At 71.5% G+C, this 57,671-nt stretch carries 45 protein-coding genes (2 of these 45 only partly in view); 25 read left to right on the forward strand and 20 right to left on the reverse strand.

Annotation, left to right across the window (positions count from 1 at the left end; all coding sequences use genetic code 11):
- Positions 1–291 carry the 5' portion of an RNA polymerase sigma factor gene (locus tag E1161_RS12280; RefSeq protein WP_132622762.1) on the reverse strand. It extends 228 nt beyond the left edge of the window, so only the first 291 of its 519 coding nucleotides appear in the window; its start codon is at positions 289–291; its stop codon lies beyond the left edge, outside the window.
- Between the two features lie 40 nt (positions 292–331).
- Complete coding sequence (locus E1161_RS12285) at positions 332–1,606, reverse strand: phthiocerol/phthiodiolone dimycocerosyl transferase family protein (RefSeq protein WP_132622764.1); 1,275 nt, start codon at positions 1,604–1,606, stop codon at positions 332–334.
- A 670-nt stretch (positions 1,607–2,276) separates the two neighbouring features.
- Between E1161_RS12285 and E1161_RS12290 the strand changes: the two genes are divergently transcribed.
- Positions 2,277–10,853: a non-ribosomal peptide synthetase gene (locus E1161_RS12290; protein ID WP_132622766.1), complete on the forward strand. Its 8,577-nt coding sequence runs from the start codon at positions 2,277–2,279 to the stop codon at positions 10,851–10,853.
- Positions 10,846–14,586 carry a type I polyketide synthase gene (locus E1161_RS12295; RefSeq protein WP_132622768.1) on the forward strand — a complete coding sequence of 1,247 codons (3,741 nt, stop codon included), beginning with the start codon at positions 10,846–10,848 and terminating at the stop codon, positions 14,584–14,586. Before E1161_RS12290 ends, E1161_RS12295 begins: the two co-directional genes overlap by 8 nt.
- Before the next feature lie 230 nt (positions 14,587–14,816).
- On the opposite strand, the gene E1161_RS12300 is transcribed toward E1161_RS12295, so the two are convergent.
- Together E1161_RS12300 and E1161_RS12305 are read right to left on the reverse strand one after the other, a co-directional pair.
- A complete protein-coding gene (locus tag E1161_RS12300; protein WP_132622868.1) occupies positions 14,817–16,292 on the reverse strand; it encodes a class I adenylate-forming enzyme family protein in 1,476 nt (491 codons plus the stop codon).
- Entirely contained in the window at positions 16,292–16,534 is a 243-nt protein-coding gene (locus E1161_RS12305) for an acyl carrier protein (RefSeq protein ID WP_132622770.1), read from the reverse strand. Before E1161_RS12305 ends, E1161_RS12300 begins: the two co-directional genes overlap by 1 nt.
- Positions 16,535–16,768: 234 nt before the next feature.
- Between E1161_RS12305 and paaA the strand changes: the two genes are divergently transcribed.
- The 11 genes from paaA to E1161_RS27575 all read left to right on the forward strand — a co-directional run bounded on the left by paaA (position 16,769) and on the right by E1161_RS27575 (position 24,599).
- The gene (paaA, locus tag E1161_RS12310) at positions 16,769–17,761 is read left to right on the forward strand and encodes a 1,2-phenylacetyl-CoA epoxidase subunit PaaA (RefSeq protein ID WP_235874974.1); all 993 of its coding nucleotides are present in this window, start codon (positions 16,769–16,771) and stop codon (positions 17,759–17,761) included.
- Positions 17,758–18,045: a 1,2-phenylacetyl-CoA epoxidase subunit PaaB gene (paaB, locus tag E1161_RS12315; RefSeq protein ID WP_132622774.1), complete on the forward strand. Its 288-nt coding sequence runs from the start codon at positions 17,758–17,760 to the stop codon at positions 18,043–18,045. Before paaA ends, paaB begins: the two co-directional genes overlap by 4 nt.
- The gene (gene paaC, locus E1161_RS12320) at positions 18,038–18,802 is read left to right on the forward strand and encodes a 1,2-phenylacetyl-CoA epoxidase subunit PaaC (protein WP_132622776.1); all 765 of its coding nucleotides are present in this window, start codon (positions 18,038–18,040) and stop codon (positions 18,800–18,802) included. The genes paaB and paaC overlap by 8 nt, the downstream gene beginning before the upstream one ends.
- Entirely contained in the window at positions 18,799–19,281 is a 483-nt protein-coding gene (gene paaD / locus E1161_RS12325) for a 1,2-phenylacetyl-CoA epoxidase subunit PaaD (protein ID WP_235874975.1), read from the forward strand. The genes paaC and paaD overlap by 4 nt, the downstream gene beginning before the upstream one ends.
- 10 nt (positions 19,282–19,291) lie before the next feature.
- A complete protein-coding gene (locus E1161_RS12330) occupies positions 19,292–20,347 on the forward strand; it encodes a 2Fe-2S iron-sulfur cluster-binding protein (protein ID WP_132622778.1) in 1,056 nt (351 codons plus the stop codon).
- A gap of 23 nt (positions 20,348–20,370) precedes the next feature.
- Positions 20,371–21,141 (forward strand): SDR family oxidoreductase, encoded by a 771-nt coding sequence (locus tag E1161_RS12335; protein WP_132622780.1) that lies wholly within the window; start codon positions 20,371–20,373, stop codon positions 21,139–21,141.
- A gap of 77 nt (positions 21,142–21,218) precedes the next feature.
- On the forward strand, positions 21,219–22,067 hold the full coding sequence (locus tag E1161_RS12340) for a tryptophan 2,3-dioxygenase (RefSeq protein ID WP_132622782.1): 849 nt from the start codon (positions 21,219–21,221) through the stop codon (positions 22,065–22,067).
- The gene (locus E1161_RS12345; protein ID WP_132622784.1) at positions 22,057–22,875 is read left to right on the forward strand and encodes an alpha/beta fold hydrolase; all 819 of its coding nucleotides are present in this window, start codon (positions 22,057–22,059) and stop codon (positions 22,873–22,875) included. Before E1161_RS12340 ends, E1161_RS12345 begins: the two co-directional genes overlap by 11 nt.
- On the forward strand, positions 22,875–24,116 hold the full coding sequence (gene kynU / locus E1161_RS12350) for a kynureninase (protein WP_132622786.1): 1,242 nt from the start codon (positions 22,875–22,877) through the stop codon (positions 24,114–24,116). Before E1161_RS12345 ends, kynU begins: the two co-directional genes overlap by 1 nt.
- A gap of 62 nt (positions 24,117–24,178) precedes the next feature.
- Positions 24,179–24,400, forward strand: coding sequence for an NUDIX domain-containing protein (locus tag E1161_RS27570; protein WP_235874976.1), 222 nt, complete (start codon positions 24,179–24,181; stop codon positions 24,398–24,400).
- Between the two features lie 28 nt (positions 24,401–24,428).
- Complete coding sequence (locus tag E1161_RS27575; protein WP_207920204.1) at positions 24,429–24,599, forward strand: NUDIX hydrolase; 171 nt, start codon at positions 24,429–24,431, stop codon at positions 24,597–24,599.
- A 15-nt stretch (positions 24,600–24,614) separates the two neighbouring features.
- On the opposite strand, the gene E1161_RS12360 is transcribed toward E1161_RS27575, so the two are convergent.
- Entirely contained in the window at positions 24,615–27,086 is a 2,472-nt protein-coding gene (locus E1161_RS12360) for a UvrD-helicase domain-containing protein (protein WP_132622788.1), read from the reverse strand.
- A 433-nt stretch (positions 27,087–27,519) separates the two neighbouring features.
- Between E1161_RS12360 and E1161_RS12365 the strand changes: the two genes are divergently transcribed.
- Positions 27,520–27,825, forward strand: a complete 306-nt coding sequence (locus tag E1161_RS12365) for a chorismate mutase (RefSeq protein ID WP_132622790.1) — start codon at positions 27,520–27,522, stop codon at positions 27,823–27,825.
- 48 nt (positions 27,826–27,873) lie between these two features.
- Here the strand turns inward: E1161_RS12365 and E1161_RS12370 are convergent, their stop codons facing one another.
- Together E1161_RS12370 and E1161_RS12375 are read right to left on the reverse strand one after the other, a co-directional pair.
- On the reverse strand, positions 27,874–29,190 hold the full coding sequence (locus E1161_RS12370) for an MFS transporter (protein ID WP_132622792.1): 1,317 nt from the start codon (positions 29,188–29,190) through the stop codon (positions 27,874–27,876).
- A 48-nt stretch (positions 29,191–29,238) separates the two neighbouring features.
- Positions 29,239–30,000 carry a 3-hydroxybutyrate dehydrogenase gene (locus E1161_RS12375; protein WP_132622794.1) on the reverse strand — a complete coding sequence of 254 codons (762 nt, stop codon included), beginning with the start codon at positions 29,998–30,000 and terminating at the stop codon, positions 29,239–29,241.
- 125 nt (positions 30,001–30,125) lie between these two features.
- Here E1161_RS12375 and E1161_RS12380 point away from each other — a divergent pair, with 125 nt between their 5' ends.
- Both E1161_RS12380 and E1161_RS12385 read left to right on the forward strand, forming a co-directional pair.
- Positions 30,126–30,446: a hypothetical protein gene (locus E1161_RS12380; protein WP_328591249.1), complete on the forward strand. Its 321-nt coding sequence runs from the start codon at positions 30,126–30,128 to the stop codon at positions 30,444–30,446.
- A gap of 503 nt (positions 30,447–30,949) precedes the next feature.
- Positions 30,950–31,780, forward strand: coding sequence for a hypothetical protein (locus E1161_RS12385; protein ID WP_132622796.1), 831 nt, complete (start codon positions 30,950–30,952; stop codon positions 31,778–31,780).
- A 529-nt stretch (positions 31,781–32,309) separates the two neighbouring features.
- Here the strand turns inward: E1161_RS12385 and E1161_RS12390 are convergent.
- Positions 32,310–32,720 carry an ester cyclase gene (locus E1161_RS12390; RefSeq protein WP_132622798.1) on the reverse strand — a complete coding sequence of 137 codons (411 nt, stop codon included), beginning with the start codon at positions 32,718–32,720 and terminating at the stop codon, positions 32,310–32,312.
- Between the two features lie 247 nt (positions 32,721–32,967).
- Between E1161_RS12390 and E1161_RS12395 the strand changes: the two genes are divergently transcribed.
- The 3 genes from E1161_RS12395 (at position 32,968) to E1161_RS12405 (ending at position 37,318) form a co-directional block, all read left to right on the forward strand.
- The gene (locus tag E1161_RS12395; protein ID WP_132622800.1) at positions 32,968–33,699 is read left to right on the forward strand and encodes a hypothetical protein; all 732 of its coding nucleotides are present in this window, start codon (positions 32,968–32,970) and stop codon (positions 33,697–33,699) included.
- Between the two features lie 426 nt (positions 33,700–34,125).
- Positions 34,126–35,526, forward strand: a complete 1,401-nt coding sequence (locus E1161_RS12400) for a serine/threonine-protein kinase (protein WP_132622802.1) — start codon at positions 34,126–34,128, stop codon at positions 35,524–35,526.
- Between the two features lie 247 nt (positions 35,527–35,773).
- On the forward strand, positions 35,774–37,318 hold the full coding sequence (locus tag E1161_RS12405) for a serine/threonine-protein kinase (RefSeq protein WP_207920205.1): 1,545 nt from the start codon (positions 35,774–35,776) through the stop codon (positions 37,316–37,318).
- Here E1161_RS12405 and E1161_RS12410 read toward each other — a convergent pair whose 3' ends face one another.
- Positions 37,319–38,218, reverse strand: a complete 900-nt coding sequence (locus E1161_RS12410; protein ID WP_165939763.1) for a LysR family transcriptional regulator — start codon at positions 38,216–38,218, stop codon at positions 37,319–37,321.
- 111 nt (positions 38,219–38,329) lie between these two features.
- Between E1161_RS12410 and E1161_RS12415 the strand changes: the two genes are divergently transcribed.
- Positions 38,330–39,286, forward strand: coding sequence for a DMT family transporter (locus E1161_RS12415; RefSeq protein WP_132622804.1), 957 nt, complete (start codon positions 38,330–38,332; stop codon positions 39,284–39,286).
- Between the two features lie 154 nt (positions 39,287–39,440).
- Here E1161_RS12415 and E1161_RS12420 read toward each other — a convergent pair whose 3' ends face one another.
- Positions 39,441–40,127, reverse strand: a complete 687-nt coding sequence (locus tag E1161_RS12420) for a response regulator (RefSeq protein ID WP_132622806.1) — start codon at positions 40,125–40,127, stop codon at positions 39,441–39,443.
- A 39-nt stretch (positions 40,128–40,166) separates the two neighbouring features.
- Positions 40,167–41,492 carry an ATP-binding protein gene (locus tag E1161_RS12425; protein ID WP_235874977.1) on the reverse strand — a complete coding sequence of 442 codons (1,326 nt, stop codon included), beginning with the start codon at positions 41,490–41,492 and terminating at the stop codon, positions 40,167–40,169.
- A 122-nt stretch (positions 41,493–41,614) separates the two neighbouring features.
- Here E1161_RS12425 and E1161_RS12430 point away from each other — a divergent pair, with 122 nt between their 5' ends.
- The 3 genes from E1161_RS12430 to E1161_RS12440 all read left to right on the forward strand — a co-directional run bounded on the left by E1161_RS12430 (position 41,615) and on the right by E1161_RS12440 (position 44,108).
- The gene (locus E1161_RS12430; RefSeq protein ID WP_132622808.1) at positions 41,615–42,817 is read left to right on the forward strand and encodes a PspC domain-containing protein; all 1,203 of its coding nucleotides are present in this window, start codon (positions 41,615–41,617) and stop codon (positions 42,815–42,817) included.
- Positions 42,810–42,998, forward strand: a complete 189-nt coding sequence (locus E1161_RS12435) for a hypothetical protein (RefSeq protein WP_132622810.1) — start codon at positions 42,810–42,812, stop codon at positions 42,996–42,998. Before E1161_RS12430 ends, E1161_RS12435 begins: the two co-directional genes overlap by 8 nt.
- Before the next feature lie 195 nt (positions 42,999–43,193).
- Positions 43,194–44,108 carry a glycoside hydrolase family 16 protein gene (locus tag E1161_RS12440; protein WP_132622812.1) on the forward strand — a complete coding sequence of 305 codons (915 nt, stop codon included), beginning with the start codon at positions 43,194–43,196 and terminating at the stop codon, positions 44,106–44,108.
- A gap of 156 nt (positions 44,109–44,264) precedes the next feature.
- Here the strand turns inward: E1161_RS12440 and guaA are convergent, their stop codons facing one another.
- The 4 genes from guaA to guaB form a co-directional block, all read right to left on the reverse strand.
- Positions 44,265–45,851, reverse strand: a complete 1,587-nt coding sequence (gene guaA, locus E1161_RS12445) for a glutamine-hydrolyzing GMP synthase (protein ID WP_235874978.1) — start codon at positions 45,849–45,851, stop codon at positions 44,265–44,267.
- Positions 45,852–45,993: 142 nt separating this feature from the next.
- Positions 45,994–47,694 (reverse strand): GMC family oxidoreductase N-terminal domain-containing protein, encoded by a 1,701-nt coding sequence (locus tag E1161_RS12450; RefSeq protein ID WP_132622816.1) that lies wholly within the window; start codon positions 47,692–47,694, stop codon positions 45,994–45,996.
- 82 nt (positions 47,695–47,776) lie between these two features.
- Positions 47,777–48,907, reverse strand: coding sequence for a GuaB3 family IMP dehydrogenase-related protein (locus tag E1161_RS12455; protein ID WP_132622818.1), 1,131 nt, complete (start codon positions 48,905–48,907; stop codon positions 47,777–47,779).
- Positions 48,908–49,217: 310 nt separating this feature from the next.
- Complete coding sequence (guaB, locus tag E1161_RS12460; RefSeq protein ID WP_132622820.1) at positions 49,218–50,729, reverse strand: IMP dehydrogenase; 1,512 nt, start codon at positions 50,727–50,729, stop codon at positions 49,218–49,220.
- Between the two features lie 286 nt (positions 50,730–51,015).
- On the opposite strand from guaB, the gene E1161_RS12465 reads away from it, so the two are divergent.
- Positions 51,016–51,387: a DUF5319 domain-containing protein gene (locus tag E1161_RS12465; RefSeq protein WP_132622878.1), complete on the forward strand. Its 372-nt coding sequence runs from the start codon at positions 51,016–51,018 to the stop codon at positions 51,385–51,387.
- A gap of 243 nt (positions 51,388–51,630) precedes the next feature.
- Here the strand turns inward: E1161_RS12465 and E1161_RS12470 are convergent, their stop codons facing one another.
- The 4 genes from E1161_RS12470 to E1161_RS12485 form a co-directional block, all read right to left on the reverse strand.
- Positions 51,631–52,698, reverse strand: coding sequence for an anti-sigma-D factor RsdA (locus tag E1161_RS12470; protein ID WP_132622822.1), 1,068 nt, complete (start codon positions 52,696–52,698; stop codon positions 51,631–51,633).
- Positions 52,699–53,271 (reverse strand): sigma-70 family RNA polymerase sigma factor, encoded by a 573-nt coding sequence (locus E1161_RS12475; RefSeq protein ID WP_093414059.1) that lies wholly within the window; start codon positions 53,269–53,271, stop codon positions 52,699–52,701.
- A 530-nt stretch (positions 53,272–53,801) separates the two neighbouring features.
- Complete coding sequence (locus E1161_RS12480; protein ID WP_029536209.1) at positions 53,802–54,398, reverse strand: response regulator transcription factor; 597 nt, start codon at positions 54,396–54,398, stop codon at positions 53,802–53,804.
- A 297-nt stretch (positions 54,399–54,695) separates the two neighbouring features.
- A complete protein-coding gene (locus E1161_RS12485; RefSeq protein ID WP_132622824.1) occupies positions 54,696–55,823 on the reverse strand; it encodes a MerR family transcriptional regulator in 1,128 nt (375 codons plus the stop codon).
- A 199-nt stretch (positions 55,824–56,022) separates the two neighbouring features.
- Here E1161_RS12485 and E1161_RS12490 point away from each other — a divergent pair, with 199 nt between their 5' ends.
- Positions 56,023–56,328 (forward strand): WhiB family transcriptional regulator, encoded by a 306-nt coding sequence (locus tag E1161_RS12490; protein WP_132622826.1) that lies wholly within the window; start codon positions 56,023–56,025, stop codon positions 56,326–56,328.
- 183 nt (positions 56,329–56,511) lie between these two features.
- Here the strand turns inward: E1161_RS12490 and groL are convergent, their stop codons facing one another.
- Positions 56,512–57,671 carry the 3' portion of a chaperonin GroEL gene (gene groL / locus E1161_RS12495; RefSeq protein WP_132622828.1) on the reverse strand. 463 nt of this gene lie beyond the right edge of the window, so only the last 1,160 of its 1,623 coding nucleotides appear in the window; its start codon lies beyond the right edge, outside the window; its stop codon occupies positions 56,512–56,514.

Genomic DNA, 57,671 nt, shown 5'->3' on the forward strand with positions numbered 1-57,671 from the left:
GTGGGTCGTGCCGTCGTTGAGGCGCTTGACGGTGCGGACGGCCTCGCGGACGGTCACCGAGCGGACCCAGCCGTAGAACGCCGCGGGTTCGCGCAACGTCCTCAGGCCCCGGTAGATCGCCAGCAGCGCCTCCTGCATCGCATCGGAGCTGTGGTGCGGGGCGACCGAGGTGCACACCCGGGCCACGTAGGGCGTGATGTGCGTGAGCAGCTCGTTCATCGCCTGCGACTCGCCGTCTTGGGCGCGCGGCAGCAGTGCGAGGACGGGATTCGGTTCGTGCGCGGTCTTCATCTCGGAGGCTCGCTCCTCGGGGGAAACCGGTCGGGTGCGCTCAGGCGGGAAGTTGGTTCGGTGCGGACAGCGACAGCAGCGCGGAGCGGAGGTCGTCGCGGAACGCGCGCATGAACCGCGCGCTGAAGCAGGCGGTGTGGTGCGGCAGCTCGACGGCCAGCCGCCCGTCGAAGGACACGACGCACGCCATCAGCGGGCTGCGGCCGGCCTGCGGGAAGTAGTGCTCCCGGCCGGGCACGAGGCGCACGTCGGTCAGCTCCAGCCCGGCGGGCAGGCGGGGTCCGGGCACCGCGCCCATGTTCGTCGCGATCACCGTGGCGGTCTGCAGCGCGGGGTTGCGCATGACCTCCGGGGTGATCCGCATGTCGTGGAGGTGCTCGCCCCGGGCGATCGCCCCGCGCAGGTGCGCGGTGACTTCCCGCGCCAACGCAACGGGATCCGGGTTCGCCGCCACCGGCAGCGCGTGCAGGTGGGTGGCCACCGCGGCGACCATCTCGGTGTGCGGCACCGGCGGGACGAGCCGGGAGCGCAGGTCGACCGGCGACAGGCAGCCGAGCACGCGAGGGGCGTCGCCGTCGAAGCGGGCGCGCGCGACGGACAGCAGTGCCGCGCTGATCAGCCCGTGCGCCGAAACTCCCGCCGCGCGGGCGAATTCGCGCAGCGCGGTGGTGCGCTCGGCGTCCAGGAGCAGCCTGCGGATCTCGATGCGGCCGCCGCTGCCCGAGCCGTCGTACGGGAGGAGTTCGACGGGGTACCGCCGGACTTCGGCCAGCCGCTCGCGCAGGTGCTCGGCGGTGACGGCCTCGTCGGCTGGCGGCAGCAGGCTGCTGATCGGGGCAGGCCAGCCGGGTTCGCGCGCGGGCGCGGCGGTCGGTTCGCCGTTGACGAGCGCGCGGTAGCGGTCCCAGACGGCGTTCTGCATGGCGATAGCGCTGTGCCCGTCGATGACCGCGTGGTCGACGGAGATCACGAGGATGTGGCGCTGTTGCGCGGATTCCGCCGGGTCAGAGGCCAGGGTCGCGCGCACCAGCGGGCCGCCGACCGGCAGCGGATCGTTGAGCTCGTCGCCGTGCGCGGTGTCCACCCCGGTCCGCACGTTGAGCCGAGGCCGCTCCTCCGCGCCGAGGAGCGCGAAGGCGTGACCGGCACCGTCCGGCACGATTCGCGCGCGCAGCGTCGGGTGCTCGGCGATCACCTCGTCGAACGCCCGCGCCAGCAGCGCCGCGTCGATGCGTCCGCGCACCTCGCAGGAGAGCACGGCCCTGCTGCGCTGGCCGACGTAGAGGGCTTCCACCGGGCACAGTGCGCGTCGCATCGCTACCGCCCTTTCCGGACGCCGCCGCCCCCTTTGTCGCGGGAGATCGACGACGTTCCTCGAACACGCTTTTCCCCGCACTTCGACCGAAATTCGGCAGGGCCGGAACCAGGGAAGTCGGGACGCCGAGCAGAAATCAAGACACCGGCCGCAGATCCTAGGGATTTCCCCAGGAACGCGCTCGCACCGAACCTACGGGAGGCATGGCGCAGGTCACCCAGACCGCACGGCGAATTCACCGTCACAGCTGCGCACAACGGCTTTCACGGCCGTGGTGCGCACCCGCGCGGCCTCCGGCCGCTCCGCGTCCTGGCGGTTCCGCGGGGAGTGCGGATGGCTCGATCACTGCGCCCGGGCGAAATGGCGACCACAAATCTAGGTGTTCCTCTAGAACGGATGTTGCTCCCGCTACCTCCGGTCTTGACCGGCCGAGTCGCGCTCGGGCAAGGTTCTCGACGCAACGGAGATCCCGCGAATGCCATCGCGATTCCCGCCGAACGCGCGAACGCATTTCCCCGCCCATTCCACCCCGGATTTCCCGGCGCTTCCCGCGCCGCACGTCCGGGGTGGTCGGGCGCGCGCGAAACAGTGCGCCCGCGACCGGTCGACCGGGCGCGTGAGCGGGTGCCGTGGTCCGTGTGAACACCGCTCGCCGCTGAAGGTTGGTGCCATGTCAGTCCGCCGGGACGATCGTCGACCGCTGTCCGGGGCTCAGGAAGGTCTTTGGTTCGCCCAACGCCTCGCGCCGGGCAGCGCCGCCTACAACACCGGTGAGCACGTGGAGGTCCACGGGCCGGTCGACGCGGAGCTCTTCGAGACCGCGCTGCGCCGGACCGTGGCCGAGGTCGACACCTTCGCGCTGCGCTTCCTCGACACCCCGGACGGGCCGCGGTGCGACTTGGGCGCCGGGGACGACTGGCCGCTGCACCGGCTGGACTTCCGCGACGCCGCCGATGCGAAGGCCGCGGCCGAGGCGTGGATTCACCGCGACCTGGCCACGCCGGTGGACTTCGAGGCGGGGCCGCTGTTCTCGCACGCGCTGCTGACGCTGGGCGCCGAGCACCACATCTGGTTCCTGCGCGCGCACCACGTCCTGCTGGACGGCTACAGCTACAAGATGGTCGCGCGGCGGCTGGCCGACACCTACACCGCGCTGGCCGCCGGGGAGGAACCGGCGCCGGCGCGCTTCGAATCGGTGCTGCGGTTGCAGGAGGACGAAGCCGCCTACCTGTCCTCCGAGCGGTGCGCGCGCGACCGCGCGCACTGGGTCGAGCAGCTGGCCGAACTCCCCGAGCCGACGCGTCTGGCCGACCGCACCGCCGCACCGGTCGCGCCGTTCCTGCGCCGCACCACCGACCTGCCCCCGGCCGATGCCGAGGTGCTGTCCGCGGCGGCCGCCCGGCTCGGGGTCGCGCGCACGGACCTGCTGGTCACCGCGATCGCCGCCTACCTGCACCGGATGACCGGCGCCGAGGACCTGGTGCTCGGGCTGGCCACGATGAGCCGGTTGGGAAGCGCGGCGCTGCGCACCCCGGGCACCGCCTCGGACGTCCTGCCGCTGCGGATCGAGGCCGCACCAGAGACGCCGGTCGGCAAGCTCGCCGGAGCGGTCGCCGACGAGCTGCGGGCGCTGCGGCGTCACCAGCAGTACCGGGGTGAGTTCCTGCGCCGCGACCTCGGGCTGCTCGGCGGCGGGCGGCAGCTGCACGGACCGGTCGTGAACGTCGTGCCCTTCAGCGAGGACCTGATGTTCGCGGGCAGCCCGTCCACCTCGCACCACCTGTCCGGCGGGGCGGTCGAGGACCTGCAGATCTCGATCCGGCCCGGAGCCGACCCGGACGGGCTGTGGATCGCCTTCGACGCCAACCCCGAGCTCTACGGCGAAACCGAGCTCAGCGCGCACCTGGACCGGTTCCTGCTGGTGCTGCGGCAGTTCACCGAAGCCGATGCGGAACTGCCGGTCGGCGCAGCGAACCTGCTGCTTCCGGGCGAGGAACCGCAGGACGCCGTCGCGCCGGAGCACTCGGTGACCACGACGCTGGCCCGCCGCTTCGAGGAGCAGGCTGCGCTGGTCCCCGACCGCATCGCGGTGTCCTTCGTGGACGAATCGGTGACCTACGCTGATCTCGACGCCGAGGCCAACCGGCTGGCCAGGCTGCTGGTCGAGCGCGGCGCCGGACCTGGCGGCACGGTGGCGCTGGCGCTGCCGCGCGGGATCCGGCTGATCACGGCACTGCTGGCGGTGCTCAAGACGGGCGCGGCCTACCTCCCGCTCGACGTGCGGCACCCCGCTGAGCGGCTGCGGCTGGTCACCGACGACGTGGGTCCGATCGCGCTGGTCACCGACTCCGAGCACGCCGGCTCGCTGCCCGGTTCGACGGCCGGGGCCGTGGTGCTCGACGACCCCGCCACCGGACGCGACCTCGCCGGGCGCGCGACCGGTGCGCTCACCGACGCCGAGCGGACCGGGCCGACCGGGCCGGAGGACATCGCCTACGTCATCCACACCTCCGGCTCCACCGGCCGCCCCAAGGGCGTGCCGGTGCCCAACGCCAACGTGCTGCGGCTCTTCGAAGCCGCCGCCGAGCACTTCGACTTCGGCGACGACGACGTGTGGACGCTGTTCCACTCCTACGCCTTCGACTTCGCGGTCTGGGAGCTGTGGGGACCGCTGCTGAGCGGCGGGCGGCTGGTCGTGGTGCCGCACGCGGTGACCCGCTCGCCTCGGGAGTTCCTGGACCTGCTGGCCGCCGAGGGCGTGACCGTGCTCAACCAGACGCCTTCGGCGTTCGAACAGCTGGTGCAGATCGACGACGGGCGTCAGCTGGCGCTGCGGTACGTGGTCTTCGGCGGGGAGGCGCTGCACCCGGACCGGCTGCGCCCGTGGGCCGAACGTCGCGGCCTCGACTCACCCGAGCTGGTCAACATGTACGGCATCACCGAGACGACGGTGCACGTCACGCACCACCGCACGACCTGGGCCGAGCTGGACGATCCGCGGCGGGCCAGCGTCATCGGCCGCCCGCTGGCCGACCTGCGGGTGCACGTGCTCGACGCGTCGGGACGCCCGGTGCCGCCGGGCGTGGTCGGCGAGATGCACGTGTCCGGCCCCGGGGTGGCGCCGGGCTACCTGAACCGGCCGGAGCTGACCGAGGAGCGGTTCGTGCCCGACCCGTTCGGGCGGCCTGGAACCCGCATGTACCGCACCGGTGATCTGGCGCGGCGGCGCCGTGACGGCGTGCTGGAGTACGTCGGGCGCGCCGACCAGCAGGTCAAGATCCGCGGTTTCCGCATCGAGCCCGGCGAGGTCGAGGCGGTGCTCGCCGGGCACCCGGCGGTCGCGCGGGCGGCGGTGGTGGTCCGGCGCGCCGGCGACGGGCAGCCGCAGCTGGTCGGCTACGCGGTGCCCACCCAGGAGCGGCCCGAGGCAGGCGAGCTGCTGGCGCACCTGGCCGCGCGGCTGCCCGAGCACATGGTTCCGGCGGCCTGCGTGCTCGTGGACGAATTCCCGCTGACCGCCAACGGGAAGCTCGACACCGCCGCGCTGCCGGAACCTGATTTCGCCGCCGCGGCAGGGGGGATCCCACCGAGCACCCCGGAGCAGGCCCTGGTGTGCCGGTTGTTCGCGGAGGTGCTCGGGCTTCCCGAGGTCGGTGCCCAGGACGACTTCTTCGCCCTGGGCGGGCATTCCCTGCTGGCGACCCGGTTGCTGGCCCGGTTGCGCTCTGAGACGGGCGCGGAGGTCCCGATCTCCGAGCTGTTCGACGCACCCCGGCCGGCCGCCCTGGCCGCGTGGGTCGGGGGAGCGACCGGTGCACGGCTGCCCGCGCTGACGGCCGTCGAGCGCCCGGAACGAATTCCACTGTCGTTCGCGCAGGAGCGCATGTGGTTCCTCGACCGGCTCGGCGACACCGCGACGTACAACATCCCGCTCGTGGTGCGGCTGCGTCACGAGGTCGCCGTCGAGGCCCTGCGGGCCGCGCTCGCCGACGTCACCGACAGGCACGAGAGCCTGCGCACGGTCTTCGCCCCCGACGAGACAGGGGTGCACCAGCGCGTGCTGGCGCCGGGCGTGCTGCGGCCCGAGCTGCGGGTGGTGGACTGCCCGGCCGACGAGGTCGACGCCCAGGTCGTCGCCGCGGCCCGTCACCACTTCGACCTGACCCGGGAAAGCGCGTTGCGGGCAGGGCTGTTCGGCACCGGCGGCGAGCGGACGCTGCTGCTCCTGCTGCACCACAGCGCCGCCGACGGCTGGTCGCTGCGGCCGCTGGCCGACGACCTGAGCGCGGCCTACCGGGCGCGGGCGGCGGGCGCGGCGCCCGAGTTCGCGGCGCTTCCGGTGCAGCACGCCGACCACGCGATCTGGCAGCGACAGCTGCTCGCGCCCGGCGCGGGCCGGATCGAGCAGCTCACCGAGTTCTGGGGGGCCGCACTGGCCGGGCTGCCCGCCGAGAGCTCCCCTCCCACCGACCGTCCCCGCCCCGGCACCAGCGCGGGCGAGGGCGCGAGCACGACCTCCGCGGTGGACTCCCAGTTGCACGGCCGGTTGCTGGAGCTGGCCGAATCCACCGACACCAGCCTGTTCATGGTGCTGCACGCGGCGGTGAGCGCCCTGCTGACCCGATGGGGAGCCGGAGAGGACGTGGTCCTGGGGACCCCGGTCGCCGGTCGCGCCGACCCGGCGCTCGACGACGTGATCGGGCTGCTGACCAACACGCTGGTGCTGCGGGCGGACACCGGTGGCGATCCCGCGTTCCGCGCGCTGCTGGCGCGGGCGCGGGCGTTCGACCTGGAGGCGCTGGACCACCAGGACATGCCGTTCGACCGCCTGGTGGAGGAGCTCAACCCCGCCCGGCACCCGTCCCGGCACCCGCTGTTCCAGGTGATGCTGGCGCTGCAGAACAACGACAGCGCGGTGCTGGAGCTCGGCGCGGACCGCGCGGCGCTGCGGCCCACCTCGACCGGCACCGCCAAGTTCGACCTGTTCGTCGACGTGCTGGAGCGCTACGACGACCGGCAGGTGCCGGACGGGCTGGAGGTGCACGTCGAGTACGCCACCGACCTCTACGAGCCCGCCACCGCGGAGGAGTTCGCCCGCGCGCTGCGGGAGGTGCTGGAATCCGCCTGCGCCGACCCCGACGCGCCGATCAGCGCGCTCACCGCTCGCGACCGACCGGTTGTGGCCCCGGGCAGGAACTCCACCGCCGCGACGGCCGTGGAGCGCGCCGCCCTGGCGGTGCCCGGCATCCGCGACGCGGTGGTGCTCACGGGCGAAGAGCTCGCGGTGCACGTGGTGCCGGACCGAGCGGGCGCGGTCGAGCAGGTGGAACGCGCCCTCGCCGGTGCCGCCCGGGTCGTCGCGGTCAGCGACCTGCCCCGCCACCCGGACGGTGCGGTGGACACCGGTGCGCTGCGCGCGCTGCCGCCGGTCGACCAGCGGGCAGCGCGAGAGTGGCAGCGGCGGTTGGCCACCGTTCCCGGAGTCCGCGACGCCGAGGCGCGGCTGGAGGACGTCCCTGCCGAGCTGGAACGCCGCCACGTCGGAGTTCCGCGCGAGAGTTCACCGCAGGTCGCCGAGATCGCTCCCGGATCCCGGCCGAGCACCGTCCCGGCGCTGTCCGAGGGACGCAGCCTGCCCGAACCGTCCGTGCCGGACTGGGCCTCCGCGCTCACCCGCGCGGCAACGCACCCGGACGGCGAGATCGTGCACGTCCGCCCGGACGGCACCGAAGCCCGCACCAGCTACGCCGACCTCCTCGTCGAGGCCTCCCGGGTGCTCTCGGGTCTGCGCGGCGCCGGTCTGCGGCCCGGCGACCAGGTGATCCTGCAGTGCGACGACACCGAGGACTTCGTGGCCGTGCTGTGGGGCTGCGTCCTGGGCGGGTTCGTGGCCGTGCCGCTGACCGTGCCCGGTTCGTACGCCACCGGTTCGGCGGCGCTGGCCAAGCTCGCCGGCATCTGGCGGCTGCTGGGTCGCCCGCTGATCGCGGCCTCACCGGGCAACGCGGCCGGGATCCGCGAGCTCGCCGCCCGGGAGCAGTGGCCGAACCTGCGGCTGGCCACGGCCGATGAGCTGCGCGCGGGCCCTGAGGACCGCGACTGGTACGAGGCCGCACCGGACGACCTGCTCCTGCTGCTGATGACCTCCGGCAGCACCGGGCTGCCCAAGGCGGTGCGGCAGACCCACCGGGCGGTGCTGACCCGCTCGGCGGCGACCGAGGCGATGAACGCGCTGGGCCCCGACGACGTCTCGCTGAACTGGATCCCGCTGGACCACGTCACCGGCGTGGTGATGTTCCACCTCCGCGACGTCTACCTCGGCTGCCGCCAAGTGCACGCGCAGACCTCCTGGATCCTGGAGGAACCGCTGCGCTGGCCGGAGCTGCTCGACCGGCACCGCGTCACCGTCACCTGGGCCCCGAACTTCGCGTTCGGGCTGCTGGCCGAGCACGCAGACCGGTTCACCGGCCAGGACTGGGACCTCTCGCCGGTGCGGCTGGTGATGAACGCCGGCGAGGTGGTGGTGGCCGCGGCCGCCCGCCGGTTCCTGCACGCGCTGCGGCCGTTCGGGCTGCCGCAGCACGTGATGCACCCGGGTTGGGGCATGTCCGAGACCTGCTCCGTGGTCACCGACTTCGAGCTGCCCGGCGAGGTCCCCGACCACGACGAGTCGTTCGTCAGCTGCGGCCTGCCCTACCCCGGCTTCGACATGCGGGTCGTCGACGAGCAGGACCGGCTGCTGGTCGAGGGCGAGGCGGGCCGGTTGCAGGTGCGCGGCACCTCGGTGACCGAGGGCTACCACGACAACGCGAAGGCCAACGCCGAGTCGTTCACCACCGACGGCTGGTTCGACACCGGTGACCTGGCGTTCCTGCGCGACGGCGAGCTGTTCATCACCGGCCGCGCCAAGGACGTCATCATCGTCAACGGCGTCAACCACTACAGCCACGAGATCGAGGCGTGCGTCGAGGAACTCCCCAGCGTGGTGCGGAGCTTCACCGCCGCCTGCGCGGTGCGCTCGGACCCCGCGGTGAGCACCGACGAGCTCGCGCTGTTCGTGCACCTGGCCACCGGGCAGGACGCGGCCACAGCGCTGCGCGAGATCGGCGGCAAGGTGACCCGCGAGATCGGGGTGAGCCCGACGTTCCTGATCCCCGTGGTCCCGGAGGAGATCCCGAAGACCGAGATCGGCAAGATCCAGCGCACCAAGCTGCGCAAGAGCTTCGAGGCCGGTGAGTTCGACGCGGCGGTGCGCGAATCACAGCTGCTGCTGGGCACGGCGGCCACGGTGCCGGACTGGTTCCTGCGTCCGGTGTGGCAGCGCGCCGAGCCCGTCCACCGCGCCGGCACCGCCCGGCACGCACTCCTGTTCGCGGGTGCGGACCCGGACCTGGCCGAGCGCCTCGCGGGGCGACTGCGGTCCGAAGGGGGCCTGTGCACGGTCGTCACCTCGGGCGCGGAGTTCGAGCGCGTGGACGCGGCGACCTACCGGATCCGGCCCGACGAGCAGGACCACGCCGCGCTGCTGGCAGCACTGGCCGACGACGGGCGGGAACCCGACACGGTCCTGCACCTGGCGGCGATGGAGCCCGGTGAGCAGCCGTGGGGCGGTGGCGCGGAATCGCTGCTGGTCGTCGCCCGCGCGCTGGCGGATCGGCCAGGCCGGCCGAAGCCGATGAAGCTGCTGTTCGTGACCGCCGGGGCGCAGGCCGTCGCCGACGACGAGCTGCCCTCGCCCACCCACGCCGCGGCCGGTGCGCTGCTGAAGTCGCTGCGGGAGGAACTGCCGTGGCTGCGGGGCGTGCACCTCGACCTCGCCGCTGGCGAGGACCCGCTGGAGGCGATCCTCGCCGAGGCGGCCGGGCATCCCGCCGACGCCGAGGTCGCGGTCCGAAGTGGACAGCGGTTCGCGCGCGGGCTCGCCCCGCTGCCGGAGCACCCCGACCCCGCCGAACCAGCGCAGCAGGCAGGTTTCCAGCTGATCAGCGGTGGGTTGGGCGGTGTCGGCGGCGACCTGGCCGCACACCTGCTCAAGACGCCGGGAGCCCGGCTGCTGGTCCTCGGCCGCACGCCGCTGCCCGAGGAGCGCTCCTGGCAGCGGCACCTCGACGAGGGCGGTGCGGTCGCGGACCGGATCGCGGTGCTGCGACGGCTCCAGCAGCTCGGCGAGGTGCGCTACGCGGCCGCAGACGTCACCGACCCCGCGCAGGTCCGGTCCGCGGTGGACGGCGCCGCGGCGGAGTGGCAGCTGCCGCTGACCGGGGTGCTGCACCTGGCGGGCGGCTTCGACCAGCGACCCGTGCAGGAGCTCTCCGCCGCCGACTGGCGGGACGCGCTGGCGGCGAAGGTGCTCGGAGCCTGGACGCTGCACCAGGTCGCCGCAGAGCACCCGGTGACCTCGTTCATCGCGTTCTCCTCGGTGAACGGGCACTTCGGCGGCGCGATGAACGCCGCCTACTCGGCGGCCAACGCGTTCCTCGACGCCCTGGCCGTGCACCGGCGGCGCAGCGGCCTGCCCGGGCAGAGCCTGGCCTGGAGCATGTGGCGGGAGCGCGGGATGAGCCGCGGCTACCAGCACACCGCGCTCACCGAGGTCCGCGGCTACCGGGTGCTGGACACGGCGATGGCGCTGCGGTCGTTCGATTTCGCCCGCGGGCTCGCCGAACCGCACGTGCTCATCGGCGCCGACCGCACCGCGCCGTGGGTGCGCAGCCACGTGCGCGCGCCCGTGCGGCAGCTGCGGCGACTGGCCGGGCGGGTCGGGTTGGAGGACGGCGCGGACCTCGGCGAGCTGCACGCCGCCGCGGCGGCCGGGGCCGAGCCCGGCACGTGGGTGCTGCGCTCGGCCGGGACGTCGGCCCAGCAGCAGTCGGCGGGAGGCGACGACCTGCGGTGGCTCGAGGGCGAGCTGGCCGGGATCTGGAGCGGCGTGCTCGGACGCGACGAGGTGGGCCGCGACGAGAACTTCTTCGACCTCGGTGGCAATTCGCTGCTGCTGGTCACCGCGCAGACCGCGATCAACAAGGCGCTCGGCTGCGAACTCGGCGTGGTCGACCTGTTCGCCCACCCCACGGTGCGGGCGCTGGCCCGGCACCTGGCCGAGCAGGGCACCGCGGCCACCGCCGCGCCCGAACCCGACCAGCAGGCCGGACCGAGCGGCCTGGACCTGGCCAAGCAACGTGCACAGCGGCAGCGGGACGCGCGCAGCGCCCGCCGCCGGGAGCGGAAGGACCGCGGCAATGGATGACACCACGCCGGAGGAGGTCTCGGCCGTCGCCGTGATCGGCATGGCGGCTCGCCTCCCCGGAGCGTCCGATGTGGACGAGTTCTGGGCGAACCTCGCCGCCGGTCGGGAATCCGTGCGCACCATCAGCGACGAGGATTTCCTGGCAGCGGGCGGTGATCCGCGCGACCTGGACGATCCCGCGCTGGTCCGCATGGCGTCCACGGTGGACGACATGGACCGGTTCGACTCGGGCTTCTTCGGCTACAGCCCCGCGGAGGCCGCCGTCGTCGACCCGCAGCAGCGGTTGCTGCTGGAGACAGCCCACCACGCGCTCGAGGACGCGGGCCGTCCGGACGAGGCCGCAACGTCCACCACCGGTGTGTACGCCGGGGCGAGCGACAGCCGCTACTACCCCGCGCACGTCCACCCGCGCTTCGCCGGGCAGCCGGGCAGCGTGGAGCTGGTGCACTCGGCCACCGCGAACTCGCTGGGCACGCTGGCCACCCGGATCTCCTACGAGCTCGGGCTGACCGGACCGAGCGTGTCGCTGCAAACCGCCTGCTCCACCGCGCTGGTCGCGGTGCACACCGCCTGCCAGGACCTGCTCGAGTTCCGCTGCGACACCGCGCTGGCCGGGGCGGCCTCGCTGAACCCGTCGGCGCAGCTGGGCTACCGGCACGTCCCCGGCGGGCCGTTCTCGCCCGACGGGCACTGCCGCGCGTTCGCCGCCGACGCGGCGGGCACCTCCTCCGGCGACGGGGTGGGCGTCGTGGTGCTCAAGCGACTGGAAGACGCGCTGGAGGACGGCGACCGCATCCGGGCCGTCATCCGCGGCACGGCCATCAACAACGACGGCCGCCGCAAGGTCGGCTTCACCGCCCCCAGCACGGCCGGGCAGACCGAGGTCATCCTCGCCGCGCAGGCCCAGGCCGACGTCGGCGCGGGCACCATCGGGCTCGTCGAATCGCACGGCACCGCCACCCGCATGGGCGATCCCATCGAGGTCTCCGCGCTCACCGACGCGTTCCGGGAGTCCACCGCCGACACCGGGTTCTGCGCGCTCGGCTCGGTCAAGACCAACATCGGGCACCTCGGCGCCGCCGCCGGGATCGCCGGGTTCATCAAGGCCGTGCTCGCCCTGGAACACCGGGAGATCCCGCCGAACCTGCACTTCGACGAGCCCAACCCGCTGATCGACTTCCCGTCCGGCCCGTTCCGGGTGCCGACCGCGCTGGAGCCCTGGCCGGCGGCCGAGCACCCCCGGCGCGCGGCGGTGAGCGCCTTCGGCATCGGCGGCACCAACGCGCACGTGATCCTCGAAGAAGCACCGCCGCAGCCCGACGTCCCGCGTCCGGCCGAGGGCGATCAGCGCCAGGTGCTGCCGCTGTCGGCGCGCACCGCCGGGGCGGTCCGCGGCCAGGCCGGGGCGCTGGCGCGGCACCTGGAGACCCACCCGGACCTGAGGCTCGACGACGTGGCGCACTCACTGCGCGTCGACCGCCCGGCGTGGCCGCACCGGCTCGCGGTCAGCGCCTCCAACACCGAGGAGGCCGTCGCCGCGCTGCGGGCCACCGGACCGGCCGGTCCCGCGGTCGGTGAGGAACCGCCGCGGGTCGCGTTCCTGCTGCCCGGTGGCGGCACCCAGTACGTCGGCATGGGCGCCGAGCTCTACCGCGACGACGACGTCTACCGGGACGCGATCGACCGCTGCGCGGCGATCCTGCGCCCGACGACCGGCGAGGACGTCCGCACCGCGCTGTTCGAGCACGCCGAACCGGGCAGCCCGGCGGCGCTGCTGGCCCTGGTGGTCACCGAATACGCGTTGGCCACCACGCTGATCGAGGCCGGAGTGGTGCCGGACGCGCTGATCGGGCACTCGCTCGGCGAGTACACGGCGGCCTGCCTGGCCGGGACGCTGGACCTGGCCGAGATGCTGCCGGTGGTGGCCGAGCGGATGCGGCTGATCGTCTCCTGCGGCGGCGCGACGATCGGGGTGGCCGCCTCGGCCGAGGTGGTGCGGCCGCTGCTGGACGACCGGCTGTCGCTGGCCGCGATCAACGGCCCGGACGCCTGCGCGGTCGCCGGGCAGGTGGACGCCGTGGCGCGGCTGGAGGACGAGCTGAACCGGCGGGAACTGCCGTTCCGCCGGCTTCGGGTCGCCGCCGCCGCGCACTCGCACGTGCTCGACCCGGTGGTGGACGCCTTCGCCGGGAACCTGCGCGCGTTGACACTGCGCCCGCCGCGGATCCCGTACGTCACCAACGTCACCGGCACCTGGGCAGGTGACGAGGTCACCGACGTGCAGCACTGGATCGACCACTTCCGCCGCACGGTCAACTTCGCCGACGGCGTCACCGCGCTGTGCGATGGCGAGCCGCCGGTTCTGGTCGAGATCGGCCCCGGCGACAGCCTCACCAGGCTCGCCCGGGCGCGGTTCCCGGACGCGCACGCGGTCACCACGATGCGGCACGCCAAAGCCGAGCGGCCCGACGGGCTGGTGCTCTCCGACGCCCTGGGACGGCTCTGGAGCGCCGGTGTCGACTCGGCGTTGCCCGAGGTCGCGGGAGATCCGCAGCGCGTGCGGCTGCCCGGCTACGCCTTCGAGCGGCACCGGCACTGGATCGACGCCCCCGGTGCCCGCACCAACGCCCCGCAACGGGCGGAACCGGCCGAGTCCGAGCTCACCCCGCGCCCGCACCTGGCCACTCCGCACCGCGCGCCGAGCACGGACCGCGAGCGCGCGGTGGCCCAGGTCTGGCAGCAGGCGCTGGGCATCGACGGGATCGGGCTGGACGACAACTTCTTCGACCTCGGCGGCGACTCCATGCGCGCGGTGCTGCTGGCAGGACGGCTGCGGCAGGCCGGGCTGCTGGACGTGCCCGCGGCGGCGCTGCTGGCCGCGCCCACGATCGCCGGAGCGCTGGCAGCCGACGGTCCGGGCTCGAGCGGTGGGCTGCGGCCCCTGCTGCCGCTGCGGGTCGAAGGCGGGGACACCCCGTTGTTCTGCGTGCACCCGGGCGCGGGGGTCGCGTGGCGCTACACGGGGCTGCTGCCGCACCTCGGCGCCGAACAGCCAGTCCACGGCATCCAGGCGTTCGGCCTCGACGGCACCCGGCCGCCCGCCGCCGATGCCGCGGAGATGACGCGGTCCTACGTGGACCTGGTCCGGGAGGTCCAGCCGCACGGCCCGTACCGGCTGCTGGGCTGGTCCTACGGCGGATTCGTGGCGCACGCGATGGCCTGCGCGCTGCGGGCCGACGGCGAGGAGGTCGAGCTGCTGGCCATGCTCGACACCCCGCCGCCGGAGCGGTTGCCCTGCACGCCGGAGGAGATCGAGCACCAGGTGGTCGGCTTGCTCAGCCGCGTGGCCGGTCTGCCTGTCCCCGACGGGGGTCCCGACGTGGCGGCCGTGCTGGACCGGATCGGCGAGCTGTCCACTGCGGACTCACGGTTGCCGGTGACGCAGGAGGAGGCGACCTCGATCGCCACCGTGATGCGCAACAGCTTGCGCATCGCCCCGCAGTTCGCACCGGGCACCTTCGACGGCGACGCCCTGTTCTTCACGGCCACCGCGGACGTTCCCGGCGAGACCGACGACTTCGCCCTCGCCCCCGACAAGGCTGCCCACTGGCGCCGCCACATCACCGGAGTCCTCCACGACCACCCGATCGCCTGCAACCACTACGAGATGACCGAACCCGCCCCGATCGCCGAGGTCGCCGAGGTCCTCGCGAAATTCCTCCACCAGCGGTGACGCGAAGAACGGGCGCCCGGCGGGAATCACCTCGCCGGGCGTTCCACCGTTGATGCGGCGCGAGCCGCTGTTCCGAGTGCGGGTTCAGCCGGCACCGCCGAAGGTTCTCAGCGGCGCTGTGGCGAGTACGCCGCGACGCCGTGCCTGGACATGCATCAGCAGTGGCGCACCGGGTCCACAGCGCCGCCCGAGTCCTGCCACCCGCACCGCCGAGCACCACGAAACAGCTCCTAGCCGCCGCGGAGCTGCTTCTTGAGGATCTTGCCCGCCGGATTGCGCGGGATGGCATCGGTGAACTCGATGCGGCGCGGGCGCTTGTAGGGCGCGAGGTTCTCCTTGAGGTGGCCCAGGAGTTCCGCTGCGGTGGCGCCCTCGGCGACGACGTGGGCCAGCGGAACTTCGCCGTAGTCGTCGTCCGACACGCCCACGACCGCGGCGTCCCGGACTGCCGGGTGGTCCATCAGCACCCGCTCGACTTCCGACGGGTAGACGTTCTGCCCCGCCCGGATGATCACGTCCTTGCTGCGGTCGACCAGGTGGATCCGCCCGTGCTCGTCGAGGAAACCGAGGTCGCCGGTGACGATCCAACCGTCCGAGGTGACCTCGCGGGTGGCCTCCGGGTCGTTCCAGTAGCCCTGCATGACGCCGGGGCCGCGGACCACGACCTCGCCGATCTCACCGGGCGGGAGCTCCGCGCCCCACTTGTCCACGGCGCGCGCGGACATGCCCGGGATGACCCGGCCGCACGGGATGCGGACGGTGACGTCGCCGGGTTCAGGGTGCTCGTCCGGGCCGAGGGTCACGAACGGGCCACCGACCTCGGTCATGCCGTACACCTGGCGGAACCCGCAGCCGAGCCGGCGCACCGCGTCGGTGTAGACGTCGATCGGCATGGGGGCCGCACCGTAGAGGATCTCCCGCAGCGACGAGAGGTCCGCGGTCTCGGCCGCCTTCGCCTGGAACATGAACCGCAGCATCTGCGGGACCAGCCACATGTGCGTGGCCCGGTGCTCCTCGACAGCGGCCAGGGCGCGCTGCGGCGTGAACCCGGGCAGCAGCACCAGCGTCGCGCCCGCCGCCATGTAGGTCAGCGAGACGACCATGCTGCCGTGGTACAGCGGGCAGCAGTTGACCAGCACGATGTCGTCGGTCGGCCGCGCCTGCACCAGCCACCCGAGAGCGATGGCGCGGAACGAGCCGCCGTCGACGGTCACGCCCTTCGCCCGGCCTGTCGTGGCCGAGGTGTGCAGCACCGCCACCGGGTCGGTGTCGAGCACCTCGGGCAGCCCGAACGGCTCAGCGGTGCTGCCGAGCTCGGCGAACTCCGGCTTGTCGAAGGCGATCCGAACGCGCACCGACGGCAGCTCGGTGTGCCGGTCCAGCAGCTCGGACTCGCCGAGCATCGCGACCGCGCCGACGCGCTCGATCATCTCTGCGGCTTCCGGGGCGGCGACGCTGTGGTTGAGCGGCACGAACAGCGCGCCGATGCGCGCGATCGCGAAGTAGCTCTCCAGCACTTCGATGCGGTCCTGGGACAGCACCACCACCCGATCCCCGCGCTGCACGCCCAGCTCGACCAGCCCGCGGGCCAGCTCGGCGGTGCGGTCGTGGAACTGCGCCCAGGTGGTGCTGCGGTGCTCGTCGACGAGCGCGGTGCGGTCCGGGAAGCACTGGCGGTTGCGCTCCGCCAGCTGGGTCAGCCACATCACGCGCCGCCGGTGGTGGCCGTGCGCTCGGCGACGAAGCGCTCGTAGTCGGCGATGGTGCGCAGCTGCTCCACGTCCTCAGCGGTGATCTCGACGCCCGTGCGCTGTTCGACGAGCAGCACGAGGCGCACCAGGTCGCCGGAGTCGATGCCGCTGGCGGCGAGGTCAACGTCGTCGCCGACGGAATCGGCGAACTCGGCGGTGCCGGTGAGTTCGACCAGCAACGTCCGGATGGTGCTCATGGCAACCTCTTTCGCTTTTCGACAACGGTGTGTCGTCCCACAAGAGGCGCGCGCGGGCGTTCGCACTCCCCGCGAACCCGGTGACGTTGTTCACGCGGCCGACGGGATAGCCGGCGTTGCCCCGGCACTCTTCTTCTCCGGTGGGATTTCGCGGCACAAGCCGTCGGGTGATCGCTTGAGGGAGTGATGCGGGGTGCGCAGGCGATGCGAGCGGACCGGTGCGGGCGGGAACACGTGAGCGCGCCGCAGTCCGAGGACGAGCTCAACGAGCGCTTCGAGGCGCTGCTGCGCGACGGCGCGTCGGTGGAGCCGCGCGACTGGGTCCCGGACGGCTACCGCCGGATGGTGCTGCGGCAGATCGCCCAGCACGCCCACTCCGAGATCATCGGCATGCAACCGGAGGGCGCGTGGCTGACCCGCGCCCCGTCGCTGCACCGCAAATCCGTGCTGCTGGCCAAGGTCCAGGACGAGGCGGGCCACGGCATGTACCTGTACTCGGCCGCCGAGACGCTGGGCACCGACCGCGACGAGCTGCTCGACGCGCTGCACAACGGCAGGCAGCGGTTCGCCGCGACCTTCAACCACCCGGCGCTGACCTGGGCCGACACCGGAGCGATCGCGTGGCTCACCGACGGTGCGGCGGTGATCAACCAGGCGCCGCTGTGCCACACCTCGTACGGGCCGTACGCGCGGGCGATGCGGCGGGTCTGCCAGGAGGAGACGTTCCACGTGCGGCAGGGCTACGACCAGTTGCGCGCGTTGTGCGCGGGCACTCCCGGGCAGCGCGAGATGGCCCAGGACGCGGTGAACCGCTGGTGGTTGCCCGCGGTGGCGCTGATGTTCGGCCCGCCGGACACGGTCGCCGGAGGTGCCGACGAGCGCACCGCGGCGATGGGCGCGGTGGTCTCCCGGCGTGCGATGGCGTGGGGCATCAAGCGGCACACCAACGACGAGCTGCGGCAGCGGTTCGTTGATCAGGTGGTGCCGCAGGCCGCCTCGCTGGGCCTGGAGCTGCCGGACCCGAACCTGCGCTGGAACGCCGAGCGCGGGCACTACGACTTCACCCCGATCACCTGGGAGGTGTACCGGGACGCGCTGGGCGACGACACGCACTCGGCGCGGCAGCGGATCGCCCACCGGGTCGCCGCGCACTCCGACGGCGCGTGGGTGCGGGAGGCGGTCGCCGCCTGCGCGACCCGCGAGGGGACCGCGGAGGCCGTGGCATGACCGGCGGAACGCCCTCGTGGGAGGTCTTCCTGCGCCCGCGCAGGGGTTTGGCGCACCAGCACGTCGGATCGGTGCGCGCGGCCGACCCGGACATGGCGCTCACGCGCGCCCGCGACCTCTACACGCGGCGCGGCGACCCGCTGTCGCTGTGGGTGGTGCCCTCGGCGTCGGTGCACGCCACCTCGCCCGACGAGCACGACGCGTTCTTCAGCAACGCCCGCCACAAGCCCTACCGGTATCCCGAGCAGTACCCGATGGCCGCCGAGGAGGGTGGTGATGCGTGAGCGGGTGACCGCCGACCTCGCCGAGCTGGCGTTGCGGCTCGGCGACGACGCGCTGGTGCTCGGGCAACGGCTGTGCCAGTGGATCACCCGAGCGCCGATGATCGAGGAGGACCTGGCGCTGTCCAACATCGCCCTCGACCTCATCGGCCACGCCCGAGCCCTGCTGTCCCGCAGCGGCGCGCTGGACGGCAGCGGGCGCGACGAGGACGACCTCGCGTTCAGCCGCACGGAGCGGCAGTTCCGCAACGCGCTGCTCGTGGAGCTGCCCAACGGGGACTTCGCGGTGACGATCGCTCGGCACCTGGTGTTCTCCCACTACGCGGTCCCGTTCTACGAGCGGTTGGCCGGGTGCGCGGACCCCGAGCTGGCCGCGTTCGCCGCGCGGGCGGCCGCTGAGATCGGCTCCCACCGCAGGCACGCCTCCGACTGGACGCTGCGGCTCGGCCTCGGCACCGCCGAGAGCGCGCGCCGGATGCAGGCCGGGCTGGACCGGATCTGGCCCCACGCGGCCGAACTCTTCGAGTCGGACCCGGTGGTGGACCGGCTGGTCGACGCCGGGCTGCACCCGCGCCCGGATCAAGTGCGCTCGGCCTGGCACGAGGGCGTCACCGACGTGCTCGCCCGCGCCGAGCTCACCGAGCCCGCGCCGGACTGGCACGCCACCGGCGGACGGGCCGGCCTGCACACCGAGGCGTTCGGTCCGCTGGTCGCCGAGCTGCAGTCGGTGCACCGCCAGCATCCGGGAGGCACGTGGTGACCGCCCGCGAGGACGTCGACCGGGTGCGTGCCCGGGTCGAAGCGCTCCCCGACCCCGAACTGCCTGTGATCACCCTCGGCGAGCTCGGGGTGATCCGGTCCGCGGGCACCGCGGGCGACGGGTGCGTGGAGGTCGGGTTCACCCCGACGTTCCTGGGCTGCCCGGCGATCCCGGCCATCACGGCGGCCATCGAGCAGGTGCTTCGCGACTGCGGCCACCCGGACGGCCGGGTGCGCCACGAGCTCACCCCGGCGTGGACGACCGAGATGATCACACCGGCCGGGCGGGAGAAGCTCGCCGCGCACGGCATCGCCCCGCCCGGTGGCCCGACCTCGCTCGGGTTGGGCCTGGGCACCCCCTGCCCGCACTGCGGCTCGCAGGACACCCGACCGCACAGCTCCTTCGGTCCGACGCGCTGCCAGTCGATGCTGCGCTGCGCGGAGTGCCGGGAGGTCTTCCCGTGCATCACGGCGACGTGAGGGGACTCCCATGAGCACGACCACCACCGCGGGCTGGTACCCGCTGGAAGTCACCCGGGTCGAGCACCTGACCGCCGAGGCCGTGGCCCTGTCCCTGCACGTGCCGTCGGAGCTGGCCGGGACGTTCGCGCACCGGCCGGGCCAGCACGTCGTGGTCCGGCACCGCAGCCCGGCCGGTGAGCTGCGGCGCAGCTACTCGGTGTGCCCGCCGCCCGGCGACCCGGCCGCGCTGCGGCTGGTGCTCAAGCCGGTCACGCCAGGCGGTTTCGGCGCCTACGCGAGCAGCGAACTGGCGGCGGGCGACCTCGTCGAGCTGTCGCCGCCCGCCGGGATGTTCGGGCTTGCGGCTGTGCGGGGCGCGCACCACGTGCTGATCGCCGGTGGCTGCGGGATCACACCGCTGGCTCCGATGGCCGCCGCCGCGCTGCGCGGTGACCCGGACTGCCGGGTGTCGTTGGTGCACTCCGCGCGCACGGCTGCCGACGCGCTGCTGGCCGACGAGATCGCGCTGCTCAAGGACGAGTTCGTGCAGCGCTTCGACGTGCTGCACGTGCTGACCCGCGAGCGCGGCGGCAGCGAGCTGTGCACCGGCCGGATCGACCCGCGGAAGCTGCGGCGGCTGCTGGAGCTGCTCGACGTCCGGCCGGGCGCGCAGTTCGCGCTGTGCGGCCCGCCCGGTCTGCTGGCCACCGCGCGCGAGGCGCTGGAGGGAACTCCGCCCGAGGACGTCCGCACCGAGCTGTTCACCTCCACCGCGACCGGACCCGCGCCGGAACCCGAGTCCCTGGCCAGCCGGATCAGCGCGACCCTCGGCGGCCGCACCAGCAGCGTGACCATGCTCCCGCAGGACCGGGTGGTGCTCGACGCGGTGCTGCGCCACCGCCCCGAAGTCCCCTACTCCTGCCGCGACGGCGTGTGCGGCAGCTGCCGGGCCAAGGTCCTCTCCGGTGAGGTCGCGCTCGGACAGCAGCACGCCCTGGACGCCGACGACCTGGCAGCCGGCTACACGCTCGCCTGCCGCGCCCGCCCGCGCACCGACGAGCTCGCGCTCGACTTCGACGCCTGACGCGCCCCATCGAGGAGACGACCGTGACCACCACCCCGCACCACGAAGGCCGCACCGCCCTGGTCACCGGCGGGAGCCGCGGCATCGGCCGGGCCATCAGCCGGCGCCTCGCCGCCGAAGGCGCTCTGGTCGCCGTGCACTACGGCCACGACCACGACGCCGCCGAGCGGACGGTCGAGGAGATCGTCACCGACGGCGGCCGCGCCTTCGCGGTGCACGCCGAGCTCGGCGTCCCGGGCGACGCCGATGCGCTGTGGGCGGAGTTCGACCACGGACTGGCCGCCCAGGACGCCGCACCCGGGCTCGACGTGCTGGTCAACAACGCCGGCATCACCCTGCCCCGCAGCATCGCGAACGTGACCGAGCAGGACTACGACCGGGTTTTCGCCATCAACACCCGGGCCCCGTTCTTCATCGTCCAACGTGGGTTGGAGCGGATCCGGGACGGCGGCGCCATCGTCAACGTCTCCTCGGTGACGACCCGCTTCGCCTATCCCGCGATCATCGCCTACACGATGAGCAAGGGGGCCATGGACACCTTCACCCTCGCCTTGGCCAAGGAGCTCGGTCCGCGCGGCATCACGGTCAACGCGGTCGCTCCGGGCTTCACCGAGACCGGGATCAACCCGACGTTGCGAAACCCGGAGATCCGCCGGAACTACTCGGCGGAGTCGGTGTTCGACCGGCTCGGGCAGCCCGAGGACATCGCAGCCGTGGTGTCGTTCGCGGCCGGCGGCGACGCCGGGTGGACCACCGGCCAGCGGATCGACGCCAGTGGCGGTGTCCGGATCTGACCGCGTTGCGCTCCGAGCCCGGAAGCTCGCCGAGAACCGCTGCCTCCGATGCTGGAGGCGGTCCCCCAGGAGTTGTGATGACCGACCGCGCCTCCGCCACCGCGGAGCTGTCCACCGACGACCCCCTGACCCAACCGTTCCGGGGCGCCAGCCCCTACGACGAGTACGTCCGCGCGACACTGCTGAACAACCTGCAGCAACCGCTGACCGAGGCCGCCGACGAGATGGGCTTCCTGATCACCACGCAGGTGATGGAGTTGTGGTTCACGCTGATCGTGTACGAGTGGCGCGCCGCGCGGGACGCCTTCCGCGCCGACGAGCTCGACGCCGCGATGGACGCGCTGATGCGCAGCCGCCGCGGGTTGAAGGCGCTCAACGAGTCGTGGGCGCCGATCGCGTCGCTGACCCCGGTGCAGTTCAACGGTTTCCGCGCCGCGTTCGGCAAGGCCTCCGGTTTCCAGTCCGCGATGCAGCGCCACATGGAGTTCCTCATCGGACAGAAGTCCGCGGCGCTGCTGCGCGCGCACTCCGGCGACCCGTATGTCCACAAGGGACTCAGCGAGGCCCACGAGGAACCGTCGCTGTACGACGAGGTGCTGAACTTCCTCCACCGACGGGGGTACCCGGTGCCCGAGCACGTCCGCGAGCGCGACGTCACCGCGCCCTACGAATCCGATCCCGGCGTGGTCGAGGTGTGGCGTCGCATCTACGCCGGGCCCCAGCACCACCCTCTGCTGCGGTTGGGCGAACTGCTCACCGACGTGGCCGAAGCGATCACCCGATGGCGGCTGGACCACGTGATGGTGGTGCGCCGGGCGATGGGCGCCAAGCCCGGCAGCGCAGGCTCGGCGGGCGTGAAGTACCTGGAGGAGCGCGCCGCGATCGCGGTCTTCCCCGAGCTGTGGGAGGCCCGCGGTGCCGTCTAGGAGCATCTCCGCGCACGCCGCGGAGGAGGAGAAGCGGGTGCTGAGCCTCAAGCCGGTGCTCGCGCCGCGGCACGGCAAGTACGGCGAGCACCCGCACCACGGCTACGACGAGTGGCCCGGTGACGGACCGCTGGTGGTGCTGCTGCACGGCGGCTACTGGCGCTACGACCGGATGCACCTGACCCCGTTCGCCGCCTACCTGGCGCGGCAGGGCTTCTCGGTGCTGCTGCCCGGGTTCCGCCGCTCCGGCGGCGCAGGCGGGTACCCGGCGACGTTCGACGACGTCGCGCGGATCGTGGACGAGCTGCCCGCCGGGCGGCCGTACGTGCTGGCCGGGCACTGCTCGGGCGGGCACCTGGCGCTGTGGTCCGCGGCTCGCGGGCTGCTGCCCGCCGGATCGCGCTGGCACTCGACGCGGCTGCCGACGGCGGTGCTGGCCCTGGCGCCGATCACCGACCTGGCCGCGACCCGCCGCGACGACCTCAGCGACGGGGCCGCGTTGCAGCTCATGGGCGCCGAGGAGTTCACCGAGCGGCTGCCGATGGTGGATCCCGTGACGCTGCTGCCGGAAGCCGGGACGACGGGGGTGCGCACCGTCCTGCTGCACGGCGAGGTCGACGAGGAGGTGCCGCGCGGGCAGTTCACCGACTACGCGGCCGTGCACCGCGACCTGGAGACCGTGGTGCTGCCCGGGACAGGCCACTACGCGCTGATCGAACCGGACACCCCGGCCGCCGCGGACGTGGCCGCCGTGCTGTGGCGGTTGTGCGGTGAGTGGGACGACAACTCTGCGAGAGGGTGCTCCTGATGGCACAACAGCTCACCGACCTCGCCGACCAGCTCGACGCCACCGACCCGCTCGCGCACGTCCGGGACCGCTTCCTGCTGCCGGAGGGAGTGGTCTACCTCGACGGGAACTCGCTCGGCCCGCTGCCCGCCGCGGTGCCGCCGGTGCTGGAGGACGTGGTGCACCGCCAGTGGGGCACCGACCTGATCCGCTCCTGGAACACCCACGACTGGTGGCAGGCCCCGCTGCGGGTCGGCGACGCCATCGGCGCGCTGATCGGTGCCGCGCCTGGTCGGACGGTCGCGGGTGATTCCACCAGCGTGCAGCTCTTCACCGCCCTCAGCGCCGCGGCGGAGCTGCGCCCGGGCCGCCCGCTTCTGGTCACCGACCCGGAGCACTTCCCCACCGACCGGTACCTGGCCGACTCGGTCGCCCAGCTGCACCGGCGTCAGGTCCGCCGGGTGGCTCCCGCGGACCTGCCGGAGTTCCTCGACGAGCACGGCGACCAGGTCGCGGTGATCAGCTACTCACCGGTCGACTTCCGCAGCGGCGAACTGCACGACATGGCCGCGCTGACGCGGGCCGCGCACCGGGCGGGCGCGCTGGCGCTGTGGGACCTGTGCCACGCGGCCGGGGCGATGCCGGTGCACCTCGACGCCCTCGGGGTGGACTTCGCGGTCGGCTGCGGCTACAAGTTCCTCTCCGGTGGGCCCGGCGCCCCCGCCTTCCTCTACGCCGCCGAGCGGCACCACGATTCGTGGCGCACGCCGCTGAACGGCTGGACCGGCCACGCCGAGCCCTTCGGCCTGCGAGCCGACTACGCCCCCGCACCCGGCATCGCGCGTGCCCGCATCGGCACGCCGCCGATCCTGTCGCTGCTGGCCCTGGAGGCCGCGCTGACCGCGTTCGACGGTGTCGACCTGGCGCAGGTCCGCGCCAAGAGCCTGTCGCTGACCGGGTTCTTCCTCAGCTGCGCCGAGAAGCTGCTGGCCGCGGAGGGTTTCGAGCCGATCACCCCAACCGCACCGGAGGCCCGCGCCAGCCAGGTGTCGCTGCGCCACCCGCACGCCTACGGACTGATCCAGGCCCTCGCGACGCGAGGCGTCGTCGCCGACATGCGGGCGCCCGACATCCTCCGCTTCGGCGTCAACGCCCTCTTCACCTCGCACCACGACGTCCTCACCGCTGCCACCCTGCTCCAGCGCACCACCGCCACCGGCGATTACGACCCGGCACCGCAGGAACCGGGCACCGTGACCTGAACCGGGGCGGGGCCCGGGAGAATTCGGTGGCGGGGTGATGCATGACGGGGAGGATCTCCGGCGTGGGTGTTGCGGAGATTCGCGGACCGTTCGTGGGGACCAGCGCCATCGTGGTGCGCGACGGAGCGGTGCTGCTGGGGATGCGGAAGGGCGCTCACGGCGCCGGCGAGTGGTCGTTCCCCGGCGGCGAGGTCGACCCCGGTGAAGCACCGGAGGACACCGCCGCCCGGGAGCTCGCCGAGGAGACGGGGTTGCGCGCCGCCGACATCACGAGCACCTCCTGAACCAGCGACGTCTTCGACGGCGACGGCCTTGCACTACATCACCCTGCACCACCTGATCACCGCCGACGGCGAACCCCAGGTCCTCGAACCCGACGAGGTCGAGTCCTGGAGCTGGCACCCGTGGCACGCCCTGCCCACCCCGCTGTTCACCCCGGTCCGCTCCCTCGTCGGAACCGGTTGGCGACCACCGGCCGCCTGACCGGGCGGGGCTAGCTCAGAGCTTGGTGAGGGGGACGCTTCCGATGAGCATCAGCTTGACCGTGCCGGCCGTGCCGAAGTCGATGGTGGCCGTGGCCCGGGGGCCTTCGCCGTCGGTGGCGACCACCGTGCCGAGACCGTACTTGTCGTGGGTGACCTTGTCGCCCGCTTCGAGCTTGAGGGCGACCGTGTCCTTCCAGCCCTTCATGTTGGTGCTGCGCATGCCGCGCTCGGCCAGGCCCGCCTGAGCCGAGTCGCCGCCGGTGCGGTCGAAACCGCCTCGGCTGCCCCAGGTGCTGCGGACCTGCGGGGCCGCGCGCTCGGGCTCGATGCGGCGCCAGTGCATCAGCTCCTCGGGGATCTCGGTGAGGAACCGCGAGGCCGGGTTCGTCATCGGCTGCCCCCACGCCGAGCGCATCATGGCGCGCGACAGGTAGAGCCGCTGGCGGGCTCGGGTGATGCCGACGTAGGCCAGTCGCCGCTCCTCGGCGAGCTCGGTCGGATCACCCAGGGCCCGGTTGTGCGGGAAGACGCCGTCCTCCCAGCCGCCGGAGAACACCACCGGGAACTCCAGGCCCTTGGCGGTGTGCAGGGTCATCAGGGTGACCAGGCCGTCGCCGGTCTCGGGCAGCGAGTCGGCGTCTGCTACCAGCGAGACCCGCTCCAGGAACGCCGCCAGCGAGTCGTCGGCCAGCGGGTCCTCGAGGACGTCGTCCGCGTCGTCCTCCGCCGCGGGTGTCACCCCGGACACCACGGCCTCCGCCGACGGCGAGACCTCGGCGTCGACCGGCAGCGGCGCTCCCGCGCGGGCCTCGGTGAACTCGCGGGCGACGGTGATCAGCTCGGTCAGGTTCTCCAGCCGCGTCGCGTCCTGCGGATCGTCGCTGGCCTCCAGCTCGCCCCGGTACCCGGTGCGCTCCAGGACCGTGTCGAGGGTTTCGGCGACGTCGTGGTCCGCGGCGACCTTGTGCAGCTCGTCGAGCAGCTCGACGAAGCCGGAGATCGCGTTGCGGGCGCGCGTGTTGAGCAGCGGGACCTCACCGGCGGCGGCACGGCGCAGGGCGGTGCCGAAGGAGATCCGCTCCTGCTCGGCGTGCACCGCGACCACGGCCTCCGCGCGGTCGCCGATGCCGCGCTTGGGCACGTTGAGGATGCGGCGCAGGCTCACCGTGTCGTCCGGGTTGTCGAGGACCCGCAGGTAGGCGAGGGCGTCGCGTACCTCGCGGCGCTCGTAGAAGCGGACACCGCCGACGACCCGGTACGGCAGGCCGAGGCGGATGAACACCTCCTCGAACACGCGCGACTGGTTGTTGGTGCGGTAGAAGACCGCGATGTCGTTGAACGTGGCCTCGCCCTGGTCGACGAGCTTGTCGATCTCACCGGCGACGAAGGCGGCCTCGTCGTGCTCGTTGTCGGCGACGTAACCGACGATGGGCTCGCCGTCGCCCGCGTCGCTCCACAACCGCTTGTCGCGCCGGTTCGGGTTGCGCTGGATCACGGCGTTGGCGGCCGACAGGATCGTCTGCGTGGACCGGTAGTTCTGCTCCAGCAGGATGCTGCGGGCCTGCGGGTAGTCGCGCTCGAACTCCTCGATGTTGCGGATCGTGGCGCCGCGGAACGCGTAGATCGACTGGTCGGCGTCACCGACCACGCACAGCTCCGCCGGTTCCACGCCGCTCTCGGTGGGCCCGGTCCCGACCAGCTCCCTGACCAGCGCGTACTGCGCGTGGTTGGTGTCCTGGTACTCGTCGACGAGCACGTGGCGGAAGCGGCGGCGGTAGTACTCGGCGACCGCCGGGTGCTGCTGCAGCAGCTCGACCGTGCGCATGATCAGGTCGTCGAAGTCCATCGCGTTGGACTCGACGAGCCTGCGCTGGTAGGCGGCGTAGACCTGGGCGACCTTGCGCTCCACGTCGTTGCCCGCCTGCTGCGCCGCGTCCTCCGGCGTGATCAGCTCGTTCTTCAGGTTCGAGATGTTGATCGACAGCGTCCGCGCCGGGTAGCGCTTGGAGTCCAGGTCCTGCTCCCGGGCGATCATGGTGATCAGCCGCTTGGAGTCGTCGGAGTCGTAGATCGAGAAGTTCGACGACATGCCGAGCGTCTTGGCCTCGCGGCGCAGCACCCGCACGCACATCGAGTGGAACGTCGACACCCACATGACGTTGGCCCGGCGACCGACCAGGTCGGCGACGCGCTCCTTCATCTCGGCCGCGGCCTTGTTGGTGAAGGTGATGGCCATGATCTGGCCGGGGTGCGCACCGCTGGCCAGCAGGTGGGCGATGCGGTTGGTCAGCACCCGTGTCTTGCCCGATCCGGCGCCGGCCACCACCAGCAGCGGCGAGCCGGTGTGCGTCACGGCATCGCGCTGCTGCGGGTTGAGCCCAGCCAGCAGCGCCTCCGGGTCCGGGCTCGGCCGGGCCTGAGGTGCGGAGGGCTGCGCGGGCCGGGGCTCGTCGCCCTGCCATTCGAGATCGAGGGGGGTGTTCATCGTCGAACCACGTTACCGAACTCCTCGGACAGGACTTCGCTGCGTGAGCTCACCTCGCGCAGCGGCGCGGGTGGCGGACCAAGGGACGCCGTCCGGATTCCGGGAGCCGCTCCCTTCTGCATGCCCATGCACGGCGTCACGGCTGTCCCAGACCGGCGGCGGTGCGAGTTGCTCACGTGGGGCGAGGAGCAACGGCTCCGCCGTCGAAGCGTCCAACTCGTGGGACGCGGTGACCAGGCAGTGGATCGGGGCTGGGGGTTGTGGCAGACTGGTGGTGTGCGAACGCAGCAGTACGAGTTTTTCTACGGGCCCGGGACTCCGGCGCCCGTAGCTGCGTGAGCTCGAATACCACTACGACGCCCCGGGGTCCTCGGACTCGGGGCGTTTCGCGTTCCGGGACGGGAACGGGGCCGGATCCGGAGGATTACGTCCGATGAACGCCACTGTGGACGGTGACCAACCGCAGTCCGAGAAGCCCTCGACTGAACGGGCTGCAGAGGCCATCAGCAACTTCCGCGAAGAGATCGACCACCTCGACGCCGAGATCCTGCGCCTGATCAAGCGCCGGGCCGAAATCTCCCAGCAGGTCGGGCAGGCCCGCATGGCCGCGGGCGGCCCGCGCATCGTCTACAACCGCGAGATGGACGTGCTCGCCCGCTACCGCGAGCTCGGCCCGGAGGGACGCGAGATCGCCATGATCCTGCTCCGCCTCGGCCGAGGCCGGCTGGGCCACTCCTGACGTGCGCCGCGGGCGCCTTCGGCCTGGTCGAAGGCGCCCGCGGTCCCGTCATGCCGCGTGGTCGGCGGCGAGGTCGCGATCCCGGGTCTCCGGTGCGCGGAGCACCGCGACCAGGGTGACCACCGAGCACAGCGCCACGTAGATCGAGATCGGCAGCGAGGAGTCGAACGCGGCCAGCAGCGCGGTCGCGATGATCGGCGCCAGCGAACCCGCCACGATCGACGCCAGCTGGTAACCGATCGAGGCACCCGAGTAGCGGACCCGCGTGCCGAACAGCTCCGCGAAGAACGCCGCCTGCGGCCCGTACATCGCGCCGTGGAACACCAGGCCCACGGTGGTCGCGAAGGTGATCACCCAGAACGACTTGGTGTCGAGCATCGTGAAGAAGAAGAACGCCCACACTCCCGTGCCGACCGTGCCCAGCAGGTAGATCGGCCGCCTGCCGAACCGGTCGGACAGCGCGCCCCAGATCGGGATGCTGATGAAGTGCAGGACCGAGGCGATCAGCGCGGCGTTGAGCGCGACCCCGCGCGGCAGGTCCAGGAACGTGGCCACGTAGGTGAGCACGAACGAGGTCAGCACGTAGTAGACGACGTTCTCGGCGAACCGGGCGCCCATCGCCGTGAGCACCTCGCTGCGGTAGTGGCGCAGCACCTCCAGGATCGGCGGCTTCTGCTCGGCGCCGCTGTCCTCTGCCTTGCGCTGCGCCTCCAGGAACACCGGCGACTCGGCGACGGCCAGCCGCACCCACAGCCCGATCAGCACCAGAACACCGGAGAGCAGGAACGCGACTCGCCAGCCCCAGGCCAGGAACGCCTCGTCGGACTGCACCGCCGCCAGCACCGCCAGCACCGCGGTGCCGAAGACGTTGCCCAACGGCACCCCTGCCTGCGGCCACGACGCCCAGAAGCCGCGGCGCTCGGCGGAACCGTGCTCGGAGACGATGAGCACCGCACCGCCCCACTCACCGCCGATCGCGAAGCCCTGGATCAACCGCAACGCGGTGAGCAGCAGCGGGGCCAGCACCCCCACCGACTGGTAGGTGGGCAGCAGGCCGATCGCGAACGTCGCGCCACCCATCATCACCAGGCTGAGGACCAGCAGCTTCTTCCGGCCGATCCGGTCGCCGTAGTGGCCGAAGACCAGGCCGCCCAGCGGCCGCGCGACGAAGCCGACCGCGTAGGTGATGAACGCGAGCAGGGTGCCCATCAGCGGATCGCCCGCGGGGAAGAACAGCTGGTTGAACACCAGCGCGGCGGCCGAACCGTAGAGGAAGAAGTCGTACCACTCGACGGTGGTGCCGACGAGGCTCGCGACCACCACGCGGGTGGTCGAAGATCTGGCGGGAGCGGACTCGGTGGTCATGGCTGCGTCCTCCTTGACGGGCCGGTGTTCACCTCGGGACTTGCCTGGTCAGTTCGCCGTCCAGCCGCCGTCCATGGACAGCGAGGCGCCGGTGATCGACGTGGTGCCCGGCCCGCACAACCAGGCCGCGAACTCGGCGACCTCGTCGGGTTCGACCAGCCGCTTCACCGGGGTCCGGGCCAGCAGCACGTCCTCGGTGACCTGCGTCTCGGGCACCCGGTGCAGCCGGGCCTGCTCGGCGACCTGGCGCTCCACCAGCGGCGTGCGCACGAATCCCGGGCACAGGCAGTTGGCGGTGACGCCGTGCGGAGCCCCCTCCAGCGCGATCGTCTTGGACAGGCCCTCGATCGCGTGCTTCGCGGTGACGTAGGCGCTCTTGAACGGCGAGGCGCGCAGCCCGTGCACCGACGAGATGTTGATGACACGGCCCCAGCCGCGCTGGTACATGCCCGGCAGCGCGGAACGCACGATGCGGAACGGCGACTCGACCATCACGCGCAGGATCGCGGCGAAGACCTCCGGCGGGAACTCCTGCACCGGCGCGACGTGCTGGAACCCGGCGTTGTTGATCACGACGTCAGCGCCATCGCCGAGGTCGTCGGCGTTGCCGGGATCGCCGAGATCGACCACCCGGGCCGTCGCGCCCAGCTCGTCGGCGAGCGCGGTGACGGCGTCGGCGGCCTTGTCGGCGGCGATCACCTGGGCTCCCGCCGCGACGAATCGCCTGGTGAGAGCGGCTCCGATGCCGCTCGCGGCCCCGGTGACCAGGACCCGCTTGCCGTTGAGATCGAGACCCGTTCGCTCGCTCATAGCGACAGAACCTAGGCGTGACGGCGGTCTCGAACCAGACTTGATCCACAACCTTTTCGAACCGATCGGCAAATCAGGGGGATCCCCCATATCGGACAGGCCCCGTCAAGGAGCAGACTGGTGCCATGGGCATGGTTATCGGTCTGGTCGCACTCCTGGTGACGCTCGCCGCGGTGATCGCGGCAGCGGGGCACGCCGGCTATCTGGCGATGCTGACCTCTGCTGCGAAGAAGCGTCCGGGCGGGCAGCCTGCCGCTGACTTCGCCAAGAAGCGCTACCCGATCGCCGGTGTCGGCCTCGGCGTGACGCTGCTGGCGCTGCTGATCAGCAACGGCGATTCCGCGGGCGCGGACGTCTTCGCGACCCTGCTCGGCCTCGGTGGTGGCGTCGGCTCGCTCAAGGCGCTCCAGAGCACGCAGAGCCGCTTCCGCGAGGGTGATTTCTGACGCTTCGCTGCGCCGCGCCTGCAACCCGGGCGCCGCGCCTCTGCATGCCGCGCTTGCCCCAGGTGACGTCCTCGCCAGCGGACGTCTCAGAGCCCGCGGTGGCCGGTCCCAGGGGTGGGCTCACGACCCTCGCCTCCGCCGCTCGCGCGCAGCCGTGCAACTCGTGATCGCTTCCGCATCCCCGGTCCGTCTTTCGGTGACGTTCGTTCGAGTGGTCGTGCGGTGATATCACCTGTTCGGCGCATCAAGAGCGCCGTTCGGAGCACCGATCTCACCGACGCGAAGCTCGCCGTGAACCAATTGCGGGTTGCAGAAAGTCGAGACCTCCGATGCACAGCGGCAGAACCATCGGCTGGAGCGGCCGACTCGATTGGCCGCCGCCGGCACCGACACCGTCCGCGGGGCAGGACCCGGCTCCGGGTCGCCACCGCAGGACCGACCCCAGCGCGGCGGGGGCGCAGATCCCGCCGCAGCGGACCGGGCCCGAGGAACCACCGCCCCGCGTGGTGATCGATCCGCTGACCGACACCGCGCCGGTGGGCGGGCTGCACAAGTTCGACCTCGGCATGGTGCCCGCCTCGGTCACCCCGCCTCCGAGCTGGCGACGCGCGGCGTGGTTCGCGATCGCCTCATCGGTGGCCGCACTGGGCGGCCTGGTGTTCGCCACGGCGCTGGTGTCCAACCACCACACGACCCACATCGAGGGCCTGGAGCTGCCGAGCATGCCGCGCGGCGGCTCGTACCCGCCGCTGTCACGCGATCCCTACTTCCTGACCGGTGACCCGACGCGGCCGTCGGTCGCGAGCAGCACCTCCACATCATCGGGCAGGCCGAACCAGCTGGCCCCTGGGGTGCCGCCGACCGGAACGCCCGAGCCGACCGCGCCCGGCGAGCACGCCGGGGACGAGCCCGCCGACGAGCCCGCCGACGACGAGGAGCCCGGCACGCCCGGCAGCGGAGCGCCAGGCACCGGGACACCTCCCGGCACGAGCAGGCCGCCCACCACCGAGGCGCCGCAGCTGTTGCAGCTGACCGACACCGAGGGCATGCAGCGCACCAGCGAGCAGTACTACGGCGCGATCTCCAGCGGCGACCTGCCCGGCGCGTACGCGATGACCACCGGCGCGCTGCGCGCCGAGGGCTACGAATCCTTCGCGGCCCGCTACTCCTACGCGACGCGGATCGAGGTCCTGCAGGTCTACGCGACGCCGACGAGCACCGCGCACACCCTGCGGCTGACCTTGCCGGACGGCTCGGAACGCATGGAGCGCCGCGTGCTGCGCTACGAGATGGCCGAAAGCCCGATGATCTCGTCGGACGAGCGGGTCTCCTGACCGCCGGCCGATTCCCGGATCGAGGTCGGGGCTGTCGAAGCTGAGATGGAGCAGCCCGGCGCCGCGGGCGTGCTCTGGCCCGACCGCGATCGACATGCCTCCTGGTGGCCGACCGGCCTGAGCACCTCGCGCCAGCACCGATTCCTCGAACTGGGGGACGTCCGCCCAGCACACTCGGCGTGAGCGGGGCAGCCCGGACGATGTCGCAGTACGGGTCATCCCGGACTTGGAAGACTGGCACGACCACACGAACGCCACGACATCACCGTCGCCAGCGCCGAGCTTCGCAGCGGCTTGCCGACCGCCGTGGCGTAGCCGCATCTGCGCCTTGCCGGCACGCACCGGATCGCGCCTCTGCGACCTGCTCGAACGCGGTTGATCGTCGTTCTCAGCGCGCCTGCTACCGAAAGGCCGGCTGGCTGGAGCGATACTCCTGGAGCTCACCAGACCCACACCCGGAGTCGCGACGGATGGTGGGTCATGGAGTCGGTCGACCCGGTGCTCGCTGATGACCCACCAGCGTTGTCACTCAGGTGTCGGAAATCGCGCCCAGCTGCCGCAGGACGCTGTAGTTGTCGTAGTACTCACGTTCGCGGTAGATCTTGCCGTCCCGGATCTCGACGATGTTGCACACGAGGACCTCGATCTTCCTCCCCGTTGGCGCGATCCCGTCAAGCTCGTTCTCGTGCGTGCCCCGTACCGTGAGTTCCCGGACCGCGACGTCGTCCCCACACGCGAGAGTGCTGCGGTTCTCGAACGTCAGGTCGGGAAACGCAGTCTTGTACTTGTCGGCGACTGCGATGCCGGCATCCGCTCCTGGCTGCTCCCCTTCAGCGTCGAGGTAGACGTAGTCGTCGTGGTAGAGCTGCCGCAGCCCGTTCAAGTCGTGTTCGCGCACCAGGTCGAACATCTTCTGCTGGATGTCGGTGGCCTCGGACATGCTCAACCCCTTTCCACCTGTGGATACGCAGGTACACCGCTGATGCTAGACAGGCGGTAGGGCGCTGCCAGAGGAATTCGACTCGAGGTGAACCCTGGAGTCACGAACGAAGTCGACGCCGGTGGGGGCACGCAGCGACCACGGACCGTAAGCCGCTGCTCCGTTCGTGATCTTCGTGGCCATCCCTTCCGGTGATCTATTTGGGAAACCTTCCCATTCGGGCGGAAGGCGGGTACCTCTTCACGCCGTGGAGCACGCCAGGGAGCGCACCGCCTTCGACCAGACCGTCACGGTCGCCGAGCTGATCCGCCGCGGCCCGCAGACCCCCGAGCAGGCAGGCCTGGCCGACGAGCTCGCCGACTCCGAAGCCGCGCCCACCCGCAGTCAGCAGGGCGGCCTGGGCGTGCTCACCACGCTCGGCCTGCTGCTGCTGATCTCCGCCGCCGGAGCCGCTGCGCTGATCATGGCCAAGCCCGCGCAGCTCCCCCGTCCCAGCCACTCCGCCGCCGCGATCAGCGGCGTCCCAGCGCTGCGCCCCGACCTGGTGCTCGAAGCGGCCTGGCCCTTCGTCGGCAACGGCGGTTTCGCCGCGGCCGCGGAGGGTGGCGGCAACGCCTCCGCCGCTGAACCGGAAGACACCCACCTGGCCAACCCAGCAGCGGGCAGCGCGAGCACCGCGCTGCGCCTCGTCAGGGACTTCTACGGTCGCGCGCAGGACTCCCCGGACCGGATCGGTGAACTGCTCGCACCCGAGCTCGGGCAGGCGACGGAGCTCACCCGCGCGTGGAGCGCGGTCGACGCGGTGCGGCTCAACGAGCTGCGGATGGAGCCGGACGGTTCGGTGCACGCCCAGGTGGAGGCGGTCTACCCGGGCGGCCGCCGGGTGCTGCTGGACCATCACCTGCACGTCTCGCCGGGCCCGCTGCCGCGCATCGTCTCCGCCGAGTTGCGCAGCGCACGACAGCTCCAGCCCGGCTGAGGAGCACAACAATGCGGCAACGACCCCGCACCCATGCCGACCCGGTCCCGTCGGGACCGGCACCGCCGGTACCGTGGCGTGAGCCGGTAGGCGCTGCGGGTCACGAACCCGGGGCGCCCCCGGCCCGGAGCCGGACCACCAGCCAAAACGCCTGTGAGACGGGCCCGGATCACCGCGGCCTCAGGCGCGGGCGGCGTAGCCTCGAAACCGGTCCTACCGATCTTTTCGACTTCGGGCCTACGCCCACACGGCGTCGGCTAGGCTGCCGTATCGCGGTTCGGTAGCAACCCGAGTCGTGCTTTGAACGTGTACTTGTGGGGGGCCAAAGCCGGTCCGCCTAATCCGCCGGTGTTCGGTGGGGCAACGTCCGGGATCCCCCGGGGAGCGGCCGCCGCTGGGCATCGATAGCAGTACGGGGAGACGTCGGTGAGCGACGAAGGTCGCCTGGTCGCCGGACGCTACCGGGTGCAGCGACGCATCGGCAGTGGCGCGATGGGCGTGGTGTGGGAGTGTGTTGACGAGCGCCTGCACCGCACCGTTGCGGTCAAGCAGTTGCTGTTGCAGCCCGGTCTTGATCCGGGAGAAGCCGAGGAAGCGCGGCAACGGGCAATGCGAGAGGGCCGGATCGCGGCCCGGCTCCAGCACTCGAACGCGATCTCGGTGTACGACGTGGCCGAGGACGAGGGGCAGCCGGTCCTCGTCATGGAGTACCTGCCGTCGACGAGCCTGGCAGCGATGATGTCCGACCACGGCCCGCTGCCGCCGCGCGAGGTCGCGCGGATCGGGGCGGAGGTCGCGTCGGCTCTCGGTGCCGCGCACGCCGCCGGTGTGGTGCACCGCGACATCAAGCCGGGCAACATCCTGCTCGGCGACAACGGCCAGGTGAAGATCACCGACTTCGGCATCTCGCGAGCTCAGGGCGACGTGCAGGTCACCAAGACCGGCATGCTCGCCGGGACGCCCGCCTACCTGTCGCCGGACGTGGCGATGGGCCAGGAGCCGACCCCGGCCTCGGACGTGTTCTCCCTCGGAGCCACGCTCTACGCCGCCATCGAGGGCCACCCGCCGTTCGGTCTCAACGAGAACACGCTGGCGCTGCTGCACGCCGTGGCCGCGGGCAAGATCGAGCCGCCGCAGCAGGCGGGCCCCATGGCCCAACCGCTGATGGCGATGATGGCCGCCCGCGTGCAGGACCGCCCGGACATGGCGCAGTCCCGCGAGATGCTGCAGGCCGTGGCCGACGGCGGCTCGGTGAACTCCATCCCCACGATGGCCGCGCCGATCCCGCCCGCGCTGGCACCGGAGGCCCCGGACAACGCGACGAGCGTGATGGGCTCGGGCGCCGCAGCAGGCACCACGGTCGCCTACTACGAGGACGACCCGTACTCCGAGCGGCCCTACGAGGACGCCACGTCCTACATGGGCGCCGACACGCGTGCCGACTCGGCCGCCTACGAGGAGCCCCGGCGCAGCAAGCGCCCGGTGATCATCTCGGCGATCGCGCTGGTCGCCGTCGCGGTGATCGCGGTGCTGGTCACGTCGGCGCTGCGGGGGCCGGAAGCGCCGCCGCAGCGGCCCGCCAACCAGCAGACGGAAGCCCCGCAGGTTCCCGTCCCGCCGCCGGAGACCACGAGCGAGGAGGAGACGAGCACCAAGCAGACCCGCACCTCCACGCGGGAGACGCAGAGCTCGTCCCAGGAGACGCCCACCTCCGTCGAGGAACCGACGTCCACCCGCAGCGAGCCGACGTCGAGCGACGACGCGACGACCTCGCAGCGGCCGACCCGGACCAGCACCACCCAGAGCGGTAGCGTCACCACGCAGTGAGGTAGACCCGATCCAGGTCGGAAGTCCCGCGGCCGGAGTGCTCATCGACAGGTGAGCGCCCCGGCCGCGGGCGCATTGCGGCCCCGGGGTGCCGCCTGGAACACGCGGCCCAGTAACGTGGTTGCGGGCGTGACACCGTCGGGTGAAGCCGGCAGCGGGGAGTCGTTCCGTCCTCAGTGCAAACGAAAAATCAGGCAGTCCTTAGACAGGCGAGCCCCGCCGGGCGAGCCAGTACCAGGAGACACCGGTGAGCGCCGAAGGTCGTTTGATCGCGGGCCGGTACCGCTTGCAGCAAAAGATCGGTAGCGGCGCCATGGGCGTGGTGTGGAAGGCCGTGGACGAGCGCCTCCACCGCACGATCGCCGTCAAGCAACTGCTGCTGCAACCCGGTTACACCCCCGAAGAGACCGAGGAAGCACGTCAGCGGTCGATGCGCGAGGGTCGCATCGCCGCCCGCCTCCAGCACCAGAACGCCATCGTGGTGTTCGACGTGGCCGAGGACGAGGGCCAACCGGTGCTGGTCATGGAGTACCTGCCCTCGACGAGCCTGGCCGCGGTCATAGACGAGCAGGGCGTGCAGCCGCCGATGCGGGTGGCCCGCATCGCCGTCCAGGTGGCCGGGGCGCTCGCCGCCGCGCACATGGCCGGCATCGTCCACCGGGATCTCAAGCCGGGCAACATCCTGCTCGGCGAGAACGACCTCGCCAAGATCACCGACTTCGGCATCTCGCGCGCCATCGGCGACGTAGCGGTCACCAAGAGCGGCATCCTCGCAGGCACTCCCGCCTACCTGGCGCCGGAGGTAGCGCTGGGCCGCGACCCGGCACCCGCTTCGGACGTGTTCTCGCTGGGTTCGACGCTGTACGCGGCGATCGAGGGCGGCCCGCCGTTCGGCACCGACGAGAACGCGATCAGCCTGCTGCACCGGGTCGCGCGCGGCCAGTTCGAACCGCCGCGCCAGGCCGGGCCGATGACCCCGGTGCTGATGCAGATGCTGTGCCCCGACCCGGTCGACCGGCCGACGATGGCGCACACCCGCGACCTGCTGCAGGCCGTGCTCGACGGCCGACCGGTGCCCAACGCGGCCCCGGGCGCCGGTGCGGGCTGGCAGCGCCAGCAGCAGGCTCCCGCGCCGACCTCGCCGCACGGCGGGGCGATGATGGCGCACCAGGGCATGGGTGGCGGCGGGAACCCGCCCACCCGCGTCAGTGCCGCCGGTCCGGTGGCCGCCGCCGCTCCGCCGCGTCGCGGTGGCAAGCAGGTCGTGCTGTGGATCGTGGCGATCGTGGTGGCGATCCTGGTGGGCGTGCTCGCCGCGAACGCCTTCGGCTCCGGCTCGCAGAGCCAGGGCACCCCGTCGTCCGCCCCCGTGCCGCCACCGGTTTCGCCGCCCGCGCCGACGACCTCGGCGACGCAGACGACCAAGAAGTCGGCGGCACCGACGAGCAGTCATGCCCCGACGTCGAGCGCGACGAGCACCAACAAGCAGGTGACCAAGGAAGAGCTGGTCTCCACGGTCAAGAAGTACTACAAGCTGGTGCCCAAGGACCTCGACGAAGCCTGGGAGCTGCTCGGGCCGAGCCTCCAGTCGCAGGGCAAGGAGCGCTACCAGGCGTTCTGGAAGCAGATCGACGACGTCAAGATCATCGGTGAGCCGGTGCAGTCCGGCGCCAACGTCGTGGTCACCCTCCAGTTCACCAAGGACGGCAAGAAGACCACCGAGATGCACGTCCTCGGCATGGTCGCCAACACCGACGGAGACGCCCTCATCAACACCGACAACCGGAGCTGATCAGCCCACGACCGCGGTCTCGGCCAAGCAGTCGATCAGGGACCTCGCAGCGGGCAGGTCGGCGACGGCTTCCCGGACGGCGACGTGGAGGCGGCGGACCGGCTCCGGGTTGGTGACCGCCCGGATCTCCACGTCCGGGTGCACCACGTTCAGCCCCAGCTGCGGCACCAGGGCGACGCCCAGGCCCGCCGCGACGAAACTCTGCGCGGAGTAGGTGCTGTCGGTCTCCAGTGCGACGCGCGGGGTGAAACCGGCGCTGGCGTAGGCGTTCCGCAGCAGCCGCGAGCAGATCCCGCCGCTGGTCACCGCGCTGTTGATCCAGGAGTCGTCGGCCAGCTTCGCCATGTCGACGCTGTCGTGCTCGACCTGCGGGTGGGAGCAGGGCAACACCACTCGGTACGGGTCGTCGGCCAGGTGCACCAGCCGAACGCCGTGCCGCTGCGGCACCGAGTCGCCGAGCACGATGACCGCCAGGTCCGCCTCGCCTGCGACGACGTCGTCGAGCAGGTCCTCCTCCTGCAGTTGCAGGTCCAGCTGCACCTCGGGATGTTCGGCGCGGAACTTGGCGACCGCCTGCGGGATCAGGCCGACCGCAGCGGTGGTGAAGAACCGCACGCGCAGCAGCCCGGTCCGGCCCGCGCGGATGTCGGCGAGCTCGACCTCGGTCTCGTTGAGCACCTCGGAGATCTGCCCCGCCCGCTCGGCCAGCAGCGTGCCCGCCGGGGTGGGGCGCAGGCCGCGACCGGCCTTCTCCAGCAGCGGGGTCCCGGCTTCCTTCTCCAGCGTGGACAGCTGCTGGCTGATCGCTGAAGGGGTGAACCCGAGGTTGGACGCGGCGGCGCTCACCGAACCGCTGGTGACCACCGCGCGCAGGACTTGCATCCGCCTGACGTCGAGCACGCACCCGACGATACAGCAAACCTTAATGGTTCGTTGAGATTAATTCGCTTGTCCTTACGTCTCTGCTTTTGCAGGCTGGATCCAACAACCCGACGGCACGCGGGAGCGCCGATGAACAACCCGACCAGCTATGTGCGACTGGGCGCGCTCGCGCTCTTCTGGGGAGCGAGCTTCCTGCTGATCAAGCTCGGACTCGAAGCCCTGTCGCCGACGCAGATCGCGCTGGGCCGCATCGTGCTGGGAGCGCTGACCCTGCTGGCGATCTGCGCGGTGCGCGGCTTGCGCATCCCGCGCGACCGGGACCTGTGGCGGCACATCGCCGTCGCCGCCGTGTTCGCCAACGCGCTGCCGTGGGTGCTGCTGGCCGTCGGCGAGCAGAGCGTCGAGTCAGGGCTGGCAGGCGTCCTCAACGCGACGACACCACTGTGGACGGTGCTGTTCGGACTGCTGGCCGGACGCGAGGCGCTGCCACCGCGTCGCGCCGCCGGGCTGCTGATCGGATTCCTCGGTGTGCTGGTCATCTTCGCCCCTTGGCAGGGCGGCGGAACGCTCGGCTGGGGCGTGCTCGCGTGCATCGCCGCGTCGGCGAGCTACGGCATCGGCTTCGTCTACACAGGACGGTTCATCACGGGGCGGGGCACGCCACCGCTGGCGCTGGCGAGCATGCAGCTCACCGCCGCGATCGGGTTCTCGCTGCTCGCGCTGCCGATCGACGGGCTGCGGGTGGTGCACTGGGATCCGGTGGCGCTGCTGGCCGTCCTCGCCCTCGGCGTCGTCGGCACGGGCATCGGCTTCGCGCTGAACTACCGGCTGATCGGTGACGAAGGAGCCACCACGGCTTCCACCGTCACCTACATCATGCCGATCTTCTCGGTGCTGCTCGGCTGGCTCCTGCTCGACGAGCAGCTGCCGCTCCGGGTGCTGCTCGGCATGGCCGTGGTCCTGGCCGGCGTCGCCCTGACCCACCGCACGAGCTCAGGCCCCTCGATCGCCGCCCGCGCCCGGACGGCCTTCGACCGAGCCTCGCGCCTCTACGCCGACCTCGCCACGAACCACCCGATGAAGTAGCGACCTGCGAGCGGTGCAGCCGCGAGCCCGCTCCCGGCTGCACCGCCGCGGGTCCTGAGGCGCCGTGTGGGCGTGCACCAGGAGTGGCGCCCGGAGCCAGGCGGGGCGCTCCAGGTTCCGCCACCCGCACGGCGCGGAGCTGGAACTCGGAGGCTCAGACGAGACGCCGGTCCGAGGCCCAGCGGGAGAGCTCGTAGCGGTTGGAGAGCTGGGTCTTGCGCAACACGCTGGAGACGTGGGTCTCCACGGTCTTGACCGAGATGAACAGCTCCGAGGCGATCTCCTTGTACGCGTAACCGCGCGCCAGCAGGCGCAGGACCTCCCGCTCCCGCCGGGTGAGCAGGTCCAGCTCGGGGTCACCGACGGGGGCCGCGTTCGGGCCCTCGGAGAAGGCGTCGAGGACGAAACCGGCCAGGCGCGGCGAGAACACCGCGTCCCCGGCCTTCACCCGGGAGATCGCCTCCACCAGCTCGCGGCCGGAGATGGTCTTGGTGACGTAACCGCGGGCTCCGCCCCGGATGACCGCTATGACGTCTTCGGCCGCGTCGGAGACAGACAGGGCCAGGAAGACGATCTCGCTCTTGTCGTCACCGGACTGGGCGCGGACCTGCCGGAGGACTTCGGCACCGCCGCCGTCGGGCATGTGGACGTCGAGCAGCACCACCTCGGGCCGGTAGTGGCCGATCCCGGCCACCGCCTCGGCGACCGAACCCGCCTCGCCAACCACCTCGACGGCGTCGGCGGCAGCGAGCTCGGCGCGCACCCCGGCGCGGAACAGCGCGTGGTCATCGACGAGGAACACCCGGACCGGGCGGGACTCCTCAGCGGCTTCACCGGTCACAACATCCTCCGCAACGTCGTTTCCATGGCAGACTGCGCTTCACGCCGCCGACCTGGGCATTTCCATGACCACCTCGGTGCCCTGACCGGGCGAGGTGCGCACCGTGACCTCCCCGCCGTGCCGCTGCACGCGGCCGCGGATCGAATCTGCCAGCCCGTGCCGGTCGTCGGGAACGGCATCCGGGTCGAACCCGGCACCGCGGTCGCGCACGAACACCGACACCACTTCCGGCTCGACCTCCGCGTAGGCGCTGACCTCGCTGACCCCGGCGTGCTTGGCCGCGTTGACCAGCGCCTCCCGGGTCGCGTTGAGCTGGGCGGTGAGCCGGTCGTCGACCTCGCAGTCCCCGACGACGACCTGCTGCACGGTGATCGCGAAGTGGTCCTCGACCTCACCGCAGATCCGCGCCACCTCGGCGGCGAAGGTCCCCTTGCTCGCCACCTCGGTCTCGGCTCCGTAGCCGTCCGGGCCGTAGAGCCAGCCGCGCAGCTCGCGCTCCTGCCCCCGGGCGAGCCTGCGCACCTCGCGCTCGGATTCGGCCTGCTTCTGGATCAGCGCCAGCGTCTGCAGCACCGAATCGTGCAGGTGCGCGGCGATCTCGGCGCGCTCCTGGGAACGGATGCGGCTGGCCCGCTCGACGTTGAGGTCGCGCACCAGGCGCACCCACCAGGGCACGGTGAGCACGGCGACCCCGACCAGCGTGGCGCCGGAGGCGAGCAGCCCGGTCGGCAGCGCGTCCAGCGAGCTCGTGCTGCCCACCAGCAACGCCATGCCGAGCACCACCAGCACGGCGCCGGACAGGACGCGGATCCAGGCGCTGCGCGCACCCGATCCCAGCAGGGCACCCGCGACCCCGGAACGGGCCCCCTGCCGCCAACGGCGGCGTTGGGAGTCGTCGGCCTCCCGCCACACCACGGCCGCGCCCACCAGGGCGACGACCAGTGGCACGGTCAACCAGGCCGGCATCGACAGCACGGCGCCGAAGGCGACGAGCGCACCGACGCCGAGCAGCACGATCCCGAAGCCCTGCTGCCACTCCTGCCTCGTGGCCGGGCGCGAGCCGCCGCCCTGCGGCACGAACACCCACAGCAGCGCGTAGGCGAGGATTCCGGCACCGCCCAGGGCCGAGAGGATCGCGAAAGTCATCCGCACCCACAGCACCCGAACGCCCAAGTGCTCGGCAACGCCCGCGCACACCCCGGCCAGCAGCCGCCCGTCGCGAGTCCGGCGCAGCGGCGGGTGAGCGGGGTGCACCTCGTCGGCGGAGGGACTCACTACGTTCAGCCGGTCGGTCCGCAGCGGGTTCACCTCGCGCTGGGCGCGCGGAGTCTTCTCGTCGGGGGCCATCACGTCATCGATGGTCACACGGTCGAGGGCCGCCAGGCATCAGGGACTGCCCTGACAAACCCGGGAGCGGGGCTGTTCCGGGTCGCATTCAGGGGCGTCCCCGATACCCGCGGACCACGCCGGATCGGATAGTGGTCGGTATGAACAGCACGCAGCAAGCCGGTGGTGTCGAGGCCACCGTGCGCGACTTCTGGGCCACCCGGCCCGTCCGCCCGACCGCCGGGAGCAAGGCGGCCGGTGTGTCGGCGGCGATCGGGCGGCGCTACGGCGTCGACCCGATCCTCGTGCGCGTCTCCTTCGTGGTGCTCACCTGCTACGGCGGCGCCGGGATCGTCCTGTACATGCTGGGCTGGCTGCTGTTCCCGAAGGAGACCGCGCCGCTGCCCGGTCAGACGACGCCGCGCCGCGAACCCACCAGGACCTGGATCGCGGCCGTGCTGGTGGTGCTGCTGTTCCCCGGGATGCTGTGGATGATCAACTCGATGGCGGTGCTGGGGCTGGCCGCGGGTCCGATCGCGCTGTACTTCCTGCACCGCAACCAGGGCGACCGCCAGGTAACCGGGACCGAGAACCCACCGCCGCAGGCCACGCCGACCGGCGAGAACACCTGGGTCTACCCGGGCGTGGCCCCGCAGCAGCAGACCCCGCCCGCGTGGGATCCGCTGGGAGCCGCGCCGTTCGCGTGGGACCTCCCAGAACCGCACGAACCCGAACCGCCGCAACCCCAGCACCGACGCTTCCGCTGGTACAACCCGGCCGCGCTGCTCGTCACGTTCGTGTGCACGGCGGTCATCGCGTCGTCGGGCGCACCGGCCTACTTCGTGCTGGCGACCGCGCTCGGGCTGCTGGGCGTGGCGATGGTGATCGGCGCGTTCCTGCGCGTGGGCCGCTGGCCGATCGTGATCGCCGTGCCGCTGACGATGATCGCCCTGCTCGCCTCGGTGGTGCACCAGGACCGCATCAGCGACATGGACGTCGCGGACTTCAGCGTCGGCGACGTGCGGTTCGCCCCCACCTCGATCTCCGAGTTGTCCCCGAACTACGACCGCTCCGCCGGAACGATCGACCTCGACCTGTCCCAGTTGCAGATCAGCAGCGGGCAGGTCGTGCACACCAGCGCCAACGTGGGCGCGGGTCACGTCCAGGTCCGAGTTCCGTCCACTGTGGATGTTCGGGCTGAGTGCGGCGCCGACGTGGGCGAGGTCAACTGCTTGAACCGGTACGCCAACGGTCGGGACCTGCACCAGGCGATCACCGACCAGGGCCAGGACGGTCCCGGCGGCGGCGAGATCGTGCTCACCGCGACGGCGGGCACCGGAAACGTGGAGGTCATCCGTGACTGACGAGAGCAAGCCCTACGACGGACCCGACCCGATCCTGCTGATCGCGGGCACCATGTCGGCGATCATCGCGGCCGCCGTCGCGCTCGACCTGGAGAGCCAGTTGCAGTGGATACTGGCCAGCGCCGCAGTGCTCGTGGGAATCGCCCTGCTGGTCATCTCCCTGCGCAAGCGCAGCGAGTGAGATTGCCAGTTGCACCGCGTTTTTCGCGGCCGAGGGCGGGATCCTCCGGGAATTTTCCCCCCTCCTGCTCCAAACGCCGATCTGCGCTCTTCCAAAACACGCCAACACCCCCCGGGTGCGGTGCCGGTCTGCTGATACTTCGGACTTGATCGATCCGAACAGCGTTGCTCCCCACAATCCCCGCAAGGAGCTGCCATGACCAGGAACCGCGTGCTCGCCGGCGGTGCCGTGCTCGCCCTGTTCGTCTCGCTGCCGTCCGCCGCCGCGGCGAACCCGAGCGAGGCGCCGAAGGACGTCAAGCCACGCGCCGAGGTCTTCTTCGACGACTTCTCCGGAAGCGAGCTCGACCGCTCGAAGTGGCAGGTCGAGGTGACGGGCGAGAACTTCGGCACCGTCAACAACGAGCAGCAGGCGTACGTCGACTCGCCTGAGACGATCTACATCGACCACGACGGTGGCACCGGTGCCCAGAACGGCGCTCTGGCGCTGCACCCGCGCTTCAAGCAGGGCTTCCAGGCCCCCGACGGCGGCACCTACGACTTCGTGTCGGGCCGGGTGAAGACCGAGGACAAGTACGAGTTCACCTACGGCAGCTACTCCGCGCGCATCAAGCTGCCGGAGAACGCCACGGCCTCCGGTCTGTGGCCCGCCTTCTGGTCGCTGGGCACCAGCATCAACGAGGGCAAGCCGTGGCCGGCGTGCGGCGAGGTCGACGTGATGGAGCACGTCGGCGAGCCGTGGACGAGCTCGGCCATGCACGGACCCGAGTACAACGGCAACACGCCGATCACCCACCAGCAGAACTTCGAGGGCAAGGACCCGGCCGACTGGCACACCTACCGGGTGGACTGGACGCCGGAGGGCTTCACCTTCTTCCTCGACGACACCCAGACCTACCAGGTCACCAGGCAGGAGTTCGACAGCAACGGCTGGACCTGGGTCTTCGACGACCCGCAGTTCATGATCTTGAACTTCGCCCTGGGCGGCCAGTACCCGCAGGGCGTCAACGGCGTCACCGAGCCCTACCCGGGCCTCCCGCAGGAGAGCGTCGACAAGGTCAAGGCAGGCACTGCCCGCTACCTCGTCGACTGGGTCAAGGTCGAGCAGTGAGGCACTGACGTCCAATGTGAGAGGGCCCCTTTGACCTGGTCAAAGGGGCCCTCTCACGTTGGAAGTGCTCAAGTCCCGGCTCTGGGAGCCAGCAGGCGCATCAGGTTCGGCTACCCGCACCGCTGAGCAGCAGGACCGCGGAGTGCTCGGAGGAGCTCACTCCCACTCGATGGTGCCTGGCGGCTTGGACGTGACGTCCAGCGTCACCCGGTTCACGTCGGGAACCTCGTTGGTGATGCGGGTGGAGATCTGCTCCAGGACGTCGTAGGGCAACCGGGTCCAGTCCGCGGTCATCGCGTCCTCGCTGGACACCGGCCGCAGCACGACCGGGTGGCCGTAGGTGCGGCCGTCGCCCTGCACGCCGACGGAGCGGACGTCGGCCAGCAGCACCACCGGGCACTGCCAGATGTCGCGGTCCAGGCCGGCGGCGGTGAGCTCCTCGCGAGCGATGGCGTCGGCGGCGCGCAGCGTCTCCAGCCGACCCGGGGTGACCTCACCGATGATGCGGATGCCCAGGCCCGGGCCGGGGAACGGCTGCCGGTGCACGATCGTCTCGGGCAGGCCCAGTTCCAGGCCGACCCGGCGGACCTCGTCCTTGAACAGCGCGCGCAGCGGCTCGACCAGTGAGAACTGCAGGTCTTCGGGGAGCCCGCCGACGTTGTGGTGGCTCTTGATGTTGGCCGCGCCCGAACCGCCGCCGGACTCCACGACGTCCGGGTAGAGGGTGCCCTGCACCAGGAAGTCGATGTGGTCGCCCTCGGCACCGGCCTCGGCCTGCAGATCGCGGGCGGCCTGCTCGAAGACGCGGATGAACTCGCGACCGATGACCTTGCGCTTCTCCTCGGGGTCGGTGACCCCGGCGAGCGCGCCCATGAACCGGTCGACGGCGTCGATGGTCACGAGACGGACGCCGGTGGCGGCGACGAAGTCCCGCTCGACCTGCGCCCGCTCACCCGCGCGCAGCAGTCCGTGGTCGACGAACACGCAGGTCAGCTGGTCACCGATGGCGCGCTGCACGAGCGCGGCCGCGACGGCGGAGTCCACACCGCCGGAGAGGCCGCAGATCGCGCGGCGGTCGCCGACCTGCTCGCGGATCGCGGCGACGGTGTCGTCGACGATGGACGAGGTCGTCCACTGCGGGCGGACCCCGGCGATCTCGTGCAGGAAGCGGCGCAGGACCTCCTGGCCGTGCGGGGAGTGCACGACCTCGGGGTGGTACTGCACGCCCGCGAGCCGGCGCTCGACGTTCTCGTACGCGGCGACCGGGGTGTCCTTGGTGCCCGCGGTGACCTGGAAGCCTTCAGGCGCCTTGCTGACCGAGTCGCCGTGGCTCATCCACACCGGGTGGTGACCGGGCAGGTCGTTGTGCAGCCGGCCTCCGTCACCGCTGATCTCGACCTCGGTGCGGCCGAACTCGCGGGTGCCGGTGTGCTCGACGGTGCCGCCGAGCGCGGCGGTCATCGCCTGGAATCCGTAGCAGATGCCGAACACCGGTACCCCGGCGTTGAACAGCTCCGGATCCACCTGCGGCGCACCGTCGGCGTAGACGCTGGAGGGGCCACCGGAGAGGACGATCGCCGCGGGATTGCGGGAGGCGATCTCGGACACCGGGGTGTCGTGCGGCACGACCTCGGAGTAGACCTGCGCCTCGCGCACGCGCCGAGCGATCAGCTGGGCGTACTGGGCGCCGTAGTCGACAACGAGAACAGGCCCGTTGGCGCTGTTGCTTGCGGAACCGGACACGTGGTCGCCGACCTCCTTGGCCATCGCAGTGCGGTCCGGTCATTGTCGCAGGTAACGAAGGCCACAACCGCATCGACCCAGGGATTGCGCATCCCCGCCGCCGGCTGCGGGAACAACGACGCCCACCCATCCCCGCGCGATCTCAGACCACGGGGAGGCGGAGAGCTGCCGGGGCCGACGGCGGGACCGCCGGCGACTTGGGCTCGACCGGGGCGATCTTCCGGTAGCCCTGGGACTGGTCGGGGCGGGAGTCGGGCTCGCCCTTGTTCGGCCACAGGGAGAAGGCGCGCTCGGCCTGGGCGGTGATGGTCAGCGAGGGGTTCACGCCCAGGTTCGCGCTGACCGCCGAGCCGTCCACGATCGACAGCGTCGGGTAGGACCACGCGCGGTGGTACGGGTCGATGACTCCGGTCTCCGGGCTGTCCCCGATCGCGCAGCCGCCCAGGAAGTGCGCGGTCAGCGGGATGTCGAACATCTCGCCCCAGGTACCGCCCGCGATGCCGCCGATCTTGTCGGCGACCAGGTCGTTGGCGCGCTCGCCGGCCGGGATGTAGCTCGGGTTCGGCGCGCCGTGGCCCTGCTCGGAGGTCAGGAACCGCTTGCCGAACACCCGCTTCACGCTGGTGGTCAGCGAGTTGTCGAGGCTCTGCATGACGAGCAGGATCACCGTGCGCTGGCTCCACTTGCGCACCGAGAGCATCCGCAGCGACAGCAGGGGGTTCTCGCGCAGGAACCTCCCCAGCTGCTTCCACCGCGAGCCGTTGCCGCCCTTGGTCGCGGGGATCTGCAGCAGTCCCATCGCGTTGGCGCCCTTGGTGTAGCGGACGGGCTCGATGTGGGTGTCCTCGTCGGGGTGGAACGAGGAGGTGATCGCGACACCGGTGGAGAAGTCGCGGTCGGGGTCGACCTCGCTCATCTGCGCTCCGATGATCGCCTCGGAGTTGGTGCGGGTCAGCTTGCCCAGCCGCTTGGACAGCCGCGGCAGGTCGCCGTTGTCGACGCTGCCGTGCAGGAGGTTCTGCGTGCCCCAGGTCCCGGCGGCGACCACGACCTGGTCGGCGCTGAAGATCTTCGGCCTGCGGTTGAGCTTCGCGCCGGTGCGGGAGGTGGCGATCCGCCAGCGCCCGTCAGCGCCCTCGCCGAGCCGGTCGACCGTGGTGAGCGGGAAGATCTCCGCTCCGGCCCGCTCCGCGAGGTGCAGGTAGTTCTTGACCAGGGTGTTCTTCGCTCCGACCCGGCATCCGGTCATGCAGGCGCCGCACTCGGTGCAGCCGGTGCGCGCCGGTCCCGCCCCGCCGAAGTAGGGGTCGCCGTCGGTGCGGCCGGGTTCGTTGAAGTACACGCCGACCGGGGTCGCGTGGAACGTGTCGGCCACGCCCATGTCCGCGGCGACCTGCTTCATCACCACGTCGTGCGGGGTCTCCGACGGCTGCTCGACCACGCCGAGCATCTTGGTGGCCTGGTCGTAGTAGGGCGCCAGCTCCGACTCCCAGTCGGTGATGTGCGCCCACTGCGAGTCCTGGTAGAAGGGCTTGAGCGGCCGGTACAGCGTGTTGGCGTAGTTCAGCGATCCGCCGCCGACGCCGGCACCGGCGAGGATGAGCACGTCGCGGAGCATGTGGATCCGCTGCACGCCGAAGCAGCCCAGCTGCGGGGCCCACAGGAACTTGCGCAGGTCCCACGAGGTCTTCGGCAGCTCCTCGTCGGAGAACCGGCGCCCCGCTTCGAGCACCGCGACCCGGTAGCCCTTCTCGGTCAGGCGCAGAGCGGCAACACTGCCGCCGAAGCCCGAACCGATCACCACCACGTCGAAATCGGTACCGCCACCACCACGTTGTGCCATGCGCGACAGACTAGAGGAACCTACTGACCAGTAGCTAGCCCCGTTCCGGGGTGTGGGAGGTGAGGTTCGGCTTCGAACCCCGTCACCCGCGCAGCATCAGGCCGACCTTCTGGAACTCCTTGAGGTCGCGGTAGCCCGTCTTGGCCATGGCCCGGCGCAGACCGCCCATGAGGTTCAGCGTTCCGTACGGGTCGCTGCTCGGACCGAACAGCATCTTCTCCAGATCGGCGTCGGTTCCGGCGAAGCCGACGATCTCGCTGCGCGGCAGGTTCGGGTGCGCGGCGGCCGAGGTCCAGTAGTAGCCCTGCGCGGGTGATTCGGTGGACTCGCTGAGCGCCTCGCCCAGCATCACCGCGTCGGCACCGCAGGCGATGGCCTTGGCGATGTCACCGGAGTAGGACAACCCGCCGTCGGCGATGACGTGCACGTAGCGTCCGCCGGTCTCGTCCAGGTAGTCGCGGCGGGCCGCGGCGGCGTCGGCGACCGCGGTCGCCATCGGCACGCCGATGCCGAGCACCTGCGTGGTCGTGGCCGCGCGGGACTGGCCGAAGCCGACGATCACACCGGCCGCACCGGTGCGCATCAGGTGCATCGCGGTCCGGTAGTCGCCGACGCCACCAGCCACCACCGGCACGTCCAGCTCGTTGATGAAGCGCTTGAGGTTCAGCGGCTCGCCGTCGCGGGCCACGTGCTCGGCGGAGATGATCGTGCCCTGCACGAACAGCAACTCGACGCCGGCGGCCAGCAGGTCGGGGGTGAGCTCCTCGGCGTGCTGCGGGCTGACCCGAGCGGCGACCGTGACACCGGAGTTCTTGACCTGCAGGAGGGCGTCGCTGAGCAGGTCCAGCCGGATCGGCGCGGAGTGCAGCTCCTGCAGCCGCGCGATCGGCGCCTCCAGGTCGCTGCTCTCCTCGGCGAGGCGGACAACGTCCGCGATCTTGTCCTCGACGTTGGTGTGCCGGGCCCACAGGCCCTCGGCGTTGAGCACGCCCAGACCGCCGAGCTCGCCCATGCGCACCGCCGAGGCGGGCGAGACGACGGCATCGGTCGGATGCGTGATCGCCGGGATGTCGAAGCGGTAGGCATCGATCTGCCAGGCCAGCGACACGTCCTTGGACGATCGGGTGCGCCGCGAGGGCACGATCTCGACGTCGTCCAAGTCGTAGCCGCGCATGGCGGTCCGGCCCATGCCGATCTCAACCTGATCGCGCACCGTGTGTCCCTCCTAGCAGCGGATGTCCAGCGGGACATTCTCTCCGCAAGCCAGGAACTCCCGCCGCCCGGGTCCCGGGATCACGCTCAGCGCACAACAGAACTCACACCGTCAGGAGAGCGGCGAGCACCGCCTCCCCAGCACACCACCCGAGCAGGCAGCACCGCCGCAGGTCTTGAGCGGCTCTCCGGCGAGGACGGCCACTCCGCCGCGCGATGTGACGTGCGTGGAGGAGTGGACCGCAGTCCAGTGAGCCGCTCAGGTCCTGCTACCCGCACCGCCAAGCGGAGCGGCCGCGGAGCTCCAGGACTCAGCGCGTGGTGTAGTTCGGTGCTTCTACCGTCATGGTGATGTCGTGCGGGTGCGACTCCTTCAACCCCGCCGCGGTGATCCGCACCAGCTTCGCCTCCTGGAGCTCAGGGATCGCGTTGGAACCCGTGTAGCCCATGCCGGAGCGAAGACCGCCCACGAGCTGGTCGACGACCTGGGACAGCGGCCCGCGGAACGGGACCCGGCCCTCGATGCCCTCCGGGACCAACTTGTCCTCGGAGAGCACGTCGTCCTGGAAGTAGCGGTCCTTGGAGTAGGACTTGGCCTGGCCGCGCGACTGCATCGCGCCCAGCGACCCCATGCCCCGGTAGACCTTGAACTGCTTGCCGTTGACCAGCACCAGGTCGCCGGGCGACTCGGCGGTGCCGGCGAGCAGGCTGCCCAGCATGACCGAGCTGGCACCGGCGGCGATGGCCTTGCCGATGTCACCGGAGTACTGGATGCCGCCGTCGCCGATGATCGGCACACCGACCGGCTTGCAGGCGACGCTGGCCTCGTAGATCGCGCTGATCTGCGGGACGCCGACACCGGCGACCACGCGGGTGGTGCAGATGGAACCCGGGCCGACCCCGACCTTGACCGCGTCCGCGCCCGCGTCCACGAGCGCCTGCGCGCCCGCGCGGGAGGCCACGTTGCCGCCGATGACGTCGACGGAGTTGCCCAGTTCCTTCTTGAGGGTCGAGACCGTGTCCAGCACGGCGCGGGAGTGACCGTGGGCCGTGTCGACGATCAGCACGTCCACGCCCGCGTCGACCAGGGCCATCGCGCGCTCGTGCGAGTCCGCGCCGACGCCGACGGCAGCGCCGCACAGCAGCCGGCCGTCGGGGTCCTTGGTGGCGCTCGGGTACTGCTCGGTCTTGACGAAGTCCTTGACGGTGATCAGGCCGCGCAGCTTGCCCGCGCCGTCGACGATCGGCAGCTTCTCGATCTTGTTGCGGCGCAGCAGGCCGAGCGCCGCGTCGGCGGTGACGCCGACCTGCGCGGTGATCAGCGGCGCGGTGGTCATGACCTCGCGCACCTTGCGCGTGTAGTCGACCTCGAAGCGCATGTCGCGGTTGGTGATGATGCCGACCAGCGTGCCGTCGGGGTCGGTCACCGGGACACCGGAGATCCGGAACCGGGCGCACAGCGCGTCGACCTCGGCGAGGGTGTCCTCGGGCGAACAGGTCACCGGGTCGGTCACCATGCCCGCCTCGGAGCGCTTGACGACCTCCACCTGGGACGCCTGCTCCTCAACGGAGAGGTTGCGCTGCAAGATGCCGACGCCGCCCTGGCGGGCCATCGCGATCGCCATCCGGGCCTCGGTCACGGTGTCCATCGCCGCGGACAGCAGCGGGACGCGGAGGCGGACGTTGCGGGAGAGCTGGGTCGAGGTGTCCACCTCGCTCGGGATGACGTCCGACTCGTCGGGCAGCAGGAGCACGTCATCGAAGGTCAACCCCAGCGTCGCGAACTTGTCGGGGAGGCCGGGAGCGGAGAGTTCGCTGGTCATGGCGAGGGATGTGCCTTCCTTCACGATATGGCCCACAAACCTCGAGGTGCGGCTTGCTGGGATTACCACGGCGATCGCGTCCTGCGCTTCAGCTGTGCTGAGTAGCAACGCGGTGTCCGGATAGGGGATTCCCCAAATGATAGAGACCACAGGTCAGGGCGCGGTTGCCCCGTCCCGGCAGGGGTGCGCCAGACCACCGACAGCGGTCGCAGGCGTGTGAAACCCGCCCCGAGAGCCGCGCGCAGGCGAGGCGCCCGGTACCGTGCGGGCCGTGCCGCACGATCCGATGCCACCAGACCCCTTCGCGGGTGATCCGGAAGATCCGAGCATGGCACTCGGTGATCACGACGCCGAGGACGGCCCGCCGCTCGGCGACGAGGAGCGCGCCGAGCTCCTCGCCGACCTGACCGACCTGGCCGTCTACCAGGCACTCCTGGAGCCCAAGGGCGTTCGGGGCATCGTGGTCGACTGCGCGGACTGCGGGGAGTGCCACTACCACGACTGGGAGCTGTTGCGCTCCAGCCTTTCCCAGCTCCTGCACGACGGCCTCATGCGCCCCCACGAACCGGCCTTCGACCCGGACCCAGGCCAGTACGTCACCTGGGAGTACTGCCGAGGCTACGCAGACGGGATGACGGAGAGCGAAAGCGCACTTTGAGCGCGCCCTCCTTAGCGGTTCGCGTCAGGCAAGCGCCGAAGGCGCTTCCTCCTCACCCCACCCGAGCAACCGGCACCGCCGCGAGTTCTCGGACGTCGTCTGGCCAGGACAGCCGTAGCGCCGCGTACCCGTTCACACCCAAATCTCGGATCCCGGAGCCAGACGGCGTCTGAGGTCCCGCTACCGGCACCGCCAAGCAGGAGGAGGACCCCTCTTCCACGAAGAGGAGTCCTTCCCTGCTGATCAGGGCGTTGAGGTCTGCGGTTGGTTGGGCCAGAACCAACCGCCCGACGAGCTCTCCGAACTGCTCGTCTCGCTCGGCGACGTGGTCGGCGAGGTCGGCCCGGTGGTGCTCGACGGCGGGGTGGTGCTGCCGGTGGGCGGCATGCCCGGAGGCGGCGGCAACGGCTGGGACGGGGACGGCTGAGTCGTCGGCGGCAGCGTCGTCGTCGGCGTCGAGGACTGCGAGGAGTCGTTGTCGCCGTGATCGATGCGCATGGTCAGCGACTCGTGGGCGGCCCTGAGCTCGGACAGGCCGTGCTCCTTGTCCACGTCGGCCAGGTGCTGGTCGGCCGACCGCAGTGCCTCCTCGGCGGCGATCCGGTTGCCCCGCTCGACCTCGCTCTCGGCCGTGTCGAGGTCCGTGCGAGCCGAGGCGGCTGCCTGGACCGCGCGCGTGTGATCGGTGTAGAGCACCTGGGCCACGCCCCACAGCATGTCGCCGGGCTGCGCGTCCCGGGCGGCCACGCCGACGCCGGTGAAGGTGATCATCAGAACCGCAGCCGCGGTGGCCACCGGGACGAGGTGCCTGCGGCGCAGGAAGCTGCGCGGTCGGCCGGCCTCGGCGATCGCCGCAACGGCGGTGTCGGTGTCCACCAGGTCACCGATCGGTGCCGAGTCCACGTCCTGACGCCACGCCACCAGCAGCTGTTCCAGGCTGGGGCCGCCGTCGACCGTCGCTGGCACGTCGGGGTTCGTTCCGCCCAGCGCGTCGAGGAGGACGTCGTCCTCCTGCAGCGCGGCCAGGTCGATCGGTTCGTCGCTGAAGTCGTCGAGGTCGGTGAGCTCCTCGTCCGCGTCACCGCGCGGACGGAAGGTCAGCACCTCGGCGCCGGCCTCTTCGCGGGAGGTCTCGGGCTCGTCCGAGCCGGAGTCCCGGTGGTTGTCGCTCAGTTCCGTTCCTTCGCCTGCGGATCCCTCAGCAGGAGCTACGTCCCGCCCGTCTGCATGGGTCGAACGGTCCTGCTCCAGGGCGGATTCCTCGACGGGTTCGCCTCCCAGCTCCCCATCGGGCCCTTTCCGCTCAGCCATTCAGACCACCTCCTCCGCGGACAGCGTCTTCCGCAACCGGGCCAGTGCGCGATGTTGTGCTACGCGCACAGCGCCCGGTGTCGAGCCGACCGCTTCGGCGGTTTCCTCCGCCGACAGCCCGACTACCACCCGGAGCAGCAGGATTTCCCGCTGCTTGGCCGGGAGGATTTGGAGCAACTGCGCCATCCTGCCCGAGAGCTCACCCTGCATCGCCCGCTGCTCCGGGCCGGCCTCGGACTCCGGGGTGTCCGGCATGTCCGCGACCGGTTCTGAGCGGTTGCGAGCTGACGCACGGTGCGCATCAGCCACCTTGTGCGCGGCGATGCCGTACACGAACGCCAAGAACGGACGACCCTGGTCCTTGTAAGTGGGCAGCGCTGTGAGCACCGCCAAGCACACTTCCTGGGCGACGTCGTCCGCTGACGCGAACGACCTCTCGTTTCGTCCGACCCTGGCGCGGCAGTACCGCACCACCAAAGGACGGATTTCGGCCAGCAAGCGCTCAATCGACTGACGATCGCCGTCGACGGCGGCGCTTACAAGAGCGTCCAGCCCGTCCCCCACATTGGTCATCGCAGACAGCAGCCCTGGTGTTACGCGTTCAAGCGATTCGGATTTGCCCGGCGTGTTTCGCGTGCACCGCACGCCGCGCCGTGGTCACCGTACCGGGCAGGGGGCGTTGGCAGAACAGGGACCGGGGGTCGGGGGCCGTCGTCGTCACCCACCCACATCTACCAGAAGCAGTGACCGGCGGTGTTCGTGCAGGCCACCGACATCGTCGTGGTGCGTCGGACACCCGTCGAAGACATCGTCCTGGTGCGTCGGACAGCCGTCGGAGACGATCTTCACATCGCCCCGGTGGAGGTGCGCGACGGCGGCGACGGCCGAGTGGAGGATGTTCTCGCCGTCGGCACCCGCAGTCGGGCCGACCGGAGGTGGCTGTGGTCCACATCATCAAAACCCCCGCGTCGCCGTGGAACACGGCGAGCACGAGCGCGATGCGGGCCACAGCCACTCCCGAGACGTCAGCTCACCGGAAGGCACCCTCGTCGGGCGGTCACCGGCGTCCCCCAGCTCCGTGCCGGTGCCACCTGGTCACCAGCTCAGGCGACGAGACCGCGGCGGAACCCGTGCGCCACCGCTTGAGCGCGGTCGCGAACGCCGAGCTTGCGGAACAGCCGGCGCGCGTGGGTCTTGACCGTGTCTTCGGAGAGGTAGAGCTCGCGGCCGATCTGGCCGTTGCTCTTGCCCTGGCTCATGCCGCGCAGCACCTGGAGCTCGCGCTCCGTGAGCTGCACGCCGGGGTCGGACGGCTGCCGCGGTGCGGGCACCGAGGTGCTTGCCAGCGTGTGGGCCAGCGCCGCGACGAGTTCGGGCCGGGACGCGTCCCAGCGGAGGTAACCGCGGGCACCACCGGCGATGGCCGCGGCGATGCTCGCCGCGTCGTCGGGAGCGCCGAAGACGATCACGTTGGCTTGGGGATGCGCGGAGACGAGCCGACGCGTGGCCTCGACGCCGTTGGGCACGGCGCGCTGGGTTCCCACCAGCACGACGTCCACGGCCTGCCGCGAGAAGCGGGCCAACAGCTCGTCGCCATGTGCGACGCAATCGATCCGACTCACTCCGGGGACAGCTGACATCACACGAGTGAGCCCTTCCCGGACGCTACGTCGGTCATCGCAGATCAAGACCGTCGTCACGGGAACTCCTTCCTGCAGGCGAGTGACGTTCCACATCCCCTATCGGACGCATGCGGCGAAACCTTGACACGATCCGGTGCTCAACTCCCCCAGATTTTCGGCCGCGGACACCTGTGAGGGACGTTCACCGGAACGGAGCAGGCCGCGGCGATTACCCCCTGGAAGGGCTCGACCCCGCGCCATACCTGCGATGTTCACTCGATCGCTGCGGATGTGGCGATCACTTCGCCCGTCCGAACGAACATCGAGATCAACCCCGCAAATAGGTTCTGTGATTTAGGTCACATCATACTCAACTCAGCCCAGGACGGTCGCGGAAACCCGAGACGCGGCGGCCTCGAGCGACCCGAGGAGCTCGACGTGACCGGGCAGCGCTTCGGCCGACCAGCCAGCCCCCGCGACGAACGCGCGAGCCCGCTGCCGGGTGATCGGGATGTCGTCGAGGACGCGCGGAGCCGCGTAGTACGGCTGCTCCGCCCACAGCACCACGGCAGCCGGCGCGGAGCGCTTCACAGCGGCGGCCAGACCCTCGCGCGGCAGGGCGGCGCCGAACAGCCGGTGCCCGACCCGGTTCGCGGCCAGCGCGGCGGCCAGCGCCACGAGTTCGAGCTCCTGGTTCTCGCCGGGGACCGGGGCGAGCACCACCGGGCGCGGGTTCTCCGGCTTCGGCGCCCGAGCGATGACCGAGCGCAGCGCGGTCGACGCGCAGTCGGTGAGCAGCTGGAGCACTTCCACGCCGGTCCCGGAGCGCTGCCTGCGCTCGCTGACCGCGCGCAGCACCGGCTGCAACACCTCCTGCCAGGTCCGGACCACACCGTCGCCGTCCATCGACTCGATCAGCAGCTGCTGCACCGACCACGAGTCCAGCGCCAGCGCGGCACGGCCCAGCCCCCGGGTTCGCGGCCCGGCACCGGAGAGCTTGAGCCCCCGGCCACCGGTGTTGGCCCCTGCCAGGGCGAGTTCGTCATCGGCGCCGTCGAGCACGCCGGACAGCAGCAGCGGCCCGTCCTCGGCGTCGGCCCGCTCCGCCGAGGAGCCGTCCGAGTGGCGCTGCGGGTGCGGTGCCGCGACCGTGCGGGCGTAGCGGGCGGCCTCCATCGGCGAAGCGCCGCGCAGCAGCGCGCGCTGCATCTGCTCCAGGCGAGCGATGTCGTCCGGCCCGTACCGGCGGTGCCTGCCGCTGGTGTGGTCGCTGGGACCCAAGCCGTACCGGCGGTCCCAGGTGCGCAGAGTGGCGGGTGCGACGCCGAGCCTGCGTGCGACCGCGGCGACGCTGAGCCTCGGCTCGTCGTCCAGACCGATCCCCTCCGGCTCCTGCGCTGACGTCTCCGACGCGTCCGCTCGATCACCGGCTGTTGGATCACCGAGCGGGTCGGGGGTGTGCACCCCCGCGATTGGTTCAGGCCGCGTCGTCACCCGGCACATATTCCGGTTCTCACCCGCCGAGAGCAAGCCGGTCGGACTTCGATCACCCCATTTCCAAGGATCACACCAACGATGAACAGCTTTTGGCGCGAAAGGGGTTGAACAAGTTTTGACTCGGTTCTACGGTCGGATCATGCGAGGCTGCGGCGGTCCCGCCGTAGCAAGGGAGGGGATCCACCGGTGGGAGGTGGTTGTCGCAATGGCAGACACTCGACGTCTTCCAGGACCGAACGCCGATATCTGGGATTGGCAGATACGGGGCTCGTGCAGGGGGATGGACAGCGCGTACTTCTTTCATCCGGACGGAGAGCGAGGTCCGGCACGAGCGAGGCGTGAGGCGAAGGCGAAGGAGGTGTGCCAGCACTGCCCTGTGCTAGCCCAATGCCGCACTCACGCATTGGCGGTCCAGGAGCCGTACGGCATCTGGGGAGGCCTGTCCGAGTCCGAACGGGAAGTGATCATCAAGGCGCGCAAGCGCCACCAGCTGGCGGTCGCAGCCGGCTGACCCAGGACCATGACCGGCGGTGGGAGAAGTGCCGCGGGTCAGGTGAGCCGGGAACGGATGGCACGAGGGGCGTCATTCGCTCCCGGCGAAGGCGGAAGAAGATCGGGGCGGTACCCAGGCATGGGTACCGCCCCGATCTTCATGTCGAGCGAGCGGCGCAGCCGCTCGCCCGCATCATCCCGATCAGTGACCGTGGCCGTGACCGTGTCCGTGGCCTGCGGCTTCCTCGGTCTCCTCCGGCTTGTCCACGACGGCGCTCTCGGTGGTGAGCACCATGCGGGCGATGGAGGCCGCGTTGGCGACCGCGGAGCGGGTCACCTTCAGCGGGTCGACGATGCCGACCTGCACCAGGTCGCCGTACTCGCCGGTGGCGGCGTTGTAGCCGGAGCCCCAGTCGAGGTCGCGGACCTTGGACACCACGACGGCGCCCTCCTGCCCGGCGTTGTTGGCGATCCAGAACAGCGGAGCCTCCAGCGCGCGGCGGACCAGCTGCACACCGGTCGCCTCGTCACCGGTCAGGCCGAGGTTGCCCTCCAGCGACTTGGCGGCGTGGATCAGCGCGGACCCACCACCGGGCACGCTGCCCTCCTCCGCGGCGGCCTTGGAGGCCGCGACGGCGTCCTCGATCCGGGACTTGCGCTCCTTGAGCTCGGTCTCGGTGGCCGCACCGACCTTGATCACCGCGACACCGCCGGCCAGCTTGGCCAGCCGCTCCTGGAGCTTCTCGCGGTCCCAGTCGGAGTCGGTCGCCTCGATCTCCTTGCGGAGCTGAGCCGCGCGCTCTGAGACGTCGGCGGCGGAGCCGCGACCGTCGACCAGGGTGGTCTCGTCCTTGGTGACGGTGACCCGGCGGGCCGCACCCAGCACCTCGGGACCGACCTCGGAGAGCTTCAGACCCAGCTCGGGGGCGATGACCTGAGCACCGGTGACGATGGCCAGGTCGTCCATGAACGCCTTGCGGCGGTCGCCGAAGAACGGCGCCTTGACCGCGACGACCTTGAGGGTCTTGCGCACGGCGTTGACGGCCAGGGTCGACAGCGCCTCACCCTCGATGTCCTCGGCCACGATCAGCAGCGGCTTGCCGTCCTGCACGACCTTCTCCAGCAGCGGCAGCAGCTCCTGGATGTTGGAGATCTTCTCCCGGTGCAGCAGGATCTGCGCGTCCTCCAGGACGGCTTCCTGGCGCTCGGCGTCGGTGACGAAGTGCGGCGAGACGAAGCCCTTGTCGAACTGCACACCCTCGGTGAGGTCCAGCTCGGTGGCCAGCGTCGAGGACTCCTCGATGCTGATGACGCCGTCCTCGCCGACCTTCTCCATGGCCTCGCCGATCAGGTCGCCGATGG

The organism is Saccharopolyspora aridisoli, assembly GCF_004348445.1.
GTDB classification, from domain to species: domain Bacteria; phylum Actinomycetota; class Actinomycetes; order Mycobacteriales; family Pseudonocardiaceae; genus Saccharopolyspora; species Saccharopolyspora aridisoli.

What these genes read in the sequence shown, in the direction of transcription:
- paaB (WP_132622774.1), top strand. Translation starts at nt 17,758, where the DNA reads ATGACCGGCGGAACGCCCTCGTGGGAGGTCTTCCTGCGCCCGCGCAGG.
- E1161_RS12380 (WP_328591249.1), top strand. Translation starts at nt 30,126, where the DNA reads ATGGGCATGGTTATCGGTCTGGTCGCACTCCTGGTGACGCTCGCCGCG.
- E1161_RS12305 (WP_132622770.1), bottom strand. Translation starts at nt 16,534, where the DNA reads ATGAGCACCATCCGGACGTTGCTGGTCGAACTCACCGGCACCGCCGAG.
- guaB (WP_132622820.1), bottom strand. Translation starts at nt 50,729, where the DNA reads ATGACCAGCGAACTCTCCGCTCCCGGCCTCCCCGACAAGTTCGCGACG.
- E1161_RS12340 (WP_132622782.1), top strand. Translation starts at nt 21,219, where the DNA reads ATGACCGACCGCGCCTCCGCCACCGCGGAGCTGTCCACCGACGACCCC.
- E1161_RS12370 (WP_132622792.1), bottom strand. Translation starts at nt 29,190, where the DNA reads ATGACCACCGAGTCCGCTCCCGCCAGATCTTCGACCACCCGCGTGGTG.
- E1161_RS12295 (WP_132622768.1), top strand. Translation starts at nt 10,846, where the DNA reads ATGGATGACACCACGCCGGAGGAGGTCTCGGCCGTCGCCGTGATCGGC.
- E1161_RS12475 (WP_093414059.1), bottom strand. Translation starts at nt 53,271, where the DNA reads ATGACCAATGTGGGGGACGGGCTGGACGCTCTTGTAAGCGCCGCCGTC.
- E1161_RS12330 (WP_132622778.1), top strand. Translation starts at nt 19,292, where the DNA reads ATGAGCACGACCACCACCGCGGGCTGGTACCCGCTGGAAGTCACCCGG.
- kynU (WP_132622786.1), top strand. Translation starts at nt 22,875, where the DNA reads ATGGCACAACAGCTCACCGACCTCGCCGACCAGCTCGACGCCACCGAC.
- E1161_RS12300 (WP_132622868.1), bottom strand. Translation starts at nt 16,292, where the DNA reads ATGTGGCTGACCCAGCTGGCGGAGCGCAACCGCCAGTGCTTCCCGGAC.
- E1161_RS12430 (WP_132622808.1), top strand. Translation starts at nt 41,615, where the DNA reads ATGAACAGCACGCAGCAAGCCGGTGGTGTCGAGGCCACCGTGCGCGAC.
- E1161_RS12390 (WP_132622798.1), bottom strand. Translation starts at nt 32,720, where the DNA reads ATGTCCGAGGCCACCGACATCCAGCAGAAGATGTTCGACCTGGTGCGC.
- E1161_RS12290 (WP_132622766.1), top strand. Translation starts at nt 2,277, where the DNA reads ATGTCAGTCCGCCGGGACGATCGTCGACCGCTGTCCGGGGCTCAGGAA.
- E1161_RS12375 (WP_132622794.1), bottom strand. Translation starts at nt 30,000, where the DNA reads ATGAGCGAGCGAACGGGTCTCGATCTCAACGGCAAGCGGGTCCTGGTC.
- E1161_RS12440 (WP_132622812.1), top strand. Translation starts at nt 43,194, where the DNA reads ATGACCAGGAACCGCGTGCTCGCCGGCGGTGCCGTGCTCGCCCTGTTC.
- E1161_RS12415 (WP_132622804.1), top strand. Translation starts at nt 38,330, where the DNA reads ATGAACAACCCGACCAGCTATGTGCGACTGGGCGCGCTCGCGCTCTTC.
- E1161_RS12465 (WP_132622878.1), top strand. Translation starts at nt 51,016, where the DNA reads ATGCCACCAGACCCCTTCGCGGGTGATCCGGAAGATCCGAGCATGGCA.
- paaC (WP_132622776.1), top strand. Translation starts at nt 18,038, where the DNA reads ATGCGTGAGCGGGTGACCGCCGACCTCGCCGAGCTGGCGTTGCGGCTC.
- E1161_RS12485 (WP_132622824.1), bottom strand. Translation starts at nt 55,823, where the DNA reads ATGTGCCGGGTGACGACGCGGCCTGAACCAATCGCGGGGGTGCACACC.
- E1161_RS12285 (WP_132622764.1), bottom strand. Translation starts at nt 1,606, where the DNA reads ATGCGACGCGCACTGTGCCCGGTGGAAGCCCTCTACGTCGGCCAGCGC.
- E1161_RS12365 (WP_132622790.1), top strand. Translation starts at nt 27,520, where the DNA reads ATGAACGCCACTGTGGACGGTGACCAACCGCAGTCCGAGAAGCCCTCG.
- E1161_RS12450 (WP_132622816.1), bottom strand. Translation starts at nt 47,694, where the DNA reads ATGGCACAACGTGGTGGTGGCGGTACCGATTTCGACGTGGTGGTGATC.
- E1161_RS12470 (WP_132622822.1), bottom strand. Translation starts at nt 52,698, where the DNA reads ATGGCTGAGCGGAAAGGGCCCGATGGGGAGCTGGGAGGCGAACCCGTC.
- E1161_RS12360 (WP_132622788.1), bottom strand. Translation starts at nt 27,086, where the DNA reads ATGAACACCCCCCTCGATCTCGAATGGCAGGGCGACGAGCCCCGGCCC.
- E1161_RS12490 (WP_132622826.1), top strand. Translation starts at nt 56,023, where the DNA reads ATGGCAGACACTCGACGTCTTCCAGGACCGAACGCCGATATCTGGGAT.